We start from the raw sequence: 57,671 nt of genomic DNA, 5'->3' as shown, positions 1-57,671 counted from the left end.
GCATTCTCAAAGGTTTCGAGGTGAACTCGCGGCCGATCGGGGAGAAGGGCACACGCTGCCGGTATACGACGACCAAAGACATAAACCTCCAGCCGCTGTCGCTGGAGCATGCCCGCCTGTCGACTGACCCTGATGGGCATTCGGTGATCAGCCTGCGTTTTAACTGCAGTGATCTTGCCGACTGGAGCCGTGTCGATCTCAGTCAGATCCCGTTCTACTTCAACGCCGATGCTCCGCTGGCCTGCGCGATGCATGAAGCTTTTACCCTGAACGCAGCGCAACTTTGGCTGCGCCTGCCGGGCGACACGGACAGGAGACCACTTGATGGGTACTTCACCGCGCTGGGTTTTGGCGATGACGACCACCTGTGGCCCAAGGGAAGCAGCAGCTTTAACGGCTATCAACTGCTGCTCGAGTACTTCACCTTCCGCGAGAAATTTATGTTCACGGGCCTGCGTGGACTAGAGACCGTGGTCTTTCCGGCTGAACTCTTCGGGTTTGACATCGACGTGGTGCTAAGGGAGCGCTGGGAGCATGACTTCAGCTTTACCGAAAAGCATCTGCGCCTGAATTGTGTGCCGGTGATTAACCTGTTCCCGCTGGAGTCTGACCCGCTGGTGCTCAACGCCCTGCAGACGGAATACCTGCTGCGTCCGATGCGTGTCCAGGATGGTCATACCGAGATATACACGGTGGATTCGGTGAGCTCATCGAGCCAGCAGACCTACGTGCCGTTTTCGAGTTTCCGTCACAAAGGCGGCATGATGCGCCATGAAGCTGCGGAGTATTACTACCATACCCGCGTGCGCCGCGCTCCCTCCGGGCTGCATAACACCTGGCTTATCCTCGGTGGCGAAGCATTTGATAACCACTCGGTTCCGGAAGACGAAAGCTTGTCGCTGACGCTCACCGGTACTAACGGTCAGCTGCCACGGCGTGCGCTGCAAAGCTCAGTGCTCGATACGGTGATGAAAACCGTGTCGGCTAACCTCGCCGTGCGTAATCTGTGTGCGCCCACGTTACCCTGTTATCCCCCGGCGCAGGACCGTTTTCACTGGCGGGTGCTGAGCCATCTCAGCAGCGGATTTCTGTCGATGATGGACAATGCCGATGTGCTGCGCGGCACCCTGGCGCTGTATGAATGGCGCGACAGTGAGATGAACCGCCGTCGCCTGGAAGCCATTATTGACGTAAAGCACGGCGAAATTGAGCGCTTTGAGCAGGGCTACCTGGTACGCGGTGTGCAGATTGAGGTGACGCTGGACAGCCACGGCTTTGCCGGGCGCGGCGACATCTGCCTCTTTGGCGAGATGCTAAGCCGCTTTTTTGCCCTTTACACCGATATCTATCTGTTCAACCGCCTCGTTATTATTCTGCAACCGACCGGAGAACGCCTGGAGTGGGAAGAGAAACACAACCGCCGTATTCCCGGCTGATTCCGCAGCTAGAAACCGATCTCTGGCGCATCAACTTTTATCGCTTCTGCCAGCTGCTGGAGAAACGTCATCCAGGGAGGCCGCTGATTGGCTCGACCCGTCACCCGGCGGATGACCCGGTACGGTTTGTGCCACATCCCGGGATGGGATTTCCGACCAGCGAACTGAAAGCTGTCGAATATGACGAGAATGATGAGAAGCCGCCGCTCATCCGCACAACTTTTTTGGGGATGTACGGTGTCGATTCCCCCCTGCCAACGGCCTATCTCGACGACATCACCCAGCGTCGTGAAGGCCACGAAGCGCTACAGGGTTTTCTGGATATCTTCAGCCACCGCATCCTGACGCAGTTTTACCGCATCTGGCGTAAATACTCGTACCCGGCCACATTTGAGCCCGGCGGCAGCGACAGCATTTCGCAGTCACTGCTGGGCCTGGTAGGGCTGGGTATTCCGGGCACCGTAGAGCACATCGCCACCCCCGTATCCCGCTTCCTGTCGCTGCTTGGCGTACTGCAACAGCCGGGTAAAACCCAGGAGGGTATGCAGAGGCTGGTGAGCCTGCTGGCCCCCGATACCACGGTGCAGGTGAGTCCCTACTGCCTGCGGCCTGTCGAAGTCAGGCAGCCACTGGGCTTTTATGGTGATGACGACTTTCTGCTGGACGGTAACACGCCACTTGGCGACGAGGCGATGGATGCCACCAGCCAGCTGCTGATTGCCCTGACCACCGATAACGAACAGGAATCGCAGAGCTGGAAGCCGGAGGGGCTGCTTTATCAGGACTTTCTGGTCATGCTGCGGGTCTATCTTGGCTGGCGCTTTAAGGCAAAAATCACCCTGACGACCCGCACCCGGCTCCTGGCCGCTCCGCCGCTCGGCGAGGGCCCTTTCTGGTTGGGCATGAACGGTGTACTGGGAGTTGAGGGTGATGGCCTGCCAGACGATATCCCTCAGACGTTTACGATAGAACTGGGTGTCTACGTCGGGCTGGAGCCTGCAATACCACAACAAGGAAACCAACGTGTCACATACAAATTTAACTAAATCTGCGCGCTGGCTGTTACCCCTGCTGGCTTGCTGCCTGACGGGGTGCGGGATGACACAGCGCATCACCAATGGAACCCAATCGGTCTTTGACGCCGTGTTCTATACAAAAATTAACGTGCTGCATCTGGATTTTACCGCCCGTGAAGCGTTAAACACCGATTTCCGCGAGAATAACTCACTGTCACAGCCAGTGGTTATCCGTGTTTATCAGCTCAAGGATCGCAAAACGTTCGACAGAATGGTCTATGAGCAGCTCCTCAGGGAGGGCGACACGCAACTCAGCGCCGACCTGCTGGCGAGCCGTGATGTGGTCATAAAGCCGGGCGGTGATGCGAACCTGGATATGCCGATGGCGGCCGATGCACAGTTTGTGGCGGTAGTGGGGCTCTTTCGCCATCCAGATAGGCGCAACAACACCTGGAAGCAGGTGATTAAACGCAGCGAACTGGATCCGGATAAACCGCGCATTTTAGAAGCAGGGGAGAACGCTCTGACGCTGCGATCGCTTAAGGAGGACTGATGCCAAACGGACACAACACGCCTTCGCTGTATGAAATGCTCACCGGACATTTCACCGGTGGCCTTAATCTCCACCACGTCACTGAAGAAAATCAGGTTATTCTCTCGGTATTGGATAACATGCAGCGCGTGCTCAACTGTCGCGCCGGCACGCTGGCGCATCTCCCTGACTTCGGCCTGCCTGATATGACGAAAATCCTGCAGGGCATGCCGGGCACGGCCCATGAACTCATGGGCACCCTGTCTGCCGTGCTGCTCAAATATGAGCCACGCCTGAAAAAAATAACCGTTGTCCTGCTGGAACAGAATGTTCCTGGCGAACTGCGCTATGCCATTGATGCCGAGCTTAAAGGCATTGGGCTCGTGCGCTATGGCACAGAATTTATGCCTGAAGGGCGGGTTCTCTTGCGACATCTCAAGCAACAACACTATCTCGATACCGCCGCCCGCCTCTAAGGCCAGATGTGACTTCAGCGCGCCTTAGAGACGGCAGGGCGCGCAGCCCGCTGCGGCATAAGGACGCTGCTGAGCGGGTCCACATGAAGATCTCCAGCGAAACAGGGCGTAAGGTTACGCTGTCTTGGATCTTCTGCGCCCGCGCTGCTATCGTCACAGGCTATAGCAGGGCGATCTGCTGAGTGGCGAGATGCTGCCGCAGGTCCTCATCAGGTTCACCGTCAACGATCAACGTACTCGCAAGCGTCAGCTCGCCAATCACAAAAGCGGATGCACTGTTGAGCTTCTCTTTCGACACCATGACCACGGTTTCTGCCGCGCGTGCGGCCAGCGCGCGCTTTACACCCGCCTCTTCATAATTGCCGGTGGTAAGGCCAGCGGTTTTATGTACCCCCGTGACGCCCATAAAAAACAGATCAGCATTGATGCGCGCCGCGCCTTCCAGCAGCGCGGCACCGACTGCCACCACTGAATGGCGATAAAGCTGCCCGCCCAAGATGATCACCTCAATTAAGGGATAATCCACCAGCGCCACCGCAATGCTGGGACTGTGCGTAATCACAGTGAAGGCGCGATCGCGTGGAAAGAGCCGCACCATCTCCGCTGTGGTCGTTCCGCCATCCACGATAATCACCTGTCCCGGCTGAATCAGCGTCACTGCCTTTTGCGCGATGCGCTGTTTTGACTGAATTTGCACGTTTTGCCGCGTGGCAAAAGGGGCGACTGCGGCAGACACCGGCAGTGCACCGCCGTGCACGCGTTGCAGTAAACCTTCTGCGGCCAGCTCGCGCAGATCGCGACGAATGGAGTCTTCCGACACGCCAAAGCGCTGGCTGAGATCGCCGGACATCACTTGGTTCTCAGCGGCAAGCAGCGCAAGAATATGCTGTTTACGTTGGCTTGATAACATAATATCACTTGCTTGTTTATTCATGAATGTGCACGATTGTGCATGAATGACACCGTCTTGTCACCCACAGGAGAAGTTTATGCAGTCAAAAGTACGCAATATCCGAGAGCAGTTGCTATCCGATAACTGGTACGTGCTGAAAAAGTATACTTTTGAGCTGCAGTGTGCAGACGGAAGCTGGCAAGAGCAGCAACGTGAAGCCTATGACCGCGGCAACGGCGCAGTGATCCTGCTGTATAACCGGCAAAAACGCACCGTCGTGTTAACGCGACAGTTTCGTTTTCCGGTCTTTATCAATGGCCACAGCGGCTTTTTAATTGAAGCCGCTGCCGGCCTACTGGAAAGCGCCTCGCCGGAAGCCCGCATCGTGGCGGAAGCCGAGGAGGAAACCGGCTACCGCGTGACGCAGGTTGAAAAAGTTATGGAGGCCTACATGAGTCCTGGCTCGGTCACTGAAAAGCTCTACTTTTTCCTCGCGGAATACGCCGAGGAAGACCGACACAGCGCGGGCGGCGGGCTAAAAGAGGAGGGCGAAGATATTGAGGTTTTGGAGTGGCCGCTGTCGCGGGCCATGGCTGCCATTCGCAGCGGCGAAATTGTGGATGCGAAAACCATCATGCTGCTGCAGCATCTGGCGCTGCACGTTTTATCGGACGCGTAATCTCCCGCTGCGCTCGCGTTACGTCACCCGTTCACTATCTTTAGGACTTTACTGTGAAAGGGAGAAACACAATGCGAGCATTACTCTGTGGTTGTATGGCACTGGCGGTATTAACGGGCTGCGGTGCGCACAATAGCGCCTCACCGGTGACGGCGCCCGGCGCGCCCGTCAGTGCAAAAACTGCCGCGCTCGAAGCGGGTGCTGCCACGCTACAATCGCGCCCGCCCATTGCAGCCATTAATACCTACCTCGACGGCTTCCACTATTATTGCGGCGATCGGCACGGTCAGATGGAGGCGCATCACTATGTGACGATCCTTAATGAGGATGTGATGCAGGCGGTGATTTATGACGGTAATCAGCGCGACGCCAAGCTGATGGGTGTGGAATATATTATTAGCGAACGTCTGTTTAAACAGCTTCCGCCCCAAGAAAAGCCGTACTGGCACAGCCACCGTTATGAAGTGAAATCCGGCACGCTGATCGCGCCGGGGATCCCGGACGCCGCCGAACACGCGCTGATGAGCAAAATTGTCAATACCTATGGCAAAACCTGGCATACCTGGCACACCGATCGCGACAAAACGCTGCCGCTGGGCGAACCGGCATTGATGATGGGCTTTACGGCTGACGGTCAGTTGGACAGTGCGCTTCTGCGCGACCGCGATCGGCGGTTCGACATCAACACCGCAGAGGTTCGCGAGGCGCGACGCGATATTCCCGCGCATCCTGTGGCGGCGGGAGCCGATGCGTGCCGGGCCCCGCACAAAATGTAACGGGGCGGGACGCGCGGTCAAGGCGTCCCGCTGTGTCTTAAATTTGCGCCATACCGCCGTCAACGAACAGTTCGGCGGCATTGATAAAGCTGGCGGCATCGGACGCCAGAAATGCTACCACCTTGCCTATCTCCTCCGGTTCACCCAAGCGCCCCAGCGGCACTTGCGCGGCCAGCGCGTCAAAAAGTCCCTGACGCTGATCCTCGGGCACCAAGCCGCCAAGACCGGGTGTCCGCACCGGGCCGGGGCTAACCACGTTGACGCGGATCCCGCGATCTTTCAGATCCAGTGCCCACGAACGGGCAAAATTGCGCACGGCGGCTTTACTGGCACCATACACGCTAAAACCGGGGGTGCCCTGAATGCCGGCGGTTGAGCCTGTTAAAATTACCGAGGCATTATCCACCAGCAGCGGCAGCGCTTTTTGTACGGTAAACAGCACCCCGCGCACATTGGTGTCGAAGATGCGGTCCACGTGCTCCTCGGTGATCGCCCCCAACGGCAACATGTCGCCGCCGCCTGCGTTAGCAAACAGGATATCCAATTTGCCTGCCTCTTTACTGATTTGCGCATAGACCGCATCCAGTTCATCAAGTTTTGCCGCATCGGCACGGATGCCGGTGGCGCGTTCACCGATCTGCGCGATTGCGGCGTCCAGCGCCGTCTGACGGCGACCGGTGATAAAAACGCGTGCGCCCTGCGCGGCGAGCGTGGTGGCGGCGGCGAAACCAATGCCGCTGGTGCCGCCGGTAACGAGTGCGATTTTGCCGTTTAATGCGTTCATAATATTCTCCAGTGGGTTCGGTTGAGATGCCTGCGCTACAGGGCATGCCAGGCAATCTACCCGCGCTGCATTTACCGATAAATAGTGTAAAATTGAATGCACTTTTTCTGTGGGTGAATAATCAACGTGGATCAGCTCTTGGCAATTCGCGCGTTTGCGCGCGTGGTAGAGGCAGGCAGTTTTACCCGCGCAGCGGACTCGCTGGAGATGCCCATCGCGACCTTAAGCAAGCAGGTGCAGGCGTTAGAAGCGCATTTAGGCGTTCGATTGCTGCAGCGTACGACGCGGCGCGTCACGGTGACGCCCGAAGGGCGCGATTACTATGAGAAAGCGCTGCGCATTGTGCACGATCTGGAAGATATCGATAGCGCCTTCAACACCGCCAGCGGCACGCCACGCGGCCATTTGCGTATTGATATCGGTGGCTCCACTGCCCGCGACGTGCTGATCCCGCTGCTGCCGAATTTCATTGTGCGCTATCCGGATATTCGTCTTGATCTCGGGGTCTCCGATCGCGCTGTGGATATGATCGGCGATAACATTGATTGCGTTATCCGTGGCGGCCCGCTGAGCGACTCGTCGCTGGTGGCGCGTCACCTTGGCGACGCCGAGATGATCACCTGCGCGTCACCGCACTATTTAAAAACCTACGGTGTGCCCGCTTACCCGCAGGAGCTGTGCAACGGACATCGGTGGGTAAGCTATCTCTCCCCGCAAACCGGTCGTGCATTTCCGTTTCGTTTTATGCAAGGTAAGCAAAAATTGGAGCTCAAGGCCGCGCATCGGGTTGGCGTTAACGAAAGCAACGCACACCTTGCCGCCGCCGTGGCCGGACTGGGTATTATTCAAACATTCCGCTACGCCGCAGCCGCAGATTTGCAGGCGGGCAGGCTGGTGGAGATCCTCCGCGACTGGCAGCCGCAGCGCTATCCGTTTCATCTCGTGTACCCGCAGAACCGTCATCTGACTCAACGATTGCAGGTGTTTATCACATGGATCAAGGAGGCGTTTCCAACGCGGCTCAATGGGTGATGGGGCAGGGGCACTGGTCTGTGCGGTTGCCGCCGGCAGCGGGAGGGTGCTTTCTCGCTGGCGCGATGCGCGGTGCATCTTTCGTTCGCCACAGGCAGTGGCAGGTGATTTCTCGCTGGCGCTAGCACGGTGCAACTTTCGTTCGCCATGGCACTGGCAGGTGCCTTTGCCGCGCTGCGGCGACCGAGCAGAGGGCGCCAGGCCGCGCCCTCTGCACTCCCCGGCCCTGCGCCAGCCCCGCTCGCCGCTGCGCGGTGCCTTCACTCCCTCAGCCTTCCTGACGGACCGGCGTCGATTCGCTCCTGCTCAACGCCGCCTTTCGCCGCATCCATGCGGCTCATCCTGGAAGGCCTCCCTCGTTCAGCGAGTGGGGATGGCGCTTCACACCCCCCGCTGCAAGCCATGACTTTTTTCGCAGCTGCCGCGCGGCGGTAAGATTTTTAAGGTGCATTCAGACTGCGGGCGTTAAGCAAAAACCTTTCTTTCGCGTTTTTTGCCCGTAGACGCCAGCGCGTGGCTGAAAAGACTTTTAAGGAACATCCCGCCCGCGCGGTGTTCATCAGAAACCTTCTGTCTTCTGTTTTTTCCAGCCAGCCGCTTTCTTCGCAGACCTGTTTACAGCCCCCCAGACAGCACCACACAGAAAAAAGAAAAAGGCTCTCACAGGCGGGGGTGTTGAGCGCCATCCGGAGCGCCGAACGGAGCGTGACGGCCAGGACGAAGCGGCATGGATGCCGCTGAGAGGGCGGAATGAGCCAGGGATGGCGAATCCGCGCGGTCCGTGAGGCCGTTGCGGCGGAGTGAGGGAACAGCGCAGGCTGGCGCAGGGCGCGGATTGCAAAGGGCCGCGCCCTCGGCCCTTTGCCCGTACGCCGCAGCGGGGCGGCTGGAACTCCCGCAGGGTTAGCGGGCGGAACCCGCTCATAGTCATACCGGTATAGCGGGCCGGAACCCGCTCAGAACCTGCCCTTTGCCCGTACGCCGCAGCGGGGCGGCTGGAACTCCCGCAGGGTTAGCGGGCGGAACCCGCTCAGAGCAATGCCGACTGAGCGGCCGGATCCCGCTCAGGGTCCAGTAAAAACCGGCTTTGCGGGCCGGAACCCGCTCAGAACCTGCCCTTTGCCCGTACGCCGCAGCGGGGCGATTGCAACTCCCGCAGGGTTAGCGGGCGGAACCCGCTCAGAGCAATGCCGACTGAGCGGCCGGACCCCGCTCAGGGTCCAGTAAAAACCGGCTTTGCGGGCCGGAACCCGCTCAGAACCTGCCCTTTGCCCGTACGCCGCAGCGGGGCGGCTGGAACTCCCGCAGGGTTAGCGAGCGGAACCCGCTCATAGCCATACCGGCATAGCGGGCCGGACCCCGCTCACCACCTACCGGCTTGAGCGGGCCGGACCCCGCTCAAGAGAGTGCTTGCGCTGCACAGATCAACGCCAAATGGCTTAACCCCTGCGGCATATTGCCGCGCCACTCGTCACTGCGGACGTCAAACATCTCATTGAATGTCTCAACGTTGCCGCGCTGGCACAGTTTGTTAAGAATCTCATCCATGGCGACCTCGGCTTGCGCGTGCTCGCCTGTAGCGGCCAACGCTTCAACCAGCCAAAAAGAGCAGGCGATAAAGGTGCTCTCTTCCTGCTCTACGCCACTGTAGCGATACAACATCGGGCTGCCATGGCCCAACTTCTCACGAATAGCGCGGTAGGTGGCTTGCATACGCGATCTGTCCACCGCGTTGCCGTAGCGATGCATCAATGCCAGTGAAGCATCCAAAGCGCCATCACTGTCGGGATAAAAAAGATACGCCTGATGCGCGTCACTCCAGCAGTGCGTCTCAATCCAATCACGAATGCGTTCGCGCTCACGCTGCCAACGACTCAGCCAGGTAGGTTCAATATGGCGCGCTTCAGCCAGCGCCACGGCGCGATCGAGTGCCAGCCAGCAGGCCATTTTCGAGTGCGTATAGTGCTGCTGCTCGGGTAATTCCCAGATGCCGCTGTCTTTTTGTCGCCAGGTATCCGCGCAGTGATTGGCCAGCTCACCCAACATGCGTGACGTGGAGAGATCGAGAATGTGACCGGCGCGAATAAACAGCTCGGCGGTCGCCAGCATATCGCCATACATGCTCAGTTGTACCTGATCGCGGGCGTTATTCCCCACGCGCACGGGTTGCGAATAGTGATACCCACGCAGCGTGGGATAACGTTCGGCGGGAACGATGCCGCCTTCCAGGGTATAGCAGGCACGCAGCGCGGTGCCGTGGCGAATAATGGTTTTGGAGAGCCAGGAAAACGCCGCTTTACAATCTTCCAGCGCGCCTAAATAAACAAAGGACTTGATGATCAAACAGGCGTCGCGCACCCACGCATAGCGATAATCGTAGTTTTTCTTGCCGCCAATACCTTCAGGCAACGATGTCGTGGCCGCCGCCGCCAGAGCACCGGTGGGTGAGTACCACAGGAATTTCAGCGAAAGCGCCGAACGGTGCACGTGGTCGGCATAGCGTCCTTGATAGCTCAGGCTTTGCGCCCAGTCTCGCCAGGCGGTATGGCTGGTTTCAATGCGGCTATCAATCGCTGCAAGATCGGGCACCGCAAGGGGTTCGCGCTCGGTCACCAGCAGCGCCACCAGCGAACGCTGCTTTGCCGTAACACGCAATAGCGCGCGAATGCGCTCATCATCTTGCTCCACGGTATGCCAATCGTTGCTGGTGCGGAGCATGGCCATCAGATCGGCAATATGCCAGACGTTGCCCTGCTCAGTGGGATCGCACCAAGGCGAACAGGTTTCTGCCAGCGTGCCGAACCGCAGTGTTAAACAGAGTTCAACTTCGCCGTCCAGCCCTTCCACGCGTCGCGCCAATTCACTCCACGGTAGGCGTCCTGCCAGCGTACTATTGAGCGACTCTGTCAGTAACACGCTGCCATGTTGAGTGATAAAGCGCGTTTCCAGCACATTGCTGTCCGCACGGTAAGCGCGTTCGGTTTGGTAGGATTGGGTCGGTTCAATTTGGAAGAAACCGCCAATGTCGGGGTCGAGCAGGCGGTCAAACAGCGGCGGCGAGTCGAGATTGGGTGCGCACCACCAATCAATGGCCCCATCAGGTGCGATCAGGGCCACTGAGCGGCCCTCGCCAATCGCGGCATAGTCACCTAAACGGGCAAAACCGTTTTCGCGCATAGGTGAGTGAAGTCGTTGATTATTCATGCATCATCCCTGTCAGCAAAACGACAAGTGGCCGCCCGGAGGCGGCCACGCGTTGATTATCGCAAACGGCGTTATACCGTACCGGTGCCGCCATCTGAGCACCATACCTGACCCGAGGTGAAGCTGTTGGTGGTCTCCGCGAAGGTCACATACAGCGGCGCAATCTCAGCGGGCTGTCCTGGACGGCCCAGGGGTGCGGTAGCGCCAAACTGCTCGACTTTCTCCTGCGGCTGCCCGCCGCAAATTTGCAGCGGCGTCCAGTACGGACCCGGTGCAACGGCATTAACGCGGATCTGCCGCTCGCCCAGCTGCTTCGCCAGCGCTTTGGTGAAGGCAGCAATAGAGGCTTTGGTTTGCGCGTAATCCAGCAGAACAGGGCTTGGCTCATAAGCCTGTACAGAAGAAGTATTAATAATAGACGCGCCAGCAGGCAAATATTCCAGGGCCGCTTTGGTTATCCAGAACATCGCATAAACGTTGGTCTTAAATGTGGCGTCAAAATCTTCTGTAGAAAGCGTAAGAATAGATTCGTTAAATTGCTGGCGGCCGGCGTTGTTCACCAAAATATCCAGACCGTCCAATTTCTCTGCGGCTTCTTTTACCAGCTGCTGGCAGAAAGATTCGCTGCGAATATCGCCGGGAATCGCCACGGCTTTACGGCCTTCTGCTTCGATTAATTTAACCACTTCTGCGGCATCAGGCTCTTCATCCGGCAGATAGTTAATGGCAACGTCAGCACCTTCACGTGCGTAGGCGATGGCAACCGCGCGACCAATGCCTGAATCACCGCCGGTGATCAGTGCCTTACGGCCTGTCAGGCGGCCCGTGCCGCGATAGCTGGTTTCGCCGTGATCGGGGCGGGGTTCCATTTTGCTTGCTAAGCCAGGAATAGGCTGAAGCTGTTTTTTAAAAGGAGGCTTCGCGTATTCCTGGGTAATCAGGGTTTTATTCGTAAATGAGGACATGCTTATCTCCTTATACAGTGGAACGAGTAAATTAAGCCTGGCAGAGATGTGACGTTTGTCACGTCAAAAAATGTGCAAACGATTTTTTTATAAGCGAGGCGGAAATATTTTTAGTTACAAAGTCGGTAAGTCGATGATTATTTTCATAGGGAAGAAATCGTTTGCTTAATTAAGCGTGACGCCAGCGTTGCAGGGTAAAAAATTACGCCTACGCTGAATGCATAATGCTAAGAGTTCAGCTTTTTTCTAACGAAAATAATATGACGTGTCGTTCAAGAGGCAATCAATGAGTGAAGCAACCTGTACGCTTTTATTTAATGGCGAACGTTTAACGGGGCTGGCCGATCAGCCGCTGATTGACTTTCTTCAGGCGCAAGGAAAAACGCTGCCGCACGTCTGCTACCATCCTGCGCTTCCGCCGTTGCAAAGCTGCGATGTCTGTTGGGTAGAGGTGGAGGGTGAACAGGTCAGAGGCTGTACCCTGCGCAGCGCAGAAGGCATGCAGATTGTAAGCCAGAGTGCGGTTTTGCAAGCGGCGCAGCAGGAAGGGATGGACAGAATTCTTAACCGCCACGAACTTTACTGCACCGTCTGCGAGCACAATACCGGCGACTGTACGCTGCACAATACCGTCGCGGACATGCATATCCCCATTCAGTATTATCCTTACGCGCGTAAACCCGATAGCAAAGATCACAGTAATCCGTTTTATACCTACGATCCCGATCAGTGCATTCTCTGCGGACGCTGCGTAGAGGCGTGCCAAAACGTTGAAGTGAACGAAACGCTGTCTATTGATTACAGCGCCGATCATCCGCGGGTGCTGTGGGATGGCGGGACGCAAATCGCCGGTTCGAGCTGCGTGAGCTGCGGGCACTGCGTCACGGTCTGCCCGTGTAACGCGCTGCTGGAGAAGACCATGCAGCCTAATGCGGGCCCGTTCACCAATATGGATGAGGATCTCAAGCGTCCGCTGATCGATTTCGTTAAAAGCATGGAAGACAGCATCGGCATGGAGCCCATCACCGGTATCTCCCTGATTGATGATGCGCTGCGTAAGGTCGAGATCACGAAAACCAAGACCGTCTGTACCTATTGCGGCGTGGGATGCAGTTTTGAAGTGTGGACGCGCGACCGCCATATCCTAAAAATTCAGCCTGTCACTGATGCGCCAGTGAATGGCATTTCCACCTGTATCAAAGGCAAATTTGGCTGGGATTTTATTAACAGCCCCAATCGGCTTACCACACCCCTTATCCGCGAAAACGGACGCTTCCGTCCGGCCAGCTGGGATGAGGCGCTGACCCGCGTGGCGGAGGGATTGCGCACGGTAGAGCGGAACCACGGCGGTAATGCCATTGGATTTATTGGTTCCAGTAAAGCCAGCAATGAAGAAGCGTACCTGACGCAAAAAATGGCACGCCTGATTTTTGGCACCAATAACGTCGATAACTCGTCACGCTATTGCCAGAATCCAGCAACCGAAGGGCTGTTTCGCACGGTAGGCTACGGCGGCGATGCCGGTACGTTGCGCGATCTCCAGCAGACGGCGCTGATTGTCCTGGTGGGCAGTAATCTCGCTGAAAATCATCCGGTTTTCGCCTCACATATCAAGCAGAGTCTGAAACATCGTGGCCAGCAGTTGCTGGTGGTTGACCCGCGGCGTCATGAAATGGCCGAGCGCGCCGATTGTTATCTGCGTATCGCGCCGGGTAGCGACCTGGTCTGGGCCTCGGCGATGAGCAAATACATGTTTGATCATGGCTATGCCGACGAAACCTTTTTGGCGCAGCGCGTGAATCAGGTAGAGGAGTATCGCGCGTCGCTGGCCCCGTTTACCCTTGAGTATGCCAGTGAGGTCACCGGCTTATCGGTGGCAGCGCTCACCGAGGCGGCGGAGATGATTGGCCGCGCCGACAGTGCCTGCATCCTCTGGGCGATGGGGATCACCCAGCACAGCCACGGCGCGGATACCAGTACCGCGCTCTCTAATTTGCTGCTCGTCACCGGAAACTATGGCCGACCAGGCACCGGCGGCTACCCTATGCGCGGGCACAACAACGTGCAAGGTGCCAGTGACTTTGGCTGTCTGAGCAACGTCTATCCCGGCTATGAAAAAGTCAGCGACCCGCAGGTGCGCGCGAAGTGGGCGCAGGCGTGGGGCGTCGATGCTAATGCGCTCTCTGCTAAACCCGGTCTGGATAACTTTTTAATGGTGCAGCACGCGGATGAGAAGAAAGTGCGTGCCATGTACATTATCGGCGAAGACACCGCGTTTTCCGACGCCGATGCCAGCAAAGTCCATGAGGCGTTCAGCAAGCTCGATTTTATGGTGGTACAGGACATTTTCATGAGCCACACCGCGCAGTATGCGGACGTGGTCCTACCGGGCTGCCCGAATCTGGAAAAAGAGGGCACCTACGTGAACACCGAGCGACGTATTCAGCACTTCTCACCGGCAATGGCGCCGCTGGGTGACAGCCGCCCAGACTGGCAGATCTTGTGCGACCTTGCCGCCCGCTTGGGGCACCCGTGGTCTTACCCTAATCCCGGCGCCATCATGGCTGAAGCGGCTAGCATTGCCACGCTCTTTGCAGGCGTAAGCTACGAAAGATTAGTGGGATGGCAGTCGCAAATCTGGCCGGTTAACGCCGACGGCAGCAGCACGCCGCTGTTGTATACCGAGCGTTTTGCCTTTCCCGATGGCAAAGCCCGGCTCTATCCGCTGGAATGGCGTGCGCCAATGGAGCAGGCTGACGCAGAGTTTGATTTGATGCTCAACAATGGCCGCATGCTGGAGCATTTTCAGAGCACCAATCAAACGGGACAGGGCGGGCGCATGATGTCGCTCTCGCCTAACTGGTTTGTGGAGATTTCTCCTGCGCTGGCGCAGCAGCGTTCGCTCACAACTGGAGAGTGGGTTGAGCTGGAGTCGCGGCGCGGCACGCTGCAGGTACCGGTGGTCGTCACAGAGCGCGTGGCCGGTAATGGACTCTTTATTCCTATCCATCACGGGCGCTCTGGCGTGAATAGCCTGACCGGCGATCACCACGATCCGGACGTCAATACGCCCGCCTATAAAGAAATTGCCGTCAAAATGCGCAAGTGGGCCCATGCGCCGCAGCCCAATCCACTTCCACAGCACAACTTCCGCCACGGTCAGCGTACCCCGCTGGACCATTTGCCGATTGAACAAAAGTGGCAGCAGCCGGAATATCGCTTGCCGCCCGAACATGTGACGACACCGGAGAAAAGCTAATGGCCGAACCTTTGGAGTATCAACCTACGCCAACGCCCACGGAACCCAGCGCGCATGAGGCGCTGAACACGCTGCTGGAAAGCCTGCATCAACACGGTTTTCTGCGGCTGGCCAATGATGTGGTCAAAGCCAATAATGACATCGGTAAAATCATCGCTGCGGGTTTGAATCGTCCCGGTAGCCAGAACGCGGCGCAGAATCTTTCGCTGCTGTTTATGATGTTGAGCACCATCCCGCCTGCACGCTTTAATCATATTCTGCTGGCAATGCGTGGAGCACTGATGGCGATTAAACCGGCCAGCGAGGCCGCACAGCAGCAGAAAACGGCGCCGGGTCTGAGCGGCATAATGAAACTGCTGAATGATGAATCGCTATGGCAAGCGGTACGGCCGCTGCTCGCCGGGCTGGAGACATTCGCGCAGGAGATGCAGCGCGACGAGGAGAAGCCCATTACCCGCTACAGCGGTAAGCCCACCCGTGAATGATCAAGCTTGGGTGTTGCTGATTGCGCGAGCGCAATTTGCTCTCACCATGGGCATGCATATTACGCTCGCGGCGTTAACGCTAGGTCTGGCGCCGTTTTTAGTGTGGTTTGAGGCGCGGTGGCTCTGGGGCAAGCGCGCCGCAGCACGGCAAGCGCTGCACTTTTGGCTCAAGGTCTTTGCGCTGACGGTCGCGATCGGCACGGTTTCCGGCGTGGTGATGGAATTTCAGTTCGGTACGCACTGGGCAGGGCTTTCGCGAGTCGCGGGCGGCTTTATTGGACCCCTGATGTTATATGAAGTGCTGATTGCCTTTTTCCTTGAATCCGCACTGACCGGCGTCATGCTGTTTGGCATGGGCCGCATTAGCCCGAAGGTGCATTTTACCGTGACCTGCTTCGTGGCGTTGGGCGCGATAATCAGCGCCTTTTGGATTTTGGCCGCCAATTCATGGATGCAAACCCCGGTGGATTTTCACCTCACCGACGGCGGGCAAATTGTGCCTAACCGCGCCTTGAGTTTGATGGCGGCCCCGTCATTTGGCTGGCGACTGGCCCATATGCTGCTGGCTTCGGTGATAAGCGTAGCCGTGCTGTTGGGGGGCGTCGCCGCGTGGCGACTGCGGCGCAACCGCCATGAAGGCGCAGCGCGTTTGATGCTGCGCAGCGCCCTTACCGTGACGCTGGTGGCCGTGCCGCTGCAGATGGTTGTGGGCGATCTGCACGGTGAAAATACGCGCGATTATCAGCCGGCTAAACTTGCCGCCATTGAGGGAAGCTGGCACTCACCGCCAGCGGGAGAAGGTGAACCGCTGCGGCTGTTTGCTCTTCCCAATCAGTCGTTACAACGTAACGATTATGAGCTTGCTGTGCCGCAGATTGCCTCGCTCTATCTACGCCATAATCTCAGCGGCCACATTAAAAGTTTAAGCGCGTTTCCCGCCACAGATTTGCCGCCGGTGCTGCCGGTGTTTTTTGCGTTTCGCCTTATGGTGGGAATAGGGCTGGTGCTGCTGGCGGGCAGCTTGATTGCAAATGTGCAGCGCTGGCGCGGACGCCTGTTTACCTCACCGCGCACGCTGGCCCTGCTGACTTGGATGTCGCCGCTTGGCTTCATGGCACTGCTGTCTGGCTGGGTTGTCACGGAGATGGGCCGCCAGCCCTGGACGGTCTACGGCATTCTGCGTACCGCGGATAGCCTTTCCCCGCTTTCGCTCGGCGCCACGTTGAGCATTTTTATGGGCATCATCCTGATTTACGGCATGAGTTTTCTGTTCGGCCTGCGTTTCCTGCTGCGTCATTTTAGCGCGCCGCTGCCCGCTGCGAACGCCGAGCTGGTGGCAGAATCCGTGCGAACGCCGGCATAAGGAAGGGAATGTGATGGCCGATCTCTCTGCTGTGCTGTTGTTATTTGCCCTGTTCATGTACCTGGCGTTAGATGGCACCGACCTCGGCGTCGGGATGTTATTCAGCGTTTTTCCCGATGCGCAGGTGCGAAAATGGATGGTGCACACCCTGCTGCCGGTATGGGATGCCAACGAAACCTGGCTGGTGCTGCTGGCGGGCGGCATGCTGGCGCTCTTTCCGCCGCTGTATAGCGAGGTGTTGCAGCGTCTGATGGTACCGCTGTTTTTGTTTTTACTGCTGCTGTTCACGCGCGCGCTGGCGCTCTCTTACCGCGCGCAAGTCGGTGAGCGCGGCCAACGCTGGCTCGATCGCTTATTGATGCTGAGTTCGCTTGGAGCCTCTTTTCTGCCTGGCTGGCTGGCCGGCCAGGTGCTGATTTCTCGTCCGCCAGTGGGTATCGTACTGGATACGTCGTTAGTGCCGGTGCTCTGTGGCGCGGGCTTGGTGGCGCTGGATCTACTCATGGGATGCTGCTGGATGTGCTGGCGTATCGGCAAGCCGATAGAAGAGCGGGCGCGCCTTATCGCTGGGTTTTGGTGGATAGTGATGATCGCATGCCTGCTGGGCGTTATTTTGCTGGAGCCTACGCTGTGGCGCATCAGTGCCCAGCGCTGGCCGGGAATGATTGCGCTCTGCGCCGTCACGGGCCTGCTGATCGCGCAAGGCCTCGCGCTGTGGCGGGAAGCGATGGTCATGGCGTTGATGCTAAGCTTGGCGCTGATTGGCGGCATGATGGTCGCACTCGCCGCCGGTCTGTATCCCTGGCTGCTGCCGGAACAGCTGGCAATGGATTCTGCGGCGTCAAATCCCGTCACGCAACGCGTTGTTGTTATAGCGATGCTGATCTTGTTGCCGCTCATTATTATTTATCATACGTGGTCATTTTGGATTTTTAAACGTAAGGAATAAATTACGCGTCTGGGGAATATTTATTTGTAGGAGAAGGGTGCCAGAAATATTTTTCAATAAGAAAGCGGGGAGGGAGAGTTTAGTAAATAGAGACAATAAAGTTTGCTGATAAAAATAACAGCTTGACCGGGCGTCCCTGCCCATCGGTTACGCCAGTGCGCGACGCAGATTAAGATCCGCGATGGCTACTGGAACCACCTTTTTTTCCAGCTTCAGAGGCTTTCTCACGGTCGTTTTTGAAGTTTCCGCCGCCGCCATTGCTGCTGTGCTGCCCACCTTTTTTACCTGCTTCAGACGCTTTCTGTTTGTCTTCTGCGAAGTTACCTGATCCGCCTCTATGCTCGGCCATAATATGTCCTCATTATGCGATATCAATATTTTACGCACTGTTTTTCTGCGCGTATCGTGTGCTGCATGATTAAGATTAGTGGCAGAGTTAATAATAACAAGCCATGCGGTGCTTATTTTTTCTCATTATTTTATGTGCAAACAGAATATATCAGAACAAGAGTGACTTACCGCTTTTTATTGATTAGCTTGCTGGCAATAACCGGAGCGGTTAGCGCTCCGGTTATTGATGAATTACTTGGCGGGCACGGTAAGGAAATAGGTGCCGCTATAAGGTATAGGCAGAAAGGTGTCAAAAATGTGCCTAAGCGTCTGTTCAGGATCCACATCCTTGAAGAGTTCGGGATAGAGCGTTTTGGCCATAAACTCCACGGCGGCTATGTGCCATGGGCTCAGGTAAAAATTCATCCAGATAGCGCCGGCGTGCCCCTTCTGCAGCGCGTCGAGACTGCGCAGGCCGTTCTGCTGCGCCGTAAGCTGGCGAAAGCTTTGCAACACTACCTCAGGCGCCACTTCCGGGCCGAGCTTGAGCAAACCTTCTGCCGCATTGTCGCTGAAGCCGGTGGCAAAGTAGTAATCCGGCTGCGCAGCAATCACCGCCTCTTCGCTCAAGCGGCCAAATACGCCGTGCTGGGTCGCACTGGCAATATTGTTCCCGCCCGCTGCATTCAATAGCTCACCTAAGCTTCCATTAATGGCCGTGACGCAACACTCGTTACGCCGTCCCAGATGCAACTGTAACAGCACTGACGGTTTCGGGCCCGAATAGTGCGCCAGACGCTGTACGACAGTTTGCAGATGGGCGCTGTAAAAACGGTTGAAAGCGTCGGCGCGCGCCTGCTGATTCAGCACCTCGCCCAGAATCGCGACGCTGCGGCGGGTGTTCTTGAGCAGATGAACGCGTAAATCGATTTTTACCACCGGAATCCCGGCGGCTTTGAGGATGCTGAGCAAGCGGCGATCGTCTTCGTCGTAGCGGGCCAGACTCGGCAGGATCACCACATCCGGGCGCAGCGCCAAAACCTGCTCTGGGTTAACCGCGCTGGGGCCGCCCGCGCCCAGCGAAGGAATAGCAGACATGTGTGGGAAACGGCGGGCAAAGCTATCCCAAGTCTGACGGTCGTATTTCTTCAAATCTTGGGGCCAGCCCACGACATGGCGAAACGGATCGTTGGGCTCAAGCAGCGCCAGGGTGTAAAGCATACGGCTTTCGCCCAGTACAATACGCTGTGGCTGGTCTGGGATCACCACCGGATTGCCATCGATATCGGTCACGGTTTTCGCCTGCGCTGTGCCGCTGAGCAGTACGGCAACGCAAACGATAATGCGTACCCACATTGTCATTCGGGCAGAGCGGGATACGCGCGGCCTCATTACATTAGAATTCAACGCTGGCCTCGACCATGACATTACGGGTTTCGCCCTCACGCACGCGCAAGTTGCCGCCGCTGGAGGTGTAATAGTGCTTGTTAAACAGGTTATTCAAATTGAGTTTAAGCTGCGTTTTCTCACCCAGCACCCGGCTATTCCAGGCGATAAAGCTGTCGGCCACCACGTAATGCGGTAGGGTAAAACTGTTTTCTGGATCGCCCGCGCGGGTACCTACATAGCGGGCACCGCCGCCTAAACGGATGTCGCCGGGTAGCCCATTAATGCGCAAGGTATGGCTTAGGTAGAGCGCGCCCGCGTGGCGTGGCGCGTTCTGCAGACGGTTGCCGTTGTTGGCCGCGTTGACGCCATCATCAACGATCTCGGCCAGGCTGTAACTGTAATTGGCGCTCACATCCCAATCCGGCAGCACTTCTCCGTTGAGCTCAAATTCGGCGCCGCTGGCGCGTGCTTTGTTAATGGCGCGCGTGGTGCCGTTGATGTTGAGCGACATGTCTCGCTCATCAATGCGGTAGAGCGCCACGCTGGCAAACAGCGCAGGCGTAACCTGCCATTTGCTGCCCACTTCCCATGTCGTGCCCTGTTCGGGTTTACCCACGTTGCCGCTGTCGTCCATCTCGGTTGAGGGGGTGAAAGACTGACTCACGCTGGTGTACAAAGAGACCGTGGGGAACATTTTGTAGATCAAGCCCGCCTGTGGCAGAAACGTGTTGCCCGCACTGTCCAGCGTTTGTACCACCGGATCTACGCCCTTTGAGGCGCGCTGCTCGTGATGTTGATAACGCCCCCCGAGCACCGCGATCCAGTCATTGGTAAGGGAAATGCTGTCTTTGGCATACACCGAACGGCTGTGTATACGGTTAAGATTGTTAGCGTTGGCGCGGTTCTCTGTGCTGCCGTTGGTGACAGGAAACGCGATACCGTACTGCGGATCGAAGAAGTTAAAGCCAGTGTTCGCCTTGCCTTGGTATTGCTGGGCGCGATAGGTCTGATTCATCTCGTAATCGGTCCCCAACACCAGGTTGTGCGTCATGCCGGCCAGCTGTGGCGAGCCGATGACATCCCAGGCAACGTATTCGGTTTTGTGGTTGAATCCGCGGTTGGCATCGGCGCGACGTGTGACAACACCGGTAGTGGGATTCACCGCCGTCACGCGGACTTCATTGTTGTCATAGCGACGCTGATTCCAGCCAAAGCTCAGGCGCGTGCTCCAGCTGTCATTAAATTGCCAGTCATAGTGCGCGTTCAGGGTTTGGTTATGGCCCCAGGCGTGATTAGCGTTGTCATCCAGGCGCTGAGTGTAACCGATGTTGATGGGCTTGCCGTTGATAAACGCGGTGCCGCGATCGTAGGGAATATCGTAATGCTCATCGGTAAAGCTAACGAGGAAGCTAGCCTGTTCACCAAACCACTGCAGTGACGGCGCGAGCAGCGTGTGTTTCTCGCGGCCAAAATTGCGCCAATAATCTTGATTCTGCTTTTCAGCAATCAGGCGAAACGAAAAACCATTGCCAAGCGGGCCGGTCACGTCCAGCGTGCCCGCGCCGCCGCCTTCCCCTGCAGCGCGCGCGCTGAGTCGGGTATGCCAGTCGTACTGGGGCTTTTTACTGATAATATTGATCACGCCGCCGGGGTTTTGAATGCCGTAGAGCAGCGAAGCCGATCCTTTTAATACCTCGACCCGATCGGTGGTGGCATCCACGTTAAGACCCTGGCTGCTGCGCACGCCGTCGCGGTAAATGGACCCGTCCGCGTTGCTGCCAAAGCCGCGGCGTACCAGACCATCCTCTGTCCCGGCCAGCGTATTGCCTTCGGCCACGCCGCTGACAAAACGCATGGCTTCACTGAGCGTTGAGACCTGATAGTCCGCCAACTGCTGCGGTGTGACCACGCTTACCGACTGGGCTTCGTCCAGACGTGCGGTAGGGGTTTTGCTTGCCACGCTGCTGCTGGTGGCCTGATAACCATTCTTCTCACTTTCTGCTGCAGTGACCGTGAGCGTATCCGTGGACGTCGCGGCCTGGACGGCACATGTGCTCAGTCCATAAAGGGCGGCGAGCAGAGTTGGAGGGCAAGACAATATAAAGGGCAGAGGCCGCTTGTGGCGCATGTTCGTCAACCTGGTGTTCATTCCGCAAAGATGTCGTCCGTGACGCAAAAATCACGTTACCGCCGTTTTGCGGCAGTGGCGTGACGTTAAGTCGCTGCGGGAAAGAAGAATCACCCGCATTGATGTAATTGAGAATCATTCAAACATGAATAATTGTAGTAGTAAAATAAATTAAGCAGTGCTTTACTACAGCCCTCCGGTCAGGGCTTTAACGAAGTTAATTATATTAATGTATTGATTATTAATCATTTAATTTAAAATCGATGTTAACTGACGATAACGTAACAATGCACCTAACTGTTCCCTTTACGTTATTAAGGCTTTATTCACTACATTTTGGGTGTGCGTACGGCGTACGCGATTGAGGAGCCATACCCCGCTATGCGAAAAACTCACGCGCGTGCCGACATTCTCGGCGAACGCTATCGGGCACGTGCTGGCGCACTGTCAGCCAGCCTGCAGAAAGTCGCGCGTTACCTCCATGAGAACCGCGAGGCGGTAGTAGAGGCAACCGCGCTGGATATTGCCGCTGCAACGGGCACCTCGGATGCCACCGTCATCCGCACGATTCAGGTATTGGGATTTGCCGGACTGCGCGATCTCAAAGCCACGCTAACGGCGTGGTTTGGCCCGGCGTTAAACGCCGAAGAAAAAATGCGTGCCACTGTCGATACGCTCGCCTGCGATATCGATTCCAGCCTTGACTTCGTGGTGCAAGGCCACCAGCGCGCCTGCACAACGCTCTCCGCACCCTCGAATCGGCAGGCGCTGGCAGAAGCGGTAGCGCTGTTAGTGGATGCGCGTCAGGTTGCCCTGTTTGGCATAAACGCCTCCGGCATACTCGCTGAGTACAGCGCCCGATTGTTCACGCGCATTGGCGTGCCTGCGGTCGCGCTGAACCGCAGCGGGATTGCGCTGGCCGAGCGACTGATCGCGCTGCAGCGTGGGGATGTACTGATCATGATGGCGCAGAAATCCGCGCATCGTGAAGGCATGACCACGCTGAAGGAGGCGAAACGCCTAGGCATTCCCGTGATCTTATTGACCCAGGCTCTGGATTCCGCGTTTGCTCAGCAGGCCGACGTGGTGATCAATGTTCCACGCGGCGGCGAGGGCGGCTTAGTGCCGTTGCACGGTACGGTGCTGGTGTGCCTCGAAATGTTAATCCTCTCGGTCGCCTCGGCCCGCTCAGCACGCACGGTGAAAACCATGAAGCGTATTCACGATCTTAATCGTGCGCTCAAACCGTCGGGCAAAAAATAGGGCGCTGGCGCGAAGCAAGACGTTGCTTTCTTATTCCGCGTTGCAGTAGGATTTAGGAAACGATCGATTCCTTTATTTCATCTCCTGCTCCCGCCGCGCTAACGTCACCCTAAAGGTGACGCAATAAGGTGGGCCAATTTAGGAATCGATCATTTTCTAAATATCGGAGCCCCCTTATGCCCGCATTGTCGCTTGCCTCATCGCGCTGGTCACAGCCGGTAGATTGTCTTGATGGTTTTTTCCACAGCTATGCCACGGTTGACGGGGTCAGGCTGCACTACGTCAGCGGGGGAAATCCGCAGGCCGAAACGCTGGTGCTGCTGGCGGGATTTCCGCAAAGCTGGTACGCCTGGCATAAAGTTATGGCGCAGTTAGCCAAACATTTTTTTATTATCGCGCCGGATTTACCTGGGCAGGGCGATTCCGATAAGCCGCTGATGGGCTACGACACCGCTGCGCTGGCGGAAAAGGCGCAAGGTTTACTGATGCAGTTGGGCGTGACGCGCTACTATCTGGCCGCGCACGACATCGGTGCCTGGGTTGCGTGGCCTTATGCACTTCGCTACAGCGACCAAATCCTTAAAATGGCGCTTCTGGATGCAGGTATCCCCGGTGTGACCCTGCCCGATATGCTGCCAGCCTCACCTGATAAAGCCTGGAAAACCTGGCACTTCGCGTTTCATCTGATCCCGGATCTGCCTGAGGCGCTGATAGAAGGACGTGAATCCACCTATCTGGAATGGTTTTTACGGCGTAAAACCGCGAGTCCAATGGCGTTCAGCGAGGACGATCTGCGGGAGTACGTGCGCTTAATGCAGCAGCCGGGGGCGCTGCGCGCCGGTATGTCGCCGTACCGTCAGGCCAGCATGTCGGCGGCACAAAATCGCGCACTGTTGCAGGAAAAGGCAAACTGCGCGTGCCGCTGCTGGCGGTCAGCGCCGATCAAGGCTCCATTCCCGATATGGCGGCACCGCTGCGTGACTATGCCGAGTCTGTGCAGGGCGTTACGCTGGCGCACTGCGGACACTTTATCCCTGAAGAACAACCGCAGGCGCTGGCCGACGCCCTTAACGCCTTTTTCCGCTAAAGTCTCAACCGTCAACGCGTCGTCACCTGGCACTCATGAGCTGCATGCGTGACGGCGTCACCTAAATGCGTCAGTGCCGTGACGGCCAGATCCGCCAGATAACGCGCCGTGGGCAGGAGCACATCGTCATTAACGCGAAAAGCGGGATGGTGCAAGGCAAATGGCTCGCCAGTGCCTACCATCACAAACGCCCCCGGGATCTGCTGCTGATAGAAAGCGAAATCTTCGCCGATGGGGCTAGGCTCAACAACGCGTGCCTCGAAACCACTGGCCGCGGCCTGCTGTAGCGCAAGTGTCGTTAATTCAGGATCGTTGACTACCGAGGGCGGCCCGGCGTGCCAGTTGAATGTCACGTTGGCATCAAAAGCTGCACCAATACCCAAAGCAATTTCGCGCAAACGCTGCGCCAGACGTTCACGCATTTCAGACGAGAATGTGCGTATCGTGCCCTCAATCCAGGCACTGTCTGGAATGACATTCCAGGTGCTGCCGCTGTGTACCTGCGTGATGGATACCACGGCATTTTCGTTGGAGGGCGTATTACGGCTAATCAGCGTTTGTGCTGCGGAGATAATCTGCGCGGCGATCACAATAGGGTCGTTGCCGCAGTGCGGTTTTGCCGCGTGGCTTCCGGTGCCGGTTATCGTGATATCAAAACAATCAACCGCAGCGGTCAGCGCACCCGCTTTACTGCCGACCACGCCAGGCGGCAAGGTGGGATCGTTATGCAAGCCAAAAATGGCGCGGGCATGTTCCACCGCGCCGCTGGCGAGGATGGCGAGTGCGCCTCTGGCGGTCTCTTCCGCCGGTTGGAAAAGAATGCGCACGCGGCCCGGCAGCGACGCCTCTTGCTGTTTTAACAACACCGCCGCACCCAGCGCCGCTGCGCTATGAAAATCATGGCCGCAGGCATGCATGACGCCAGGTCGTGCGGAACGAAACGCGATGTCGGCCTGTTCTTCGATGGGCAGGGCGTCAATATCCGCGCGTAACACCACCAGTGGCGCGCCAGGTGAACCTATTTCTGCTACTACGCCCGTCTCCAGCGGCAGATCAAGCACCCGAACTCCATGACGCACCAGCTGCTGGCGAATGCGCGCGGTAGTCTCAAACTCCTGGTGCGACAACTCGGGAAAACGATGCAACTCGTGGCGAAAGGCCCGCAGCCACAATCCAAATGCCGGTTCTTCATCGTGCATCACTTATTCTCCTCACGTGATCGCCGTGTAAATAACGGATGCTCAGCGTAGCAGTAAAGCATCACACACAATATGTGAATACCGTCTTAACTTGGTCAAATGCGTGAAAAGGATCGCTCTGGTTAAATGGCGCGCGCACGACGTAAACCTGATAAGGTTGGCAAAGGAAAGCGTGGCAAGGCAGATTTAGAATACGCGGCTAGACGTAAGGAAATTACCGGCGGGTCTTATTACCCACCGGAAATGATTAGATCAGGAAATCATCCAATACGCTACCCGCTTCGATCGCGGCTTTAATCGGCGATGGGGTGCGTCCCTGTCCGGTCCAGAATTTTTCATGACCGTTTTCATCAAGGAATTTATACTTTGCTGGACGAGGTGCACGGCGATTTTTCGGCTTAGGTTCAACCGACTGCAATTGCGCAAAATCGCTAATATCAATGCCATCATTGAGCAGCATCTCTTTATAAAGTGCTAATTTTTCTTCTTTTTCCCGCAGCGCGGCATGTTCCGCCTCTGCTTCTTCCCGACGCTCTGCGACGACCACGGCGAACTTTTCCAGCATTTCGTTTAATACCGCAACGTCAATATTACGCGCGTGCGCACGCAGCGTGCGGAGATTGTTCAATGCTTTTAGTGCATCGCTCATGAATAACCCTTAATACTTTTACCACTTAAAAGAAGCGGCGCATTCTACGGCAAATTTTTTAAAATGGAAATATGTTCGCTTGAACAGAATTGTCCGTAAATAATCGTGATGCGTTTATTCATTAATAACGCGTCGTTGAGACAATTCTTATCTGCTGAGAGGGGCATGACGCAGAATATTGGCTGAGCATTCTGCTAATGGGGTTAAAATATATTCGTAGAATGCAATCCGCTCGGTGCGATCTGTTCCACGTCACCTCATCTAAATGCTCAGTGTGAGCGAAAAACGTATTTGAACCTTTATCTGAAACCGTATGACCTTGAGCGTTTCATGATTATTACGTCGAAATTTTCGCCATAACGTTTCAAAAAAACGGGCACGAGCTGTGCGCTTGGGCACGCTTACGAACTGAAATATATGACGTTTTATTGGAACAGGATTATGTCAGAAAGCGTAACAAATTCTTGCAATGTAAATCTTAATGCGTATATTTCTCATTTGCTTTACCGGTTAAGGCTGGCTGAAGCGACGCGTTGAATCTGGGAACGCGCTACGCCTCCCCAATAAAAAAAATGAAAACCTCGTAAGGAAAAGCTATGTCTTATCAAGAAGCGCGCGTCGCCAGCGCATGGCAGAGCGGGCTAGGCCTCTCTGCGCTGGCAATGGTGGTGGCCGCCGGTATTGCCCAAGCCGCAGAGCCGTCACAGGCCGAGCAGACGTTAACCGTCGAGGGCAGCGAGCAATCATCGCAGCCTGAGCAAGATTACAGCGTGCCAGTGACTCGGGCTGGGACGAAAATGTTGCTGACCGCGCGCGATATTCCTCAGTCGGTCACACTCGTCAGCAAGCAGCGTATGGACGATCAGCAGCTTCAGTCATTAAATGACGTGTTGCAAAATACCACTGGCATCCACGGCATCAGCGCAGATATGGACCGCACTAACTACTATGCGCGCGGTTTCCTTATCGACAACTACATGATCGATGGCATTCCCACGACCTTTGCTTCGCGATGGAATTTAGGCGACGCCCAGAGCGATATGGCGCTGTATGAGCGTGTTGAAGTGGTGCGCGGTGCGACCGGTTTGTTAACAGGGCCAGGCAATCCCTCGGCGGCGATCAATATGGTGCGCAAGCATGCGGACAGCAAAGTGGCAACCGGCGAATTGCAAGCCAGCTACGGCAGCTGGGATAAGCAGCGCTATGTGGCCGATTTGTCTGCACCTCTCACGCCGGAAGGCACGGTGCGCGGGCGCATCGTGGCCGGTTATGAAGACAAAAATAGCTTTATTGAGCGCTACGGTTTCGAGAAGAAATTTATCTATGGCGTGGTCGATGCCGATCTTACCGAGCGCACCACGCTTTCTGTGGGCTATGAGTTCAGCCAGGTCAACACGGATTCTCCCATGTGGGCAGGTACGCCACGCTGGTATACCTCCGGGGCGCAAACCCAATTAAGACGCGGCTACAATACGGCGCCGGAATGGGCTTATAACGACAAAGAGAACCGCAAACTTTTTGCCAATCTGCAACACAACTTCGAAAACGGCTGGAATCTCACGCTCAACGGTACGCACAACGAGATGCTGCTGGACAGTAAGCAGCTCTATCTGGACGGCTACTTTGATCGCACAACCGGCCTCGGTTCGTCGTCCTATGCTAACTATCCGGTTATTGGCGGTACCGGTTACAACACCGGCAAGCGAAAAGTGGATGCGCTTGATGCATTCGCCAGCGGTCCGTATGAATTATTGGGACGCCAGCATGAACTCATGATCGGTGCCAATTACAGCCGGCAGGACAATCGTTATTACAGCGCATGGGCCAATATCACGGCAGAAGAGTTAGGTAATTTCAACGACTTCAACGGCACTTTCCCCGAGACGGTGTGGAGCCCGCGCGAGCCTGCGGCGGATACGCAGCGTGTTCGTCAGAAGTCGGCCTATGTCGCCACGCGCCTCTCCCTTGCCGACCCGCTGCATGTGATTTTGGGCGCGCGTTATACGAACTGGCAACGTCAAACCCTCAATGCCGAGGTCGAGAAGAACAACACTACGCCGTACGGCGGCATTATTTGGGATTTTTACGATAACTGGTCGGCCTATGCCAGTTACACGTCGGTGTTCCAGCCTCAGGATAAGCAGTCGGCATCAGGCCGTTTCCTGTCGCCGGTTATCGGCAAAAACTATGAAGCTGGCGTGAAATCGGACTGGTTCAACAGCCGTCTGACCACTTCGCTTTCCGTGTTCCGCGCTGAATTGGACAACGTGGGCGTGGCCACCGGCCAGGTGGTAAACAATATCTCCGTGTATGAGGGCAAAAGCGGTGTTGTCAGCCGTGGCGTGGAGTTCGAAGTGAACGGCGCAATCACCGATAATTGGCAGCTGACTTTTGGCGGGACCACCTATCTGGCGCAGGATCGCAACGGGGATACGTTGGAAACCCAACTGCCGCGCACGTCGTTCAACCTCTTCACACGCTATCGCCTGCCGATGCACGACAAACTGACGCTGGGCGGTGGCATTAATTGGCAGTCGAAAACCTACAAGGACATTGGTGCCCCCGACGGCAATGGCACGTGGCGTGCCCGCCAGGGCAGCTATGCGCGTGTCGACCTGTTCGCCCGCTACGCGCTCACCGACAACCTCAGCCTGCAGGCCAATCTGAACAACCTGTTGGATAAAGCCTACGATGAAAACACGGGCGAAGGCGGCATCGTTTATGGCGAGCCGCGTAATGTTTCAGTGACCGCCAGCTACCGCTTCTAAGCGCGCACGCGCGGGGCGCACAGCGTGCGCCCCGACTGCGCTGCGCTAACAGCCCGCCGCAATATAATCGCCGTTGGGGCTTACGGGCACCACGGTTAAAAACAGCACCAGCGCAAACAGCATAAGCAGTACGCCACCTACCACGCGCAGGCAGGTTAAGGTCTTTTGCACCTTAGGCGAAGTGTCGCTTAACCAAAGCTCCCCGGCGCGCTGCCGGAAATGGCGCACAAACCAGGCTAACGTCACAAGGGTGATGCCGGTTCCACACGCCATGGTCATGACGGCAAAGACGCCCCAGCGGGTGATGCCAATGACGCTGGCAAACAGCAATACCGTCAGGGCGCCGCTGCAGGGGCGCACGCCGGTGGCAATAATAATCCCTAGCCAGGTTCGCCATGAATCGTTAAGTGACGCCGTCACGCCATGCGAATGACCACAATGGCCATGATCGTGATGCTGATGCATAGGCGCGCGTAGAGCATTTATGATCATCATCACGCCCAAGGTGGCAATAAAGAGGGCACTGGCTTTTTCCAGATACCAGCGGCTCTGACTGAGATCGCCGGTCGTCAGGTTGAAACCGATCGCCAGAATGAATACAAACGCGATGGCGCTTACCCCCTGAAGTAAACTGCCCAGCAGCGGGACGCACAGCGCGATGCCGCGCGGCGGTTGATGGGTGCTCAGCCAGCTGGAGACGATAAATTTACCGTGCCCTGGCCCAACGGCATGCAGAATACCGTAGATAAATGTCACCCCCGCCAGCCATCCGCCTGCGGCCAGTTGGCCGCTGTTGAGTTGCAGCAGATGCGTGACCAGCAAACGGTGCAGCTGAATTTGAACCTGCAGCGCACACGCGAGGAAAGCGCTCCCGTTGGTCAACAGCAGAAAAACTGCAATAACCAGCGCGCCCAGCAGCACAGAAAAGCGACGTTTAACGTGAGTCATGAATAAGAGTCGTGAGGGGGAAAGCCTTAGCATGCGGAAATTTACGGGGAAGTAAAGCGGTGGCTGAAAACATCGGGCACCGCATCATGGCGATGCCCGATAAGCCTAAACCGTTCCACACTACGCTTTAGGGAAAATCCACACATCCTCCGCAGGCAAGGCGATACGGAACCGCTGGTTGCCCAGGCGATCTTTGCCGTAGCCACGCAGCGGGAAGTCATCGCCTTCGGTGCGGAACAGGTATTCCCAGCGATCGCCCAGGTACATGCTGGTTAACAGCGGCAGTTCTAACGTGTTCTCTTCACTAAGCGTGGCAATTTGTACTCGCTCTACGCGAATGATCGCCGTGGCGTCATCGCCAATTTGCACGCCGCTGCTGGGTTTACCCCATATCGCCCAGCTGGCACCGGCGATACGTGCGCGTCCGCTTTCAATATGTGTCACTTTGCCGTACAGGCGGTTGTTGCTGCCCATAAATTCGGCGGTAAAAAGCGTCGTGGGTTGGCCGTACATCTCCTGCGGCGTGCCTTGCTGTTCAATTACACCGTTGTTAAGCAGCAGAATACGGTCGGAGATCGCCATGGCTTCATTTTGATCGTGCGTCACCATCAGCGCCGAGAGGCCAAGACGGATGATCAGTTCGCGCAGAAACACGCGCGCCTCTTCACGCAGCTTGGCATCCAGGTTTGAAAGCGGTTCGTCGAGCAGAATCACCGGCGGGTTATAGACCAGCGCACGGCCGATCGCCACGCGCTGCTGCTGTCCGCCGGACAGCTGATGCGGATGGCGCTTGCCCAAGTGCCCAAGTCCCAATTGGTCCAGCACGCTCTGCACGCGCTCAGCGGCTTCAGCCTTAGGCACCTTGCGCAATTTCAATGGATAAGCCACGTTTTCAAACACGGTTTTGTGGGGCCACAGCGCATAAGATTGAAACACCAGCCCCAGATTGCGCTCTTCCGCCGGCACCTCGCTTTTGGGCGTGCCATCAAACACCACGTGCTGCCCAATGGTGATCTTGCCTTGGGTAGGTTTTTCCAGTCCGGCTACCGCGCGCAGTAGCGTCGTTTTCCCGCTGCCGGAGGGGCCGAGTAGCGACACCACTTCGCCTTTGCGCAGCTGCATCGAAACGCCCTTAAGCACGGGATTGTCGCCATAGGTGAGATGCAGGCCTTCAACCGATAATTCAGTCATGTAATTTCACTCCAAAGCGTAAGGCGATGCCGAGGCCAACGACCACCAGCACGATGTTGATCAGAGACAGCGCAGCGACGATGTCAATCGCACCCGCAGACCAGAGCGAAACCAGCATTGAGCCGATGGTTTCGGTGCCGGGAGAGAGCAAATAGACGCCCGTAGAATACTCCCGCTCAAAAATCAGGAACATCAGCAGCCACGAACCTATTAATCCGTGGCGCGAAAGCGGCACCGTCACGTGGCGCGTGGTTTGGCCTGGCGTGGCGCCGGCGCTGCGTGCGGCTTCTTCCAGTTCTGGCCCCACCTGCAGCAGCGTCGAAGAGATCAGGCGCAGACCGTAAGCCATCCACACGACGGTATAGGCCAGCCAAACGCTGAAGATGGTTTGACGCAGCGAGCGCAGCCACACAATGAAGTGCTCGCGCAGCCAATCCGCCATCGACAGACTGGAGAGCCAGCCGTTTTTCAGCGATTGATCGAGCCACATAGGCACAAACAGGAACACCCACAGAAACGCCAGGCCCGCCAGCAGGCCGGGTACCGCGCGCGGTACCAGCACGCTGTAATCAAGGAAGCGCGTAACAGAGTCCTGTTTACGGTGCATGGCAATACCCACAAACAGATAGCAGATCACCGCAATGGCGCCGCCAATCACCCCAATCAGCATAGAGTTCACGATGGCGCGCAGCAGGTTTGGCTGCTCCCAGATACTGTGGAAAGTGGCCAGAGAAACTTCATCCCATAGCGAGACGCCGACGCCCCAGTGCGAAATAAACGCACGCAGCACCACGCCAATAAGCGGTACGCCAATGGTGATCGTTAACCAGGCCAGCACCACGGCACCTGCCACCCAGCGCCATTTACCCAGCGGCAGCGCACGCGCCTGCGACGCTTTGCCCTTCATGGTCACGAAGCGGTGCGAGGTTCGCATCAGCCAGCGTTGCAGCATCACCAGCGGCACGGTAAAGCAAATCAACACCACCGCCACGGCCGCCATAAGGTGATACGAGGGCGTGCCAAGCTTGTTCGTGAGTTTGTAGAGATACGTGGCCAGTACCATGTTGCCTTCAGGATCGCCCAGCACCAGCATCAGGCCGAACACTTCCAGTCCGAGGAAAAACAGCAGAACGCATGCGTAAAGAATCGACGGGCGCACCATCGGCAAGCTGACTGAGGTCATGACCTGCAGCGGGGACGCACCTACGCTGCGCGCGGCTTCTTCCACATCCGAGCTAACGCTGCGCAGGGCGGCAGAGATATACAGATAGGCGTGGGGCACGTGGGTTAATCCGGCAATGATCACGATGCTGGTCATGGAGTAAATATTCCACGGCACTACACCAAACAGCTGATTGGCCCACTGCGACAAGAAGCCCACCGGACCGGCCGCCACCACGTAACCAAACGCCAGCACCATCGGCGACACGAAAATCGGTACCAGAATCAGCGGCTCGATCACCCTGCGCCCTGGCAAATTGGTCCGCACCATAAGGAAGGCCAAAATACCGCCGAGTGGAATGGCAATAAACACCAGACCAAATGCCAGAATAAAACCGGACTCCAGCGCGCGATAAAAATCGGGGTCGGAAAATATAAACGCGAAGGAATCGAGCGTAAGTTCTTTGCGCTTGGCAAAAAACGGTGCGGAGAGAAAACTCTGTACCACGATAAACATCAGCGGCACGTAAATGGCGATAGCGGCGATCAGCACCACTAATGCGCGCGGCATTTTCTGCCATTTGCGACGTAACCCGGTCATAGGCCAACCTTGTTTGCAGCTTGGATAACAGGATGGTAAGAAGCGCCTGATATTTCCCAGGCGCTTAAAGAGTGATTATTTTCCGGCGGCGGTGCGCCATTGTTTTATAAAGTCCAGACGCTTGGCGGGCTCAAGGTATTCCAGCAGCGACTCATCAACGTGGATAGGCTTAGGCGCCTCACCTAAAATCTTACTCATGCCTTTAATATCGTTATTCCCGTCAATATCGTTACGCAGCGAAGGAATATCGGCCTGATTGGCAAGAATACTTTGTCCTTTTTCAGATAACACATAATCCAGCCACAATTTCGCAGCATTCTCGTGCTGCGCGTCCGTGGTGATAAACGAGACGCGCGAGAGGACCAGCACATAATCTTTCGGGTACGAAATACCCAACCCCGGATCGCTCTTGGCGCGCGCTTCCGCATACGAGCCGAGAATGTTATAGCCGATGAGATTCTCACCCGATGAGACGCGCTCCATCATGGTGCCCGTGGATGACTGCACCGTCAGCCCGCCTTTGGCCATATCCGCGAGGTGCTGCTTGTATTGCGGATCCACCTTGCTGTCTTGTACCGTCAGCATAAAACCCAATCCGGATTTTTCGATATCGTAGGTGGTGACTTTATTTTTAAATTTCTCCGCATTGGCGGCGATATATTTCGCCAGCGCGGCATGGGAATCCGGCACCTGATCGGCAGGGATCGACTTCTTATTGTAGATAAACACCACCGGCTCATAGGTGGTGCCATAGGCACTCTCTTTCCACACTGCCCATTCAGGAATGTTTTTAATTTCAGGTGAGGTGTATTCTGCGGCGTAATCGGTGGCTAATTTCAGTGCGGTATCCATTGAGGAACTCCACACGACATCGCCGCTGGTGCTGCCTGACGCCTGTTCGCTGATATAGCGGTTGTACAACTCGGTGCTATTCATGTCGTTATATTCCACTTTGATACCGGGATATAACGCTTCGAAGCCTTTAATTAGCGGGCCAGCCGCTTTGGTATCGGTGGTGGAATACACCACCACTTTGCCTTCTTTGGTGGCCGCATCAATGGTTTTTTGGTAGTCCGCCGGATAGCCCGCAGGCACGGCAGCGAACGCAGATAAAGGAAGACTTGCCAGCACAGAAAGGGTCAGAAAACGCAGAGAGATATTCATACAGATCCTTTTGCTTACAATTTTTACAAGAATTTCACAGTAACCCATTGACTGCGCGATGCAATCGACGTGCGTTTATTTTTTTAGAAAGTGTGACAGTGACGCAGTTTGAGACGGGTGTGCTGGCTGCCATCAGGGACAATTCGCATTGACTCTTGCTGTGGGATATAAAGCCGAGGCGGGCTGAGAGGGGAGTGGATAAGCAATGTTGCCGTCGCATCGCCCTCCCTCAGTGCTGTGCTTAATGCCGATTTGTGCAGTCTATTTCTATTAATCCTTCTAATGCCTTTTTCTTGAATGACCTCATCTAACTAGCAGCAAGAAAACGGTTAATTAACTGAAATTATTCCCGTTAATTTGTGGTGCGCGGCGGCGCGCGGCCGTTATGCCATTCCCGGTTTTTAATACAACAATATGATGTTTTACCCGTAACAGCCTGGTGCTTAACACTGTTGGCATTGATTGCTGAACAGGAAAGGGCGCATGTCATACCGATTAAGTCTTCTGGATAAATCCCCGCTTGCTCCGGGCGAAAGCGCCGCCGAGGCGCTGCAGCGCACTCTGCATATCGCGCAGTGTGCTGAGCGCTGGGGCTTCCACCGCTTTTGGCTGGCGGAGCATCACAACAGCGCACAGTTGGCCAGCCCCTCGCCGGAAGTAGTGATGGCCTGGATTCTGGGACAAACGCGGCGTATTCGCGTCGGCTCTGGCGGCGTGATGCTGCAACACTACAGCCCCTTCAAAGTGGCAGAAAACTTCAACCTGCTCGCCGCGCTGGCGCCGGGGCGCATTGATATCGGTATTGGTAAAGCGCCAGGCGGCCTGCCGCTTGCGACACGGGCGCTGCAGCTCGGGGTGCATCAGGAAGAGAAAGGCGATTTCGCGCAGCAGCTGGCGCTGTTGGATAACTGGCTCACTGTCCCGGCGCAAGGCGATGAGGAGGCGCTGCGTGCCACGCCAGCGCCTCCGCGATTCGCGCAGCGTTTCCTGTTGGGGGCAAGCGAGCAGAGCGCGGCCCTGGCGGCAGAGCTGGGCTGGCAGTTTGTGTTTGCTGCGCATCTTAATGGCGACCCGCACCATATGGAACAGGTACTGGCGTACTACCAGGCTCGCGCGCAAGGTCAGCGTGCGCTGGTGGCCGTGCAAATCGTGGTAGCGGACTCCCCAGCCGCAGCCGACTTGCTGGTGGACACGCTGCGCCTTTACCACGTTAGCGTAAAAAACGGGCCGAGCGTCAACGTAGGTAGCCTCGAACAAGCCGAGCGCTACGTCCGTCAGGGCAGCTACACCGACTACCGCATCGAACCGCGCACCCCCTCATTGCTCAAAGGCAACGCTGCACAGGTGCATGCGCAGTTGGATGCGCTGCACCAGCGCTACGGCATTGAGGAGTTCATTGTGGATACGCCGTTGGCGGAGGCGCAGCCGCGTTTGCGCTCGCTGGAACTACTGGCCGCGGCCCAACCGATCGCCGCCTCAGCGTGAGCGCGTGAGTGTTTGCTGATTCGGCAAGCCTGCGCTGCCAGGCAATGCCATGGAAAAGAGAGAGACCTATGAGTACAAGACAACTGCGACTGGGGACAATGCTACACGGCGCCGCCGGCAATATGTCGGCGTGGCGTCATCCTGGCGCGCTGGCGGACGCCAGTATCAATTTGGACTATGCGAAATACATTGCGCGCAAAGCCGAGGCGGGCAAGCTGGATTTTCTCTTTGTCGCTGATGGGCTGTTCATTAATGAAAAATCAATTCCACATTTCCTGAATCGCTTTGAGCCTTTGACGTTACTTTCCGCGCTGGCCGGCGTCACGCAGCACATTGGCCTGGTGGGCACGGTTTCAACCTCCTACAGCGAACCCTTTACCGTCGCGCGGCAGTTTGCCAGTCTCGATCATCTCAGCGGCGGCCGCGCAGGCTGGAACGTGGTGACCTCGCCCCTGGAAGGATCGGCGAAAAATTTCTCCCGTGCTCAGCATCCTGACCATGCGTTGCGCTATCGCATCGCTGACGAATACCTCACGGTAGTAAAAGGCCTGTGGGACTCGTGGGAAGGCGATGCCTTTGTGCGCGACAAAATCAGCGGGCAATTTTATGACCCACAAAAATTGCACACGCTGAATCATCACGGTGATTTTTTCCAGGTTCAGGGGCCGCTGAATATTGGTCGGACGCCGCAGGCGCGTCCCATCATCTTCCAGGCGGGCGCATCCGAGGACGGCCGCAAATTAGCCGCACGCCACGCCGACGCGATTTTTACCCATCACGCCACGCGTGAAGAGGCACAGGCATTTTATCGCGATGTGAAACAGCAGCTCAGGCAGCATGGCCGCGAGCCCAACGATCTGCACATCTTTCAAGGGGTGGGCGTGATTGTGGGCGACGACATTGCCGACGCTGAACGCCAGTATCAGGCCACGGCGGCGCTGGTTTCGATCGAGGATGCGCTGAATTATCTTGGCCGCTTCTTTGATCACCACGACTTTAGCCAGTACGCACTGGATGCCCCTTTCCCGGACCTCGGCGAAGTGGGGCAAAACAGTTTCCGCAGCACCACCGATGAGATCAAACGCAAAGCGCGCGAGCAGGGCCATACGCTGCGTCAGGCGGCGCTGGAAGCGGCGACGCCGCAGCCGCTGTTCTTTGGTTCCCCTGAGCAGGTGGCGGATGGGTTGCAGGCGTGGTTCGAGAGCGAAGCCACCGACGGCTTCATTATTCAGGGCGGCACGCCGGACGCGTTTGAACGCTTTGTCGATCGCGTGATCCCGCTGCTGCAGGCGCGGGGTTTAACCCGTCGCGACTATCCCGGCACCACCTTACGCGCCAGCCTGGGGCTAAAAACGCCCGTTAACCAGTTTACGCAACCTTAAAAGGACAAAAATCATGCAGAAAACCGTCTTCATGGCGCTGCTGCTACTGACCACGGCGTATGCAGCCCGGGCGGAAGCAGTGGCGGTTAATGGGCAATCCATTAGCGTGGAAGCGAACCGCACGCCGATACATACCGCGCCAAACAGCGCGGCCATTGCGCAGATCCCTGCTGGGCATGTGTTTGCGGTGCCGGGCTCCTTAACCGTGGCCGTGGCCGCACTTAATTCCCCGCCGCTGACGCTGTTCAGCGATGACAACCGCACGTTGCTGGGCAGTGAAGTGGACATTGCGCGGCTGGTGGCCGAGAGCCTTGGCCTGAAACTGAACGTGGTTCCCACCTCTTGGGAGGACTGGCCGCTCGGCGTCGCGTCCGGCAAATATGACGCGGCTATCACCAATGTCACCGTCACCAAAGCGCGTAAAGAACGTTTTGATTTTGCCACCTACCGCAAAGACTCATTGGGCTTTTACGTCAAAACAAGCAGCCCCATAAAAACGCTCACCCAAGCCGAAGATATCGCCGGGCTGCGCATCATCGTGGGCTCGGGCACTAACCAGGAAGCGATTCTGCTGGCATGGGATAAAGCCAACCAGGCCAAGGGATTAAAACCCTTTACCCCCATTTACGCCAAAGATGACGCGGCGCAGACCCTGGCCCTGCAGTCCGGACGCGCTGACGCCTATTTCGGCCCGAACGTCATTGGCGCATGGAAAGCGGCGCTGACGCACCAAACGCGCCTGGTGGGCAGCGTAGACGGTGGCTGGCCAAAAGCGGCGCATATCGCCGTGACGGTTAAAAAAGATAACGGCCTGGTTGAGCCGATCAGCACCGCGTTGAACGGTGTGATGGCGCGCGGTGATTACGACAAGGTGCTGAATCGCTGGGGAGAAGGCGTGGAGCGCCTAACGCATTCAGAAATTAATCCAGCCGGCCTGGGCGACTAGGGAGAGAGCACATGAGCCAGACCCTGTTTCGTGAAGTGCATCCTGATGCGCCTGAATTGCAGCCGATTTTGACCGGTCTCTTTGGCGAATATGCCGCCCGCTACGGCGATTATTTTGAGGGCGATCGGGAGGTGGAGTCCAGCGAACGCTTTTTGCCCCCGCACGGCCTGTTTATTGTGCTGGAGCGCGACGGCGAGGTGATTGCAATGGGCGCGTATAAACCGTACGACGCCGTAACGGCCGAGTTAAAACGCATCTGGACGCGACGCGATCTGCGTCGCCAAGGGCTGGCGCTACGGGTGCTTGAAGAGCTGGAGCGCCGCGCGCAGCGCGCAGGCTACCAGCACGTTTATCTGACCACTGGCTTCCGCCAGCCAGAGGCGGTACAGCTCTATATTGGTCACGGGTATCAGCCGCAGTTTACGCTGCGAGAAGATATGGAGATCTACGGTCAACCCCCGCACGACGGCCGCCTGCGCTTTGTGAAAGTGCTGGATGGATTCGACGTCGCGCAGGCCAGCTAAGGAGAAACGTATGCAACATCCATCGTTAACCGTGGTCCCCGCGCGCTACCCCGGCCGCATTGTCGGGGCGGCGGCTGCGCTGTTTATTCTCGCCTCGGTGGTGGACTCGGTAGCCTTTAATCCCCGCTGGGAATGGGCGGTGTTTGCCCGGTGGTTTTTTGATCCTGTTATCCTCAGCGGTCTCGGGCAAACGCTGCTGCTCACGCTCTGCGGCACAGTATTGAGCTTGCTGTTAGGCGGCCTGCTGGCGTTGGCGCGTCTCTCATCTTCCTGGTTATTAAGCGGGCTTGCGTTCGGCTATATCTGGCTGTTCCGCTCGCTACCGCTGATTGTGGTCCTGATCGTGCTGTACAACTTCTCTTATCTCTACGACACCTTGTCGCTGGGCATTCCGTTTACCGCGCTGTCATGGGGGCATTTCCCGACCATTAACGTGCTGGGGCAATTCCCTGCGGCGGTTATTGGGTTGACGTTGGTGCAGAGCGCCTACAGCGCTGAAATCATCCGCGGCGGATTTTTAGGCGTGGACCACGGGCAGTTTGAGGCGGCCTCGGCGCTGGGGCTTTCCGCGTCCCGTCGCACTTTCCGCATTATTCTGCCGCAGGCGTTACGCGCCATTATTCCCACCACGTTTAATGAGATCATTAGCCTGGCTAAAGGCACCTCCGTGGTGTATGTGCTGGCGATGCCGGAGCTGTTTTACACCATCCAGATGATTTACAACCGCACCCAGCAGGTGATCCCGCTCCTGATGGTGGGGGCAGCCTGGTATCTGATCATCACGACCGTACTGTCACTGCTGCAGCACAGCGTTGAACGCTGGCTGGCGCGCAGCGTGGTGCAGGACGCTCAAATCACGCGCTGGCGCCCGTGGCGTAATCGCGTGAATCCCCCTGAACAAGAGGAGTTTGATCATGTCAGAAGCCTTTGATTATCGCGCGCTCGAGGCCGCGCCCGTTACTGCAACTGGCGCAGTGACGCTCACCGGCGTGAGCAAATGGTATGGCAAACACCTGGCGCTGGATAACATTTCGCTGACGCTGGATCCCGGCTCGGTCACGGTGATCCTCGGCCCCTCCGGCTCGGGAAAAACTACGCTGTTGCGCACCCTTAATCATCTTGAGCGGGTCGATGCCGGGTTTATCCAGATTGACGATGAATACATTGGCTATCAGCGGCGCGGCGATAAACTCTACGCGCTCAAGGAGCACGCCATTTTGCGGCAGCGCATCAACGTGGGCTATGTGTTTCAAAATTTTAACCTTTTTCCGCACATGACGGTGCTGGAAAATCTGATAGAAGCGCCTATCGCGCATCGGCAGCTGACGCGTCAGGCCGCCCTGGAGCGGGCCGATACGCTGCTGGAAAGCGTGGGACTGCGCCATAAAGCGCAGGCTTGGCCACGTCACTTATCCGGGGGGCAGCAGCAGCGTATTGCGATTGCGCGCGCCTTGATGCTCAACCCACGCGTGATGCTGTTTGATGAGCCCACTTCCGCCCTTGACCCAGAGCGGGTCGGTGAAGTGCTGGATGTGATAAAAGCACTTGCCCGGTCAGGGACCACGCTGGTGGTGGTCACCCACGAAATCGGCTTTGCCCGTGAGGTAGCGGATAACGTGGTATTCATGGACGATGGCCGGATTATCGAACAGGGCAGCACGCACCAGGTGCTCAATCATCCGCGCCACGAGCGCACCCGCCGTTTTCTATCAAAGGTGTTGTGATGCGGCGCGTAAAGGTTATTGCGTGGGCGGTGCTGTTGTGCGCGCCGCTGTCTGCGGGCGCTGGACTGGACGTCAGGCACAACGAAACGCCGATCCACATCGCGCCCAATCCCGAGGCGATCGCACGGATCCCTGCCCACTTTCAGTTTGTGCAGCCGGGGTATTTGACGGTGGCCACGGCGGCGAATAACTCGCCGCCCATCGCGCTATGGTCATCCGATAATACAACCTTGATTGGCAGCGACCCGGATATCGCGCGGCTGCTGGCGGAAAGTCTGGGACTTAAGCTCAAGCTGGTGCCGGCGGCGTGGGAAGATTGGCCGCTTGGCATCCGTGCCGGGCGCTACGACGTGGCGATGTTTAATATTGCGGTGACGGAGGCGCGCAAGCAGAGTTTTGATTTTGCGACATATCGTGCCGATCACCATGCGTTCGCGGTGAAGGCCGACAGCGCTATCACCGCCATCACGCGTCGTGAGGACATTGCGGGCAAGCGCATCATTGTGGGGTCGGGGACCAATCAGGAGAAAATTTTGCTGGCATGGGATGCAGAAAATCGTGCGCACGGCCTCGCTGCCGTGCAGCCGCTTTACCTCAGTGATGACGCCTCGGCCACGCTCACGCTGCTGGCAGGCCGCGCCGACGCCACCTTTGGGCCGCAAGCCATGGCGGCGTGGAAAGCGGCTTCGCGCGGCCAAACAAAAGTGGTTGGTCAGGGCCCGTACCGTGCGTGGGTGGCGGTCACCACCAAAAAAGGCAACGGTTTAGTGGCGGCACTGCAGAGTGCCATCGAAGGCGCGATTCAGGGCGGGCAGTATCAACAGGTGCTCACGCGCTGGGGCGAACAGCAGGAAGCCGTTGCGCATTCGCAAATTAATCCGCCGGCCAGCATCGAACCCTGATTGTCTGTGCAGCGGGCAAGCTGGTAGGTCGCAATAACGTGTCATTGACGCGCACACAGTGACGGCCGCATCGGCGTGCAGTCACTGCACCACCGCTTTTTTAATCCACAGCAATGCGTCATTAACCGGCAGCGGGCGCGCGAAGTGATACCCCTGGAACAGATGGCAGCCTTTTTCGCGCAGATAGTCAAAACAGTCTTCGCTTTCGATGCCTTCCGCTAAGACGTTCAAACCCATGGCCCGTGATAACTCAATGGTTTTATTTACCACAATCGCCGTTGACTCGTTATCAAAGAGGTGCATGATCAGCGACTTATCGATTTTGATATCGTCAATGGCGAAATCGCTAAGGGATTTCAGCGAGGAGTATCCCACGCCAAAATCATCAATCGCCCATTTAATCCCTAAATCACTGAAATGCTGGATAACCGCGGCAATACGTTTTTGATCGTAAATAAAAGTGGTTTCGGTAATCTCAAATTTTACGCGCTCGGGCCGAATTTTATACTGCGCCAGCAGTAATAGCGTATCTTGGGTGAAGTCGCGATGCATCAGTTGAAGGGGGCTAATATTGATTGAGAAAACCAAATTTTTAAGTGGAAATTGACGTTCCCATACGGCAATCTGATGAAAGGTTCTCTCCATTACCCAATTGCCGATAGCAATAATTAATCCGCTTTTCTCTGCCACAGGAATAAACACTTCCGGCGAAATAAATCCCTTAGCGGGATGTTTCCAACGCAGGAGGATTTCAAAACCAATAACGTTTTTTTCAGTATCCACTTGAGGCTGATAGTGAAGGTCCAGCTGCTGTTTGTTGATGGCGTGGGACAGCTCCTGTTTGATCAGGTCCGTTTCGGTATAGCTGCCGCGCAGCGTAAACGCGGTCAATAACAGCGCTACCATGGGCACAATGCTATTCACAAAGTAAACGCCCGAATCTTGCATAACCTGCGCATGGAAAGCGCCTTGCTGCCACACAGTGCCGGTGAAAATGAAAAACAGGTAACAGCAGAGACAAATAATGGGGAAGACTTTATTTAAATAGCGCGTTTGCTGGCGCAGCACCAGTGCTGACCCTACCGTGAGCGCCAACAGGTAATTATATTCTGAGAGCTTCTGCGACGGGTGATTATTGTCAAACAATAAAAATACAATGATCGCAATCAATAATGCATGGACGGTAATATAAAGGTTGCGCTGGAGATGATTGAGAAAAGCCACGCGGCAAATATAGAAACCCAATGTGGTGCTGACGCAATATAAAAACGCCGTCAGGGTATTTTGATGCATACTGTTCCACCACACCATGTAGATGCCAGCAAACGCCGTGGACACACCGGCAATTAATAGCGTGGCGCGGAGTTTTTTTTCAATGCTGTTGCCTTTGAACACGTAAGGCAAGTTGCGCAACATGGAATAGCGGGAGCGTATAAAGGGGATCATGAGCGCTTCTCAGTGTTGTAATGAGACGACCTAATTGGCAAGGACTCATCTTAAATAAAAGCGCAACCGTTGTCATATTTGTTTGCCCCGAAATTTCTAGTTTTGCGCCTGTGAGCAAATTTGAGATAGCGTGAAATGAATACCCGTCAAATTTGAATTAAAGCGTGAATGATCGCGTGGCTAATACGATTTAAGCTGATGTTTTATCGTGCTGTTTGGCTTAAAAAACGGCCCGTTACCGCAAGAAGCGTGCGGCGCTGTTTAGGGTCGAAGAGGCGTATCCGCTGGACGCTGCCTTTCCAGTCACCGCTGCAGACGCTAAGATATTGCCATAGCATTCTATGCGCGCTGCGTAATACGCCTCATGCCAATCGTGCGCTTCTTGTCACTTATGTGAAATGACCACTGCAATGAAAATACGTTTTCTCTCCGCAAACGAACTTAAGCTCGCCGAAGTCAGAACCATTCTGGAGCCGGTGGGCGTTGAGGTGGTGCCTATTGCCCGCCGAATAGAAGAAATTCAGACGGAAAATGAACTGGAGCTGGTGCGTGATAAGCTGACAAAGGCTTTTTCCATTATCGGCAGACCGCTGTTCGTCGAGCATACGGGACTTTATCTGGATGGACTGAATGGCCTGCCAGCTGGGTTGACGCGCATCTTTTGGAGCCGTTTGGATGCCGAACGCTTTACCAAACTGGTACGCGGCCTGGAAACGCCCTGGGTGACGGCCAAAACCGTGTTGGGCTACTGCGATGGGCGTAAAATGTACCAGTTTGAAGGGCAACTGCGCGGCACCATCGCGCCCGAACCCGCTGGCCCACGGGAGTTTCAATGGGATTGCGTCTTCATCCCCGAAGGGCACACTCAAACGTTTGCCGAAATGGGTGAGCTTAAAAATGAAATTTCGATGCGGCGACTGGCATTGGATCGCTTTGCCACTTTTCTTAAAACCTCGCGGGGGCTGGCATGAAACCGGAACTGAAACGCGCCTATGAAGCAGGCAAACTGATTTTATTTGCCGGCGCAGGGATCTCGCGCAACTTCGGTCTGCCTGAGTGGCACGAACTCATCGCGCATTTGGCGCAAGAGCTGGGATACGATCCAAAAATCTTCAACAGCTACGGTACCCATCTTTCGCTGGCGGAATATTACAAGCAGCGCAAAGGATCGTTAGGGCCGCTGCGAAGCTGGATGGATCGCGAGTGGCATCGTCCGGATATCGATGTGCGCAGCTCCGAAATTCATACCATGATCACGCAGGGCAATTTTTCGCGCATTTATACCACCAACTACGATCGCTGGCTCGAGATGGCGCACGAGGCGCACAATGTGCCCTACAGCAAAGTGGCTAACGCCGCCGACTTGGTGTCGCTCACCGAGGAAAAACGCCACATTATCAAGCTACACGGTGATTTCGACGATGACACCTCTATCGTGCTCGATGAGAGCAGCTACTTCGAGCGCCTCTATTTCGACTCGCCGCTCGACATTAAATTGACGCACGATGTGATGGGCAACTCGGTGCTCTTTGTCGGCTACAGCATCAGCGATTTTAATATCCGCCTGCTGTTCTATCGGCTGACCAAAATGTGGAACCGCACCGGGCTAGCCAGTGCGCGACCCAAGTCTTATCTCTTCACCAACCGCAACAACCCGGTTGCGAAAGAAGTGCTGGGGCAGTGGGGAATTGAAATGATCGTGTCAGAAGAGGACGATCCGCGTAAAGCGCTGGCGGACTTCCTGACGGAATTATTGGCATAACGGCAGAAAAGCGTTGCCGTGCAAAGTGGACATGAATTATACTGTATATAAATACAGTTAACGAGGTGCATCATGGCAGTCGAAACCAAATTTGTTGTGGTCAGAAAGGGTGAAGAAAAAATGACGTTTGCCAATAAAAAAGACGCGGATGCCTGGGACAAAATGCTCGACATGGCGGACGCCTTCACCGATTGGCTGCAACAGCAACAGCCTGAAATGGGCGAAGCACAGGCCGAAGCATTAGGCCTGCTGTTAGCTGAGCAGAAAGACGCGGTGCAGCATATTCTGCGCACCAGTAAACTGCCGGAAGCGGTAAAAAGCGCGCCAAATGACGCCACCGCTGTCGCAGACCACGGCGAGCAACCTGCAGCTGAAACGTCTGAAAAACGCGTGCGCAGCGTCAAAGCGGCTTGAGTGCTGCACCCGACTAAAAATCCCGGCCAGGCCGGGATTTTTATTAGTGGCTAAAAAGTGAAAACGTCCCGGAATAGTAACTGATCATCCACGCCACATAGACCAGCCATACCACCATCACGCCCGTTAAACTCAATTTTCCCGCCATGCCCTTTTCCTCTTTTTCGCTGCGGCGCCGTACGCCCATGGCGTTAACCTGACATCTGTTGTCCGGTATGATCTTGCGCCAGATCAATACGCTGCGTTGTTTTCAATAAGAACCGCGCAAAGCCTTACAAATCGGGGCGCGCTGAACCCTCGGCTTCATACGCTGGCCGCTCTCGGTGGCACGAGCATCAAGTTCCTATCTTCTTGGCCGATAGACCATACAAAGGGATTATTGCGCACAGGGTGTGGTTCTTTTTTAAGAAAGTGTGAACTCCGGGGGCGCCATCATGGCCACACTGATTTCAAACAAGAAAAGTATGAGTACCCGCACGCAGGTGCTACTGACGGGCGCAATCACCATCACGTTGGGCTTTGCCCTCACTATTGGCATGCTGAGTTGGCAATCCAGCAGCGAACAAAAAACGCTGGCATCTCGCTATTTGCAAACCATTGCACAATCTCAAGCGCTGCAAATTCAGCAAGAATTAAGTCATGCGCGCGACGTAGCGCACAATCTTGGGCACAGCCTGATCGGCCTGCCCGAGGCGGGCATTACCGATCGTCAGGTGGGCAACAAGCTGATGATTTCAGCGCTGCGCGATAATCCTGATTACCTCTCGATTTCCGTGATTTTTGAAGAAAATGCCTTTGACGGCCGCGACAGCGAGTTTGCTGATAAACCGGACCAGGCGCCGAAAGGCCGCTACGCCTTTTTCGTCGATCGCGATCAGTCCGGTCAATTCGCACTGCATCCGCTCAAATCGATCCTTACGCCAGGCCAAGGCGATTATTACCTGGTGCCGCAGAAAACGCGCAAGGATACGCTGATAGAACCCTACAGCTACGCCTACAACGGGGTGCCGACCCTGTTGACCTCGGTGGCCGCGCCGATTATCAGTAACGGCAAGCTGTGGGGCGTGGTGACGTCAGATATCTCTTTAGCCTCGTTACAGGCCAAAGTGAACAGCATCAAACCGTGGGACGGTGCCGGCTATGCCATGCTGCTCTCCAGCGCAGGCAAGGTAGTCTCTTATCCCGATAAAAATATGACATCCAAAGCCTGGCAGGGTGACACGCACAGCTATAGCAGCACGGTCTATGAGCAGCACGATGCGCTGCTGGGTGAAGACGCGCTGGTGACCTGGCAACCTATTACCATCGGCAACAGCAGCGAGAAATGGTATCTCGGCGTGGTTGCACCGGTTAGCAACGTTATGGCTTCGGCGCGCCAGCAGTTGATGTACGCAGTGATCATGGTGGTCGTGAGCATTTTGGTGGTCAGCGGTCTGCTGGGCTGGGTGTTTAACCGTAAGGTGCTGCGGCCGATTGGCGGCGAACCGCGCGAGGCCGCGACCATTGCACTGGCGGTGGCCGATGGCAAGCTGGACAACACCATTTCGATCGGCGCGCACGATACCAGCAGCCTGTTCTATGCGCTGCACACCATGCAGAACCAACTGCGAGAGATTGTAGGGCAAATTCAGCAGGCCAGCGCCTCGGTGCGTCTCGGCGCGGAAGAGATCGCCGGCGGCAACTTGAACCTGGCATCGCGCACGGAGCAGCAGGCGGCGGCGCTGGAGCAGACCGCAGCCAGCATGGAACAGATCACCGCCACGGTGAAGCACAACGCCAGTAATGCGCATCAGGCCACGGCGCTTACTGAAAACGCCACGCAAATCGCCAGCCGCGGCGAGACGCTGGTGGGTGAGGTGGTGCAAACCATGGCACAGATCGACGACAGTGCGAAAAAAATCGGCGATATCACCACCATGATCAACAGCATCGCCTTCCAGACCAATATCCTGGCACTGAACGCGGCGGTAGAAGCCGCGCGCGCAGGTGAGCAAGGTCGTGGCTTTGCCGTGGTGGCCAGCGAAGTGCGCAATCTGGCACAGCGCAGCGCCAGCGCGGTGAAAGAGATCGCCGCCCTGATTGAGGAGTCGACACAGCGCGTGGGCAGCGGCGTGCAGCAAGTGCAGGACGCGGGCAAAACCATGCAGGAGATGACGCGTGCGGTGCATTCCGTGCGGGCGATCATTGGCGAGATTGTCACGGCATCCGACGAGCAAGCGCGGGGCATAAGCCAGGTCACCATTGCAGTGAATGAGATGGATGGCACGACGCAGCAGAACGCCTCGCTGGTGCAGGAGATGTCAGCAGCGGCCAACTCCCTGGAAGAGCAGGCCGCGCAACTGTCGCTGACAGTCGGACGTTTTAGTCTGAGCTGACGATAAAAGCAGCAGAGCAAGCATCACCGGCGCTGAGGCCCGTTTCAGCCCCGGTGACATCGCCATCGTTACCGCTTACGACGCGCAGGCATCATGCGGAGCAGCGTATTGTCTTTAAACAGATAGTGGTGCGCCAGCGCGGCAACGGCATGGATGCCGATCAGCCAGTATCCGTAAGGCGCAAGGGTTTCGTGCCAGTCCGTCAGCGTGTCGGCGAAATCCGGATCGGGATTGCCGCTGACCGGCATCGGAATACCAAATATCCACCAGCTCTTTCCCAGATAAAATCGCGATAAAATCCCAAGCGTAGGCAGCGCAATAAACAGCAGATACATCGCCAGGTGCAGCAAATGCGCGATACCGGTTTGCCAGTGCGGCGGTTTCGGCACGATGCCGGGGCTGCGGTGGCGCACGCGCAGCATGATGCGCGAAAGCATGATGGCAAGCACACAGCTTCCCGCGCTGAAATGGCTAATCACCATCGTCATACGCTGCCATGATCCGCGCGGCGCCAGATCGCGGAACTCCATGGTGCAATACGCGACAACCACCAGCAAAAACGCCAACCAGTGAAGTAAAATTTGCGACGGGGCATATTTAGTATTCATATCTGTCCTGAATCATCGGGTTACGTGAGATGACATACAACGCATCGCCTGTGCTGACAAGCGAACCGCATTAGTATACGCACGCCCGCGTACGTTTCATGGCTTTCTGCGTCAGGCGCCAGAAACCGTAGGCCACATCAAATGGCATCAGTGGTGCGGCAGATCATAGGGTAGGGCGATGCTGTGAACCGTTGAGTTTGATGTCAACCTGGAAGGGGGGACAGTGACTGCAGGTGATGAGCGTGTGTTAAGAGCCAAAAGTGGACACTCATCACTGTGTCCATGCTGCAATCACGGTGTATGAATCGAGTGGAGGCAGGTCAACGTCTTGTGCCTTACTTGACTGTATATTGTTTGAAAAACACCCTGAATTTAACCATTCCTAAAAAATAACATACGATTATCGTCAAGATGCCTAAATTTGAAGACAAAAATCAGGTTATGGATGCTATCACGCTGGATGACGGTGCTCTGATGCAATTGCATTACACCGTTCAACTCGAGCAGAAGACACGCGTCAACGACGACGAAATGCGTAAAGTGCGCCGTCGTCGCGAAGATCTGGAAAGAATTTATCGTGAGCTTCAGGCGTTGGGCGGTACGCTTAAGGTGAATGCCGTGGTCGATATCCTTGGCATCACACGCCAGGCAATCAACAATTTAGTTAATCATCGTTGCAAGCCTGAACAGTTTAAAGGAGAGGTGAGTGATGAAAAATATTAAAATCTGGCGGGATTTACCCCTGCGGCTTTCTCAGATTTCACCCAGCGACGTCTGCTCCTGTTCTGCCCATTTTCCCCGTCTGGCGGGCACGGGCCACCAAAAAAAATCCGCTGAGCGACGCAGGGAAATTTTCCAGTTTACGGATATATACCATAAAACGGCAGGCGGGTGACGGGGAGAGCGGATCCCGAAAAGATCCGGTTATGCCTGGATAAGGGGGGGGTGTGGTGATCGGACACCGTATGTTGTGGCTCCGGCCGTGAATCCCCCTGACGCCGGGTTGCCGGTTATATCAGAAAACGGAAAGCGCTATACACCAGGCAAACTTAAGAAAAGATGGGCAGAAAGTTTAAGAAAACATAGGTTGCCGCCTTTTAGTTTCGCAAGGCATTATATATTTGAAACTTGACATTTCTCTATAACTGCACACAGCCTAATAAAACGAATACGTGCTATTCCCACATTAATAGTCGTAAAAGCACAAAACCTTCCGTGTCTTGAAAGTTACCATAGCAAAAATAACGAACATGTGGCTTAGTTATTAAAGGGTAATATTTAAAAAAGAAAAAATGGCAAAAAACAATTAAATAATTAAGGCCGCATATGAATAACATCATAACGGCCTTGGATAGATTTGAAAATAGATATTAGGGATAAATAAAAGTAACCCCAATAACAGACTGAACATTGCCGGCAGTAACCTGACCAGTGGTCTGCCCATAAGTTGCAGTTAATCCCAAGCTTACGGGTGAAGTGCCAACACTACCAAGGAGAATATTCGTGTTAGCGGGAACAGCGCTTCCATTTCTCAGTAACTGGATACCGACGCCTTTTGCCTTATTGCCAGATGCTGTATTAGAAAAAATAGTTCTGTTTTGATCTTCAGTTGAACCAGACAGATAAAACCCGAGGTTTTGAGCCTTAGCACACCTGACAGTTAATGGAACTGGTTTCGAACCGGGAAAATCAGGTAATGATATGCTTACATTTCTTGATGAAACGTCACAACCCCCTGTGGGAATTATAACATCGTTATTAGCATACAGATTCCATGTGAAACGCGCAGTAGAAATATTACCACCACCCACGATATCAGATCCTACCTGGTACATCACTATTGTCGCAAACTTTTCACCTCTTCTGATAACAACTCCAGCCGCCGTTGAAACCGGGGTAAGATATAACACAGTGTTCCATGGCTGATAAGCACCAGATCTATAGTTAACAGATTTGGTCGCAGAGGTCAGTGGAAAATTATATGAACTATTAAAATAGCTTAAGGAACCAGTGAAATTTGATAATGCGCCACCGTACGTAGAGCCAACAACCATGCTGACTAAATCATTCCTGCTATTAGGAAAATCGTTGCGGCATGATATTGAATTGGCTAAGTTCACAACTAAGTTTTGGTTAGCACCAAGTGAAGGTTGTAGATTTACATAAGCATTAGCCGAGGTTGAACCCTGCGCAATACTCAAGACGTTTCCAGTGATATCTGTGCATGTAAAAGCCCATCCATTTGCAGAAAAAGCTATTAGAGCGAACGAAACAAAAGCTAATATGGTTTTTTTCATTTTTTATCATCCCACCTCAGGCATAAGTGTAAACAACATCAATAATGCCCTGTATAGTCCCCTGAGTTGCATTACCCTGAACAGTCAAGGCCCTAACTTTTAATGGCAAATCGGCAGATTTATCCGAGTCTTTAACAGTTACTTCTTTAGAACTTCCGTTTGTCAAATTCATACCGGCATCGTCTTGAAGTTGAATTTGAATATTGCCTGCAGTTCCTGAGTTACGATAATAGCCAGAAGAATCAGCTGAGCCACTAAACGTTGCCTTCACTCGTGATGTTCCTACGGGGCAGTTTGACAGTTTCAGATTGAAATCATGCCACTCTGATGACGAACCAGGAGAAACCAGATTAAAGGTAAAAAGATCACCTATATTTATATTCATATCAGATGTGACAATGGTACAGGGCTTTGCTACCACCTTGCCATTAACGGTAACCGTGACATCTGCTGAAAAAGCACAAAAAGAAATGAGACAAATTATTAAAGATAAAGCCGATTTTTTACAAGTTAAAAGCATTTTAGTTCCTCTCATTGGAATTCGAGGGTGAATATTGCAGTTGCTCTGACATGCCCCGGCGCCACAGGAATACGAGTAGCCATAAGACGACCATAAAAATTAATTACATTTTTCTGACCGCCTACAAGATTTATCCAGCTTAAAGAGCCTGACGATGCGTTTAAGGGTATTGCTGTTCCATCTCCATTAAGGATCTGAATACCCAAACCAGTTGCAGAATCCTGACCGGCATCAAGCTGCAACAAACTATTATTATCGCTATCAGCCACCCCTGTGTAACCTACTTTTACTGCGGTAGCTAAGCTACCGCAAGGAGAGAGAACGATATTAAATGGGACTTTAGGTGTTGTGGCGCCAATGGTATGAAATTGTTTAGATGCATTATCGAAAAGATCTACAGTAAAATCTTTTGACTCAGCAGCTACAGCACAGGCATTATCCTTTACATTCCCGGTAATCCTAATAGTACTATCAGCAGCAAAACTATACTTTGACAGAACTATCAGCATGCACGTTAGAGAAAGAAAAATTTTATTCATTACCATTCCTATATGCATTCGGCTGTTATATTAACTAAAGACTTAGTTAAGCTATCTTTGGGTAAATTATATTTAGCAACACAGCTCGATTTAGAATCATTTCCCCATTTAACTTTGATTGTTCCTGATTGTGGCATACCACTCATGTAAACTTGTCCATTATCAGAAACAATACTTGCCCCTCCATTACTATCAGAAGTTGCTGTTGCGCCAAATGGCAGAGGAATCCCGTTTCGCTCTAATTTAGCTAACAATTTTACTCCTACCCTTGGTTTAAAACTTGCTCGAGCAATGGCACCATGAGTAGGAACTAAACTTGAGACGGCATCATCAAAATCAAGGTTATCTGCAAGAGAATTTGTATCTAAAGCTACACGATTTTCTCGATAAGCTGTTGCATAAGGAATAACCGCATAACCCCGCCAATCTGTTTTAATACCAGACTGATTTTCCACTTTAACGTTGCTGGCTCCTGGCGCTTTGACCAATATAGATGTTTCATTGATAGGCTGGCTAAAGGTAACACCATCACCATGAACAACCATTCCACCGTTAATACCATAGTAAAACTGCTTAGAATAACTATTAGTGCTATATCCAGCATTAGCGTTAGCATAAGGCCCACGGTAATTAACAGATGCATATCCTGTAGCATCACTTTGTTTACCGCTTGTGTTTCCGGTCTGAACATTGTAACTCAGGTTTTGGTCATCCAGTAATGTTCCATACAACCCTGCAAGATTTGTAACCCGCCCTTTAAAATCATTATTACTATTGAAGCTGGCATTTGCATTTCGCCAAACTGATTTAGTATCGGAGCGCAGCCAATGACTAAATGGAACGCTTATATTAAAAGAAAAAAGATGATCTTTTTCATTTTGCCAAGCATTTTGAGCAAGACTATAGTTTAAGCTCCAGTTAACGTCGCCAGCAGCAGAGTTAAACCCAACCTGAAGCTGCTTATCACTTTTACCTGTGTACCAATATGTTTGGTGACTACCGCTAAAGTATAAGGTAGATGTACGCCCTAATTGCTGGGCCAGACTTATTTGCAACCTTCCTTTTTTATTGTAGGCTAAGTTGTAATAATCTCTAAAATTAGGCTCGATAAAAACAGGCCCATCCTGAGTTTCTACTTTATAGCCATTCATTTTTTGGTAGGCTGTGTCTGCCAACGTGTAATAGCCCTGCGTTGAGTAGCGATAACCTACTAACTGAAAACTAGTCCCCGTCTGATTCAGAGATTTATTATAAAGGAAGCGCATAGACTGACCTTCATGAGAACTACTATCAGCCAAGGTAGACTTGGCTTGTGTTACATCAGCAGAAACAGCACCATATACGCCTAAGTTCTTTCCTACGCCTAAGTTAAATGCGGTATATCTATCAGCAAACTGGCCGCCACCAAAGACAGTCCATCCTTTTTTTAATCCATGTAACAGTGTAGCCTGGAAGAATTTTGGATTCTCCTGATTGCTAGAACCACTTCTATACTCCCCTGCTGTAAGGGCATACTTAGAATAACCTTCTCGTTGTAAAACAGGAACAGTTGACCAAGGCAGGCTAAATACCTGACTACTTCCATCTGCTTCTTTTATTGTTACCTGAAGATCTCCACTATTACCAGATGCGTTTAGATCATCGATTACAAAAGGTCCTGGCGGTACAGTAGTCTGGTATATTTCATAGCCATTCTGTTTTATAGAAACTTTTGCTGTACCTTTTGCAATTCCGCGAACGACAGGTGCAAAACCACGCTGACTATCTGGTAACATGGAATCTTCAGAGCGAAGCTGCACACCTCTATAATTCAATCCATCGAATACATCATTACTTGTATAGCTGTCACCTAATATCACCCTCGATTTAAAAGATGTTATATCTCTTTCGAGCCAGCTATTAACATGTTGCCACTTATTATTTTTACTTTCAGATGTAGAAGTACTGGTATGACTCCAAATGGAATTATCCCTAAATCGCCATGCACCAAAATTCACACCACTTTGTAAATTAAGATATGCATAACTGGAGTCTTTGCCATTTTTATTAGAAATGTCATTGGCTGTAAAATTATAATTTAACAACCCACTGTTAATACCATCATCCCAATATTCTGGAGATATATATCCTCGCGCGCTGTTTTTCATCAGAGCTTGTGGAATAGTTATGTATAATTTTTGTTGCCCAACATCAAACTTACTTGTAGCACTTTGCACTAAAGTTTGCAGAGACATGCATCTTCCAGTGGGTGCTGATTTTTCTTTTTTAAGTGCAACCGTATTGACACCCATCTTGCTTAATTCTTTTACCGTAAAGCATGGCACAAGACCATCTTTGCCACCTTCGAAGGTAATATCACGCGTAGATATAAAGCCATCATTTAAATATACGTCTACCCGATAGCTACCTGCCGGTAATTCTTGACCTTTTTCAAAAGCTGACAGATCAGCCACCGCCTCTGGATTATCAGAAAGAAATCGCGGGTTGAAATAAATATCTGCTGCGGCATATTCAGAATAAAAGGCTAGACATACTGCTAGTGCGACAGGTGCCAGCGAGTAACTCTTATTTGCACATTGGATATTTTTAAAATAAATATTTAATAGTGAGTTGTTTGATTGCAACATATTCTCTCCAACACAAAAAATCAGACATTGCAGTTTTAGGCTTTACTCTGTCTTTCCGACTATTTTTTGTGTCAGTGCCCCATAATCATTGATAGCTTTATAAGTGATCTGTGAACCCGAATCAGCAGGAATTGTCATCTGTATTTTACCCATAGGAGGTACTAAAGCATTTTCCAGCACACGAGTCCCTGCATTAATTTCTGTTAAAGTTAAATAATATGGAGTAGGGTTCATTATAGTTAACAAATTACCTACTCTTTTGAACCTTACTTTGCTTGGTGCCTCCTCTGGTGGCAAATCCAAATCACTAGGCCTATAAATTAATTTTATCTTACTCACAATCGCGATCTGCAGATTGTTACTTTTCAATAAATCCTTGTCGACAGCTGGGATAGCCTTAACATTTAACCAAAATAGGCTTTCGCGATCCTTAGCTAGCTGACCATTTGTTACATCTATAATGCGTAAGGTATTTTCCTTTTTACCTTTCATTGTAAAGAGAGGGGGGGTTACAATAAAAGCACCTTCTTTTTTACCATTCGCATCCTCGACCCATGACTGTATTAAGTAAGTGCTTTCGTGGTCGTTATTTGTCACAGGCAACTGAACTTGTTTTTGCCCAGCGGGATAAATAACACGTGTAGCACCTAATGCAACGCCTGCATAACTTACATTAGAGCACATCAAGGAAAAAATAAATAACATCACTATCTTACCTATACGGTAAAAGTATGTTTTTTTAATCACAATAACACCTTTCATGATAATAAAATTATAGGTAAGTCAATGCAAACCAAGCCTGTGAATTTACAATCCCGCCTGATACAACCTTACTCGTGGCAATATACTTTGCTGTAAAGTTAAAGGTAGTTATTCCTTTATTTATTTTTTTCCAATTTCTTTCAAATGTGTTTATAGGTATGATTTTGTTTTCATCATCAAAGATGCCTATTCCGATACCTTGCGCAAAGGACTCTCCTTCACCATTTGAAATTACATTAGGGCTTTTACCATCTGCAGCTGCCCAAAATGACACCGATACTTTGTTTCTGACTTCAGGTTTGCAGTTTTGCAGTCTGATTTCAAATGCCACAGGATTTGCAGTATCCCCTAAATATTTAAAGCGATTACTACTTACACTTCCCATGTTGACAATCATTTGCCGATTCCCAGTCTCAACGTCGCACGCTTCAGCAATAACCTCGCCTTGAAAGCGCATCAAACCACCAGGTAAAGTCACATTCCATTTATTACCAGCTAACGCTGACGAAGATATGAAAAGTATAAAAATCCCCAAAGGTATTTTTTTCATATACTTGCTCCGATTGAAAATGGGCGTCCTTGCCCATCATTAATTTTTCTTCTGCCTTTATTGATACTGAACCTTGAATGTGGCATCAGCATTAGCTGTACCAGCCGTCGAGGCACCAATCGCATAATAACGAGCCTGGAAAGGAATAATATTTGTACCGTCGTTAAGAGTACTTTCAGCACTGAAAGATGTTCCGTCCAGTTCAAGAGGGGTTCCTGTTTTATCTAGAATCTGAACACCTACGTTGGTTGCATTACCTGCACTCGAGTTTTGTAATGCCAGTACAGTCGGATTTGATCCATCAATTGCAACACCAGTGAAAGCTACAGAAGCTTTAGTAGAAACGGTAGTGTCACAATCATTCAATTTGATATTAAATCCAACAGCAGTGCCCGTATCACCACTAGCTCCAAGTTTTGCTGTACGAACCTGTCCAAGCTGAACGGTTTGATCAATTGAGCCTGCGTCAACTGCACAAGCGGCATTAACTACTTCACCTTTGAAATGTACAGTGCCGCCATTAACTGTGGTCGCTGCATGCGTTGCTGATGAATTTACAGCAAGCACTGCTAACATTGCTAAAAGTGATTTTTTAAACTTCATTATTTCCCATTCCTTTTTTCAAAAAAACACGTGTACTTGTCATTTGACGGACGTTGTTTCAGATTTCAATCATTTCCAATTGCCTGAAAACAAATTTATTTAATAGTAAAAAAAAAGTTCTTCCTATCAGACAGTATCCTGTAGGGATGTAGGAAAAATCTTATTGTATTAAAGCAACCACAGATTAGAATGTAACTATATTATTGTTTTAATTAGTAAATAAAAAGAATCTGCTCAGCGCGTATCGAATTTCAGGTCATTCTGAATTTGGTATTTAAGAATAGTGCTTACGCCCTAATTAAAAACCCTGCTATAATTGACATTAGTTACTTCTTTATAGAGTCTTATTACATTAACTTCATAGATGGATTTTGTACTTTTGATATTGCGTATCTTTTCGGTTTACGGCTAAATTGAAAATACCCTTAACATCAATCACATTCTTCTTTTATGTGGGATTATGAACAAAGAAAGCAAGTAATTGATTTTAATAGATATTTATGGTTGAAGTTTTCAAGGTAAACTCTCAGAACGAATAATGCATAAAAAAATAATCTTGCATGATCCAGATTAAGAATATTCCTTATTTTTATTAACCAGGGTATAATAGATATGGCCAATTTTATCGTTGTTGATGATCATTCCTTAGCACGCCTTGCCATCCGATTACTGTTGGAAAAAGAAGGACATATTGTCATTGCTGAAGCTGAGGTGGGCGATGGCATTGCTTCGCTTGTAAACCAGCACTGCCCTGACGGATTGATCATGGATATAGATTTACCCGGCATTGATGGTATCGAAGCCATTGCAAACTTGCGTTCTTCAGATATCACTATTCCAATTATAGTTATGAGTGGGAAAAATCCTGACGTTTATATTCGCCTAAGTAAAAAGGCAGGCGCAAACGGTTTCATAAGTAAGCAGAATAACTTAACTGATTTGACACAAGCAATTAATGTGGTTTTTAGCGGTTATGGATACTTCCCGTTCAAAATGTATGAGCTCTATCATGACCATATTGGTGAAACCGATTCAAATCTTTTAAGTCAGCTATCTAAGCGAGAATTTGAAGTATTACGTTTGATAGGTCGAGGAAAGGAAATCATTGATATTGCAACGCAGCTGAAAATAAGTAACAAGACTGTTAGTACATACAAATCCCGACTGATGGAGAAACTTGGTCTGAAGAACCAGATGGAAATGCTTGAGTTTATTCGCCGTAGTAATATTTCATGATGCTTAAGTACCTTCTATTTCTTTGGGTGTTGCTCTTACCAGACCTGCTCTGGGCCGCTCCTACATCACTCAGTTACTCCCCGTTGACTTCGCCTGAAGTGTCTTCGCCGTCCCTAAGCGATGCACAATGGCGTTGGCTCGGCCATAAAAGAGAGATGACGTTAGCTCTTTATGGTCCTGCTCGCCCACCATTAGTCAGAATCTCTCCTTCAGGTCTTCTTTCTGGCTTTATGGCAGACTTTATCTCGACGGCGTCTCATAGCTTGGGTTTAACGCTCAAAGTGGTGCACTATAATCGTGCTGACGAAGCCTTTGCTGCTCTGGATGCAGAAATAGTAGACCTGGTTTTCAGCCCTGCAGGTGATACAGTACCGGTTCGCTATAAAGCAGAAGATCTTATTACCATAGAAAAAGCCAATCCAGTAGTAATAACTCGCCGTACCGCAGCCAAACCTGTGTCGAAAGCTAAATTTACACAAGAGGAAATTCCCGCTCGACGCTTGGCTCAATTGGATCAAGGTACTGTTGAAGCTGTTACCTTACCTGCAGTAGAGGCTTGGTATCTTATTGAACGCAATTATATTAATACGCTCGAGGTCTCAGATATTTCAGCGGCTCCTATGACACCTTATCAATTAGTTACCGGGGCACATAACCTACTTTTCAGCGACGCCATGCATGCTGCCATTTCAAATCTTCGCAGCAGTGCGGTCGGAGAGAAATTAGCGTCGCGCTGGCAGGCTAATGATTTGCCGCGCTTTATTGATACGCCTATAAACCTATCTCCAGAAGAAAAAGCCTGGCTTGAGGCTCATCCTGAGATTTCTGTAGTATCATCGGCATTCAATCCTCCTTTTTTTGTTAGAAATCCTGACGGAGGCCTTGCAGGCATTGGCCCAGAACTATTATCGCTAATTGGCCTACGGACGGGGCTACATTTTCGCTATATCGATATCAGCGACAGCCGTAACCTTACTCAAGCTCTTGACCGGGGTGAAGCAATGATGACAGCGCCGCTGATCTGGAGCCAAGAGCGCAGCAAGGATCTTTTACTCACATCTCCTTTTATGTTTACCCCAATGGTAATGGTTACCCGTAGTGCGTTTAAGGGTAATGTAGATCGGGCCATTCTAACTCCCGGCCATAATATGTCTTCCTGGTTCACCTCTATATGGCCCCAGGCTCAGATTCTTAGGTTAGGCAATCCGGCCCTCGCTATACAGCAGGTGGCACAAGGTAAGGC

Annotated in this window: 49 protein-coding genes and 1 pseudogene (2 of these 50 running past the window's edge); 28 read left to right on the top strand and 22 right to left on the bottom strand. The window is 53.6% G+C overall.

Annotated elements, in window-relative coordinates:
- The 4 genes in view from tssF to tssE are tightly spaced (each overlapping or abutting the next) and all read left to right on the top strand, a layout consistent with a single transcriptional unit that may run on beyond the window.
- On the top strand, positions 1–1,436 hold the 3' portion of the coding sequence (gene tssF, locus LU196_RS14840; RefSeq protein ID WP_232760106.1) for a type VI secretion system baseplate subunit TssF. It extends 319 nt beyond the left edge of the window; 1,436 of the gene's 1,755 nt are visible here — the last part of the coding sequence; its start codon lies beyond the left edge, outside the window; its stop codon occupies positions 1,434–1,436.
- On the top strand, positions 1,400–2,482 hold the full coding sequence (tssG, locus tag LU196_RS14835) for a type VI secretion system baseplate subunit TssG (RefSeq protein WP_232760105.1): 1,083 nt from the start codon (positions 1,400–1,402) through the stop codon (positions 2,480–2,482). The genes tssF and tssG overlap by 37 nt, the downstream gene beginning before the upstream one ends.
- Positions 2,460–3,005: a type VI secretion system lipoprotein TssJ gene (gene tssJ / locus LU196_RS14830; protein WP_232760104.1), complete on the top strand. Its 546-nt coding sequence runs from the start codon at positions 2,460–2,462 to the stop codon at positions 3,003–3,005. The genes tssG and tssJ overlap by 23 nt, the downstream gene beginning before the upstream one ends.
- Entirely contained in the window at positions 3,005–3,460 is a 456-nt protein-coding gene (gene tssE / locus LU196_RS14825; protein WP_232760103.1) for a type VI secretion system baseplate subunit TssE, read from the top strand. The genes tssJ and tssE overlap by 1 nt, the downstream gene beginning before the upstream one ends.
- Before the next feature lie 160 nt (positions 3,461–3,620).
- Here the strand turns inward: tssE and LU196_RS14820 are convergent, their stop codons facing one another.
- Positions 3,621–4,370 carry a DeoR/GlpR family DNA-binding transcription regulator gene (locus tag LU196_RS14820; protein ID WP_232760537.1) on the bottom strand — a complete coding sequence of 250 codons (750 nt, stop codon included), beginning with the start codon at positions 4,368–4,370 and terminating at the stop codon, positions 3,621–3,623.
- Between the two features lie 79 nt (positions 4,371–4,449).
- Between LU196_RS14820 and LU196_RS14815 the strand changes: the two genes are divergently transcribed.
- Both LU196_RS14815 and LU196_RS14810 read left to right on the top strand, forming a co-directional pair.
- Positions 4,450–5,031 (top strand): NUDIX domain-containing protein, encoded by a 582-nt coding sequence (locus LU196_RS14815; protein ID WP_232760102.1) that lies wholly within the window; start codon positions 4,450–4,452, stop codon positions 5,029–5,031.
- Positions 5,032–5,102: 71 nt separating this feature from the next.
- The gene (locus LU196_RS14810) at positions 5,103–5,807 is read left to right on the top strand and encodes an OBAP family protein (protein ID WP_232760101.1); all 705 of its coding nucleotides are present in this window, start codon (positions 5,103–5,105) and stop codon (positions 5,805–5,807) included.
- A gap of 37 nt (positions 5,808–5,844) precedes the next feature.
- Here LU196_RS14810 and LU196_RS14805 read toward each other — a convergent pair whose 3' ends face one another.
- Positions 5,845–6,591 carry an SDR family NAD(P)-dependent oxidoreductase gene (locus LU196_RS14805; RefSeq protein ID WP_232760100.1) on the bottom strand — a complete coding sequence of 249 codons (747 nt, stop codon included), beginning with the start codon at positions 6,589–6,591 and terminating at the stop codon, positions 5,845–5,847.
- A gap of 126 nt (positions 6,592–6,717) precedes the next feature.
- Here LU196_RS14805 and LU196_RS14800 point away from each other — a divergent pair, with 126 nt between their 5' ends.
- Entirely contained in the window at positions 6,718–7,623 is a 906-nt protein-coding gene (locus tag LU196_RS14800; protein WP_232760099.1) for a LysR family transcriptional regulator, read from the top strand.
- 1,398 nt (positions 7,624–9,021) lie between these two features.
- On the opposite strand, the gene LU196_RS14795 is transcribed toward LU196_RS14800, so the two are convergent.
- Both LU196_RS14795 and LU196_RS14790 read right to left on the bottom strand, forming a co-directional pair.
- Positions 9,022–10,827, bottom strand: coding sequence for a glycoside hydrolase family 15 protein (locus LU196_RS14795; RefSeq protein WP_232760536.1), 1,806 nt, complete (start codon positions 10,825–10,827; stop codon positions 9,022–9,024).
- 71 nt (positions 10,828–10,898) lie between these two features.
- Positions 10,899–11,792, bottom strand: coding sequence for an SDR family oxidoreductase (locus tag LU196_RS14790; RefSeq protein WP_232760534.1), 894 nt, complete (start codon positions 11,790–11,792; stop codon positions 10,899–10,901).
- A gap of 286 nt (positions 11,793–12,078) precedes the next feature.
- Between LU196_RS14790 and fdhF the strand changes: the two genes are divergently transcribed.
- Genes fdhF through LU196_RS14770 form a run of 4 tightly spaced genes read left to right on the top strand, consistent with a single transcriptional unit; the run spans position 12,079 to position 17,848 of the window.
- Entirely contained in the window at positions 12,079–15,051 is a 2,973-nt protein-coding gene (fdhF, locus tag LU196_RS14785; protein WP_232760533.1) for a formate dehydrogenase subunit alpha, read from the top strand.
- Positions 15,051–15,536 (top strand): DUF1641 domain-containing protein, encoded by a 486-nt coding sequence (locus LU196_RS14780; RefSeq protein ID WP_232760531.1) that lies wholly within the window; start codon positions 15,051–15,053, stop codon positions 15,534–15,536. Before fdhF ends, LU196_RS14780 begins: the two co-directional genes overlap by 1 nt.
- On the top strand, positions 15,529–16,899 hold the full coding sequence (locus LU196_RS14775; protein ID WP_232760529.1) for a cytochrome ubiquinol oxidase subunit I: 1,371 nt from the start codon (positions 15,529–15,531) through the stop codon (positions 16,897–16,899). Before LU196_RS14780 ends, LU196_RS14775 begins: the two co-directional genes overlap by 8 nt.
- Before the next feature lie 13 nt (positions 16,900–16,912).
- Positions 16,913–17,848 carry a cytochrome d ubiquinol oxidase subunit II gene (locus tag LU196_RS14770; RefSeq protein WP_232760528.1) on the top strand — a complete coding sequence of 312 codons (936 nt, stop codon included), beginning with the start codon at positions 16,913–16,915 and terminating at the stop codon, positions 17,846–17,848.
- 169 nt (positions 17,849–18,017) lie between these two features.
- On the opposite strand, the gene LU196_RS14765 is transcribed toward LU196_RS14770, so the two are convergent.
- The 3 genes from LU196_RS14765 to LU196_RS14755 form a co-directional block, all read right to left on the bottom strand.
- Positions 18,018–18,197, bottom strand: coding sequence for a general stress protein (locus tag LU196_RS14765; RefSeq protein ID WP_232760526.1), 180 nt, complete (start codon positions 18,195–18,197; stop codon positions 18,018–18,020).
- Positions 18,198–18,430: 233 nt separating this feature from the next.
- Positions 18,431–19,540: an ABC transporter substrate-binding protein gene (locus tag LU196_RS14760; RefSeq protein WP_370641004.1), complete on the bottom strand. Its 1,110-nt coding sequence runs from the start codon at positions 19,538–19,540 to the stop codon at positions 18,431–18,433.
- Between the two features lie 34 nt (positions 19,541–19,574).
- The gene (locus LU196_RS14755) at positions 19,575–21,695 is read right to left on the bottom strand and encodes a TonB-dependent siderophore receptor (RefSeq protein WP_232760523.1); all 2,121 of its coding nucleotides are present in this window, start codon (positions 21,693–21,695) and stop codon (positions 19,575–19,577) included.
- Between the two features lie 381 nt (positions 21,696–22,076).
- Here LU196_RS14755 and LU196_RS14750 point away from each other — a divergent pair, with 381 nt between their 5' ends.
- Together LU196_RS14750 and LU196_RS14745 are read left to right on the top strand one after the other, a co-directional pair.
- Complete coding sequence (locus LU196_RS14750; RefSeq protein ID WP_232760521.1) at positions 22,077–22,958, top strand: MurR/RpiR family transcriptional regulator; 882 nt, start codon at positions 22,077–22,079, stop codon at positions 22,956–22,958.
- A gap of 176 nt (positions 22,959–23,134) precedes the next feature.
- Positions 23,135–24,045, top strand: a pseudogene (locus tag LU196_RS14745) (alpha/beta fold hydrolase).
- Between the two features lie 11 nt (positions 24,046–24,056).
- On the opposite strand, the gene LU196_RS14740 reads toward LU196_RS14745, so the two are convergent.
- Positions 24,057–25,244 carry an amidohydrolase gene (locus LU196_RS14740; RefSeq protein ID WP_232760519.1) on the bottom strand — a complete coding sequence of 396 codons (1,188 nt, stop codon included), beginning with the start codon at positions 25,242–25,244 and terminating at the stop codon, positions 24,057–24,059.
- A 247-nt stretch (positions 25,245–25,491) separates the two neighbouring features.
- A complete protein-coding gene (locus LU196_RS14735) occupies positions 25,492–25,893 on the bottom strand; it encodes an H-NS family nucleoid-associated regulatory protein (RefSeq protein ID WP_232760517.1) in 402 nt (133 codons plus the stop codon).
- Positions 25,894–26,489: 596 nt separating this feature from the next.
- On the opposite strand from LU196_RS14735, the gene fhuE reads away from it, so the two are divergent.
- Positions 26,490–28,661, top strand: coding sequence for a ferric-rhodotorulic acid/ferric-coprogen receptor FhuE (fhuE, locus tag LU196_RS14730; protein WP_232760516.1), 2,172 nt, complete (start codon positions 26,490–26,492; stop codon positions 28,659–28,661).
- A 45-nt stretch (positions 28,662–28,706) separates the two neighbouring features.
- Here the strand turns inward: fhuE and LU196_RS14725 are convergent, their stop codons facing one another.
- The 4 genes from LU196_RS14725 to LU196_RS14710 form a co-directional block, all read right to left on the bottom strand.
- The gene (locus LU196_RS14725; RefSeq protein WP_232760514.1) at positions 28,707–29,609 is read right to left on the bottom strand and encodes a nickel/cobalt transporter; all 903 of its coding nucleotides are present in this window, start codon (positions 29,607–29,609) and stop codon (positions 28,707–28,709) included.
- Between the two features lie 120 nt (positions 29,610–29,729).
- The gene (locus tag LU196_RS14720) at positions 29,730–30,800 is read right to left on the bottom strand and encodes an ABC transporter ATP-binding protein (RefSeq protein WP_232760513.1); all 1,071 of its coding nucleotides are present in this window, start codon (positions 30,798–30,800) and stop codon (positions 29,730–29,732) included.
- Positions 30,793–32,562 (bottom strand): iron ABC transporter permease, encoded by a 1,770-nt coding sequence (locus tag LU196_RS14715; protein WP_232760511.1) that lies wholly within the window; start codon positions 32,560–32,562, stop codon positions 30,793–30,795. The genes LU196_RS14720 and LU196_RS14715 overlap by 8 nt, the downstream gene beginning before the upstream one ends.
- A gap of 75 nt (positions 32,563–32,637) precedes the next feature.
- On the bottom strand, positions 32,638–33,726 hold the full coding sequence (locus LU196_RS14710; protein ID WP_232760510.1) for an ABC transporter substrate-binding protein: 1,089 nt from the start codon (positions 33,724–33,726) through the stop codon (positions 32,638–32,640).
- 483 nt (positions 33,727–34,209) lie between these two features.
- On the opposite strand from LU196_RS14710, the gene LU196_RS14705 reads away from it, so the two are divergent.
- The 7 genes from LU196_RS14705 (at position 34,210) to LU196_RS14675 (ending at position 40,689) form a co-directional block, all read left to right on the top strand.
- Positions 34,210–35,211, top strand: coding sequence for an LLM class flavin-dependent oxidoreductase (locus tag LU196_RS14705; RefSeq protein ID WP_232760508.1), 1,002 nt, complete (start codon positions 34,210–34,212; stop codon positions 35,209–35,211).
- Between the two features lie 68 nt (positions 35,212–35,279).
- Complete coding sequence (locus LU196_RS14700) at positions 35,280–36,593, top strand: LLM class flavin-dependent oxidoreductase (RefSeq protein ID WP_232760507.1); 1,314 nt, start codon at positions 35,280–35,282, stop codon at positions 36,591–36,593.
- Positions 36,594–36,606: 13 nt separating this feature from the next.
- Entirely contained in the window at positions 36,607–37,539 is a 933-nt protein-coding gene (locus tag LU196_RS14695; RefSeq protein ID WP_232760505.1) for an ABC transporter substrate-binding protein, read from the top strand.
- Between the two features lie 11 nt (positions 37,540–37,550).
- Positions 37,551–38,063, top strand: a complete 513-nt coding sequence (locus tag LU196_RS14690; RefSeq protein WP_232760503.1) for a GNAT family N-acetyltransferase — start codon at positions 37,551–37,553, stop codon at positions 38,061–38,063.
- Positions 38,064–38,073: 10 nt separating this feature from the next.
- On the top strand, positions 38,074–38,994 hold the full coding sequence (locus LU196_RS14685) for an amino acid ABC transporter permease (RefSeq protein WP_232760502.1): 921 nt from the start codon (positions 38,074–38,076) through the stop codon (positions 38,992–38,994).
- The gene (locus tag LU196_RS14680; RefSeq protein ID WP_232760500.1) at positions 38,978–39,787 is read left to right on the top strand and encodes an amino acid ABC transporter ATP-binding protein; all 810 of its coding nucleotides are present in this window, start codon (positions 38,978–38,980) and stop codon (positions 39,785–39,787) included. Before LU196_RS14685 ends, LU196_RS14680 begins: the two co-directional genes overlap by 17 nt.
- Positions 39,787–40,689, top strand: coding sequence for a transporter substrate-binding domain-containing protein (locus LU196_RS14675; protein WP_232760499.1), 903 nt, complete (start codon positions 39,787–39,789; stop codon positions 40,687–40,689). Before LU196_RS14680 ends, LU196_RS14675 begins: the two co-directional genes overlap by 1 nt.
- 81 nt (positions 40,690–40,770) lie before the next feature.
- Here the strand turns inward: LU196_RS14675 and LU196_RS14670 are convergent, their stop codons facing one another.
- The gene (locus LU196_RS14670; RefSeq protein ID WP_232760497.1) at positions 40,771–42,135 is read right to left on the bottom strand and encodes a bifunctional diguanylate cyclase/phosphodiesterase; all 1,365 of its coding nucleotides are present in this window, start codon (positions 42,133–42,135) and stop codon (positions 40,771–40,773) included.
- A gap of 410 nt (positions 42,136–42,545) precedes the next feature.
- Between LU196_RS14670 and LU196_RS14665 the strand changes: the two genes are divergently transcribed.
- The 4 genes from LU196_RS14665 to LU196_RS14650 all read left to right on the top strand — a co-directional run bounded on the left by LU196_RS14665 (position 42,546) and on the right by LU196_RS14650 (position 46,686).
- Positions 42,546–43,106 (top strand): non-canonical purine NTP pyrophosphatase, encoded by a 561-nt coding sequence (locus LU196_RS14665; protein ID WP_232760496.1) that lies wholly within the window; start codon positions 42,546–42,548, stop codon positions 43,104–43,106.
- Complete coding sequence (locus LU196_RS14660) at positions 43,103–43,897, top strand: SIR2 family protein (protein ID WP_232760495.1); 795 nt, start codon at positions 43,103–43,105, stop codon at positions 43,895–43,897. The genes LU196_RS14665 and LU196_RS14660 overlap by 4 nt, the downstream gene beginning before the upstream one ends.
- 72 nt (positions 43,898–43,969) lie before the next feature.
- The gene (locus LU196_RS14655; RefSeq protein ID WP_232760493.1) at positions 43,970–44,311 is read left to right on the top strand and encodes a YebG family protein; all 342 of its coding nucleotides are present in this window, start codon (positions 43,970–43,972) and stop codon (positions 44,309–44,311) included.
- A gap of 434 nt (positions 44,312–44,745) precedes the next feature.
- Positions 44,746–46,686, top strand: coding sequence for a methyl-accepting chemotaxis protein (locus LU196_RS14650; protein ID WP_232760492.1), 1,941 nt, complete (start codon positions 44,746–44,748; stop codon positions 46,684–46,686).
- A 68-nt stretch (positions 46,687–46,754) separates the two neighbouring features.
- On the opposite strand, the gene cybB is transcribed toward LU196_RS14650, so the two are convergent.
- Positions 46,755–47,294, bottom strand: coding sequence for a cytochrome b561 (gene cybB, locus LU196_RS14645; RefSeq protein WP_232760490.1), 540 nt, complete (start codon positions 47,292–47,294; stop codon positions 46,755–46,757).
- Between the two features lie 411 nt (positions 47,295–47,705).
- Here cybB and LU196_RS14640 point away from each other — a divergent pair, with 411 nt between their 5' ends.
- The gene (locus LU196_RS14640; RefSeq protein ID WP_232760489.1) at positions 47,706–48,017 is read left to right on the top strand and encodes a hypothetical protein; all 312 of its coding nucleotides are present in this window, start codon (positions 47,706–47,708) and stop codon (positions 48,015–48,017) included.
- Positions 48,018–48,664: 647 nt separating this feature from the next.
- On the opposite strand, the gene LU196_RS14635 is transcribed toward LU196_RS14640, so the two are convergent.
- The 7 genes from LU196_RS14635 to fimA all read right to left on the bottom strand — a co-directional run bounded on the left by LU196_RS14635 (position 48,665) and on the right by fimA (position 55,192).
- Entirely contained in the window at positions 48,665–49,591 is a 927-nt protein-coding gene (locus LU196_RS14635; RefSeq protein ID WP_232760487.1) for a fimbrial protein, read from the bottom strand.
- A gap of 16 nt (positions 49,592–49,607) precedes the next feature.
- A complete protein-coding gene (locus LU196_RS14630; RefSeq protein ID WP_232760485.1) occupies positions 49,608–50,111 on the bottom strand; it encodes a fimbrial protein in 504 nt (167 codons plus the stop codon).
- An 11-nt stretch (positions 50,112–50,122) separates the two neighbouring features.
- A complete protein-coding gene (locus LU196_RS14625) occupies positions 50,123–50,650 on the bottom strand; it encodes a fimbrial protein (RefSeq protein WP_232760483.1) in 528 nt (175 codons plus the stop codon).
- Positions 50,651–50,658: 8 nt separating this feature from the next.
- Complete coding sequence (locus tag LU196_RS14620; protein WP_232760481.1) at positions 50,659–53,277, bottom strand: fimbrial biogenesis usher protein; 2,619 nt, start codon at positions 53,275–53,277, stop codon at positions 50,659–50,661.
- Between the two features lie 42 nt (positions 53,278–53,319).
- Positions 53,320–53,982 (bottom strand): fimbria/pilus periplasmic chaperone, encoded by a 663-nt coding sequence (locus LU196_RS14615; protein ID WP_232760556.1) that lies wholly within the window; start codon positions 53,980–53,982, stop codon positions 53,320–53,322.
- 67 nt (positions 53,983–54,049) lie between these two features.
- On the bottom strand, positions 54,050–54,589 hold the full coding sequence (locus LU196_RS14610) for a fimbrial protein (RefSeq protein ID WP_232760480.1): 540 nt from the start codon (positions 54,587–54,589) through the stop codon (positions 54,050–54,052).
- A 57-nt stretch (positions 54,590–54,646) separates the two neighbouring features.
- Positions 54,647–55,192, bottom strand: a complete 546-nt coding sequence (fimA, locus tag LU196_RS14605) for a type 1 fimbrial major subunit FimA (RefSeq protein ID WP_232760478.1) — start codon at positions 55,190–55,192, stop codon at positions 54,647–54,649.
- Positions 55,193–55,804: 612 nt separating this feature from the next.
- On the opposite strand from fimA, the gene LU196_RS14600 reads away from it, so the two are divergent.
- Positions 55,805–56,428 carry a response regulator gene (locus LU196_RS14600; RefSeq protein WP_232760476.1) on the top strand — a complete coding sequence of 208 codons (624 nt, stop codon included), beginning with the start codon at positions 55,805–55,807 and terminating at the stop codon, positions 56,426–56,428.
- Positions 56,429–56,583: 155 nt separating this feature from the next.
- A protein-coding gene (locus LU196_RS14595; protein ID WP_232760475.1) for an ATP-binding protein crosses the window boundary here: on the top strand, positions 56,584–57,671 show its 5' end (the start). Its footprint extends 2,212 nt past the window's final position; the window shows 1,088 of its 3,300 coding nt (coding positions 1–1,088); it begins with the start codon at positions 56,584–56,586; its stop codon lies beyond the right edge, outside the window.

It is taken from the genome of Pantoea sp. Mb-10 (assembly GCF_021272205.1).
GTDB lineage: Bacteria > Pseudomonadota > Gammaproteobacteria > Enterobacterales > Enterobacteriaceae > Pantoea.
Note: the sequence above shows the minus strand (reverse complement) of the source record. Positions and strands in the feature narration are given on the sequence as shown.

What these genes read in the sequence shown, in the direction of transcription:
- tssE (WP_232760103.1), top strand. Translation starts at nt 3,005, where the DNA reads ATGCCAAACGGACACAACACGCCTTCGCTGTATGAAATGCTCACCGGA.
- LU196_RS14820 (WP_232760537.1), bottom strand. Translation starts at nt 4,370, where the DNA reads ATGTTATCAAGCCAACGTAAACAGCATATTCTTGCGCTGCTTGCCGCT.
- LU196_RS14815 (WP_232760102.1), top strand. Translation starts at nt 4,450, where the DNA reads ATGCAGTCAAAAGTACGCAATATCCGAGAGCAGTTGCTATCCGATAAC.
- LU196_RS14810 (WP_232760101.1), top strand. Translation starts at nt 5,103, where the DNA reads ATGCGAGCATTACTCTGTGGTTGTATGGCACTGGCGGTATTAACGGGC.
- LU196_RS14805 (WP_232760100.1), bottom strand. Translation starts at nt 6,591, where the DNA reads ATGAACGCATTAAACGGCAAAATCGCACTCGTTACCGGCGGCACCAGC.
- LU196_RS14795 (WP_232760536.1), bottom strand. Translation starts at nt 10,827, where the DNA reads ATGAATAATCAACGACTTCACTCACCTATGCGCGAAAACGGTTTTGCC.
- LU196_RS14790 (WP_232760534.1), bottom strand. Translation starts at nt 11,792, where the DNA reads ATGTCCTCATTTACGAATAAAACCCTGATTACCCAGGAATACGCGAAG.
- fdhF (WP_232760533.1), top strand. Translation starts at nt 12,079, where the DNA reads ATGAGTGAAGCAACCTGTACGCTTTTATTTAATGGCGAACGTTTAACG.
- LU196_RS14780 (WP_232760531.1), top strand. Translation starts at nt 15,051, where the DNA reads ATGGCCGAACCTTTGGAGTATCAACCTACGCCAACGCCCACGGAACCC.
- LU196_RS14770 (WP_232760528.1), top strand. Translation starts at nt 16,913, where the DNA reads ATGGCCGATCTCTCTGCTGTGCTGTTGTTATTTGCCCTGTTCATGTAC.
- LU196_RS14765 (WP_232760526.1), bottom strand. Translation starts at nt 18,197, where the DNA reads ATGGCCGAGCATAGAGGCGGATCAGGTAACTTCGCAGAAGACAAACAG.
- LU196_RS14760 (WP_370641004.1), bottom strand. Translation starts at nt 19,540, where the DNA reads ATGACAATGTGGGTACGCATTATCGTTTGCGTTGCCGTACTGCTCAGC.
- LU196_RS14755 (WP_232760523.1), bottom strand. Translation starts at nt 21,695, where the DNA reads ATGCGCCACAAGCGGCCTCTGCCCTTTATATTGTCTTGCCCTCCAACT.
- LU196_RS14750 (WP_232760521.1), top strand. Translation starts at nt 22,077, where the DNA reads ATGCGAAAAACTCACGCGCGTGCCGACATTCTCGGCGAACGCTATCGG.
- LU196_RS14740 (WP_232760519.1), bottom strand. Translation starts at nt 25,244, where the DNA reads ATGCACGATGAAGAACCGGCATTTGGATTGTGGCTGCGGGCCTTTCGC.
- LU196_RS14735 (WP_232760517.1), bottom strand. Translation starts at nt 25,893, where the DNA reads ATGAGCGATGCACTAAAAGCATTGAACAATCTCCGCACGCTGCGTGCG.
- fhuE (WP_232760516.1), top strand. Translation starts at nt 26,490, where the DNA reads ATGTCTTATCAAGAAGCGCGCGTCGCCAGCGCATGGCAGAGCGGGCTA.
- LU196_RS14725 (WP_232760514.1), bottom strand. Translation starts at nt 29,609, where the DNA reads ATGACTCACGTTAAACGTCGCTTTTCTGTGCTGCTGGGCGCGCTGGTT.
- LU196_RS14720 (WP_232760513.1), bottom strand. Translation starts at nt 30,800, where the DNA reads ATGACTGAATTATCGGTTGAAGGCCTGCATCTCACCTATGGCGACAAT.
- LU196_RS14715 (WP_232760511.1), bottom strand. Translation starts at nt 32,562, where the DNA reads ATGACCGGGTTACGTCGCAAATGGCAGAAAATGCCGCGCGCATTAGTG.
- LU196_RS14710 (WP_232760510.1), bottom strand. Translation starts at nt 33,726, where the DNA reads ATGAATATCTCTCTGCGTTTTCTGACCCTTTCTGTGCTGGCAAGTCTT.
- LU196_RS14705 (WP_232760508.1), top strand. Translation starts at nt 34,210, where the DNA reads ATGTCATACCGATTAAGTCTTCTGGATAAATCCCCGCTTGCTCCGGGC.
- LU196_RS14700 (WP_232760507.1), top strand. Translation starts at nt 35,280, where the DNA reads ATGAGTACAAGACAACTGCGACTGGGGACAATGCTACACGGCGCCGCC.
- LU196_RS14695 (WP_232760505.1), top strand. Translation starts at nt 36,607, where the DNA reads ATGCAGAAAACCGTCTTCATGGCGCTGCTGCTACTGACCACGGCGTAT.
- LU196_RS14690 (WP_232760503.1), top strand. Translation starts at nt 37,551, where the DNA reads ATGAGCCAGACCCTGTTTCGTGAAGTGCATCCTGATGCGCCTGAATTG.
- LU196_RS14685 (WP_232760502.1), top strand. Translation starts at nt 38,074, where the DNA reads ATGCAACATCCATCGTTAACCGTGGTCCCCGCGCGCTACCCCGGCCGC.
- LU196_RS14680 (WP_232760500.1), top strand. Translation starts at nt 38,978, where the DNA reads ATGTCAGAAGCCTTTGATTATCGCGCGCTCGAGGCCGCGCCCGTTACT.
- LU196_RS14675 (WP_232760499.1), top strand. Translation starts at nt 39,787, where the DNA reads ATGCGGCGCGTAAAGGTTATTGCGTGGGCGGTGCTGTTGTGCGCGCCG.
- LU196_RS14670 (WP_232760497.1), bottom strand. Translation starts at nt 42,135, where the DNA reads ATGATCCCCTTTATACGCTCCCGCTATTCCATGTTGCGCAACTTGCCT.
- LU196_RS14665 (WP_232760496.1), top strand. Translation starts at nt 42,546, where the DNA reads ATGAAAATACGTTTTCTCTCCGCAAACGAACTTAAGCTCGCCGAAGTC.
- LU196_RS14660 (WP_232760495.1), top strand. Translation starts at nt 43,103, where the DNA reads ATGAAACCGGAACTGAAACGCGCCTATGAAGCAGGCAAACTGATTTTA.
- LU196_RS14655 (WP_232760493.1), top strand. Translation starts at nt 43,970, where the DNA reads ATGGCAGTCGAAACCAAATTTGTTGTGGTCAGAAAGGGTGAAGAAAAA.
- LU196_RS14650 (WP_232760492.1), top strand. Translation starts at nt 44,746, where the DNA reads ATGGCCACACTGATTTCAAACAAGAAAAGTATGAGTACCCGCACGCAG.
- cybB (WP_232760490.1), bottom strand. Translation starts at nt 47,294, where the DNA reads ATGAATACTAAATATGCCCCGTCGCAAATTTTACTTCACTGGTTGGCG.
- LU196_RS14640 (WP_232760489.1), top strand. Translation starts at nt 47,706, where the DNA reads ATGCCTAAATTTGAAGACAAAAATCAGGTTATGGATGCTATCACGCTG.
- LU196_RS14635 (WP_232760487.1), bottom strand. Translation starts at nt 49,591, where the DNA reads ATGAAAAAAACCATATTAGCTTTTGTTTCGTTCGCTCTAATAGCTTTT.
- LU196_RS14630 (WP_232760485.1), bottom strand. Translation starts at nt 50,111, where the DNA reads ATGCTTTTAACTTGTAAAAAATCGGCTTTATCTTTAATAATTTGTCTC.
- LU196_RS14625 (WP_232760483.1), bottom strand. Translation starts at nt 50,650, where the DNA reads ATGAATAAAATTTTTCTTTCTCTAACGTGCATGCTGATAGTTCTGTCA.
- LU196_RS14620 (WP_232760481.1), bottom strand. Translation starts at nt 53,277, where the DNA reads ATGTTGCAATCAAACAACTCACTATTAAATATTTATTTTAAAAATATC.
- LU196_RS14615 (WP_232760556.1), bottom strand. Translation starts at nt 53,982, where the DNA reads ATGTTATTTATTTTTTCCTTGATGTGCTCTAATGTAAGTTATGCAGGC.
- LU196_RS14610 (WP_232760480.1), bottom strand. Translation starts at nt 54,589, where the DNA reads ATGAAAAAAATACCTTTGGGGATTTTTATACTTTTCATATCTTCGTCA.
- fimA (WP_232760478.1), bottom strand. Translation starts at nt 55,192, where the DNA reads ATGAAGTTTAAAAAATCACTTTTAGCAATGTTAGCAGTGCTTGCTGTA.
- LU196_RS14600 (WP_232760476.1), top strand. Translation starts at nt 55,805, where the DNA reads ATGGCCAATTTTATCGTTGTTGATGATCATTCCTTAGCACGCCTTGCC.